55 protein-coding genes and 4 pseudogenes are annotated in these 44,882 nt (G+C 70.6%); 35 read left to right on the forward strand and 24 right to left on the reverse strand.

The genetic code is table 11. From position 1 onward, the window contains the following. The 16 genes from ACYVJ0_RS11765 to ACYVJ0_RS11840 form a co-directional block, all read left to right on the forward strand. Positions 1-767, forward strand: a 767-nt coding sequence (locus ACYVJ0_RS11765) for a flagellar hook-length control protein FliK (protein ID WP_460817988.1), incomplete at its 5' end; no start/stop codon positions are given. A gap of 12 nt (positions 768-779) precedes the next feature. Beyond that, entirely contained in the window at positions 780-1,193 is a 414-nt protein-coding gene (locus tag ACYVJ0_RS11770) for a flagellar hook assembly protein FlgD (RefSeq protein ID WP_460817990.1), read from the forward strand. Between the two features lie 24 nt (positions 1,194-1,217). Then, positions 1,218-2,378, forward strand: a complete 1,161-nt coding sequence (locus ACYVJ0_RS11775; RefSeq protein WP_460817992.1) for a flagellar hook protein FlgE — start codon at positions 1,218-1,220, stop codon at positions 2,376-2,378. 106 nt (positions 2,379-2,484) lie between these two features. Then, entirely contained in the window at positions 2,485-2,715 is a 231-nt protein-coding gene (locus ACYVJ0_RS11780) for a flagellar FlbD family protein (RefSeq protein WP_449853961.1), read from the forward strand. Further along, positions 2,715-3,524, forward strand: a complete 810-nt coding sequence (locus tag ACYVJ0_RS11785; protein ID WP_460817994.1) for a motility protein A — start codon at positions 2,715-2,717, stop codon at positions 3,522-3,524. Before ACYVJ0_RS11780 ends, ACYVJ0_RS11785 begins: the two co-directional genes overlap by 1 nt. After that, positions 3,521-4,342, forward strand: coding sequence for an OmpA/MotB family protein (locus ACYVJ0_RS11790; RefSeq protein ID WP_460817996.1), 822 nt, complete (start codon positions 3,521-3,523; stop codon positions 4,340-4,342). Before ACYVJ0_RS11785 ends, ACYVJ0_RS11790 begins: the two co-directional genes overlap by 4 nt. A 123-nt stretch (positions 4,343-4,465) precedes the next feature. Next, positions 4,466-5,410 carry a flagellar motor switch protein FliM gene (locus ACYVJ0_RS11795; protein ID WP_449853964.1) on the forward strand — a complete coding sequence of 315 codons (945 nt, stop codon included), beginning with the start codon at positions 4,466-4,468 and terminating at the stop codon, positions 5,408-5,410. Beyond that, on the forward strand, positions 5,407-6,063 hold the full coding sequence (gene fliN, locus ACYVJ0_RS11800) for a flagellar motor switch protein FliN (RefSeq protein WP_449853965.1): 657 nt from the start codon (positions 5,407-5,409) through the stop codon (positions 6,061-6,063). Before ACYVJ0_RS11795 ends, fliN begins: the two co-directional genes overlap by 4 nt. 49 nt (positions 6,064-6,112) lie before the next feature. Next, on the forward strand, positions 6,113-6,496 hold the full coding sequence (locus tag ACYVJ0_RS11805) for a FliO/MopB family protein (protein WP_460817999.1): 384 nt from the start codon (positions 6,113-6,115) through the stop codon (positions 6,494-6,496). Next, entirely contained in the window at positions 6,493-7,158 is a 666-nt protein-coding gene (fliP, locus tag ACYVJ0_RS11810) for a flagellar type III secretion system pore protein FliP (protein ID WP_449853967.1), read from the forward strand. Before ACYVJ0_RS11805 ends, fliP begins: the two co-directional genes overlap by 4 nt. After that, on the forward strand, positions 7,155-7,430 hold the full coding sequence (fliQ, locus tag ACYVJ0_RS11815) for a flagellar biosynthesis protein FliQ (protein WP_449853968.1): 276 nt from the start codon (positions 7,155-7,157) through the stop codon (positions 7,428-7,430). Before fliP ends, fliQ begins: the two co-directional genes overlap by 4 nt. A gap of 1 nt (position 7,431) precedes the next feature. Then, positions 7,432-8,193, forward strand: coding sequence for a flagellar biosynthetic protein FliR (locus ACYVJ0_RS11820; protein ID WP_449853969.1), 762 nt, complete (start codon positions 7,432-7,434; stop codon positions 8,191-8,193). Continuing rightward, the gene (locus tag ACYVJ0_RS11825) at positions 8,190-9,293 is read left to right on the forward strand and encodes an EscU/YscU/HrcU family type III secretion system export apparatus switch protein (RefSeq protein ID WP_460818001.1); all 1,104 of its coding nucleotides are present in this window, start codon (positions 8,190-8,192) and stop codon (positions 9,291-9,293) included. The genes ACYVJ0_RS11820 and ACYVJ0_RS11825 overlap by 4 nt, the downstream gene beginning before the upstream one ends. Further along, on the forward strand, positions 9,290-11,329 hold the full coding sequence (locus ACYVJ0_RS11830; RefSeq protein WP_460818003.1) for a flagellar biosynthesis protein FlhA: 2,040 nt from the start codon (positions 9,290-9,292) through the stop codon (positions 11,327-11,329). Before ACYVJ0_RS11825 ends, ACYVJ0_RS11830 begins: the two co-directional genes overlap by 4 nt. A 49-nt stretch (positions 11,330-11,378) precedes the next feature. After that, the gene (gene csrA / locus ACYVJ0_RS11835) at positions 11,379-11,612 is read left to right on the forward strand and encodes a carbon storage regulator CsrA (protein WP_449853972.1); all 234 of its coding nucleotides are present in this window, start codon (positions 11,379-11,381) and stop codon (positions 11,610-11,612) included. A 112-nt stretch (positions 11,613-11,724) separates the two neighbouring features. Then, positions 11,725-12,126 (forward strand): hypothetical protein, encoded by a 402-nt coding sequence (locus ACYVJ0_RS11840; RefSeq protein ID WP_449853973.1) that lies wholly within the window; start codon positions 11,725-11,727, stop codon positions 12,124-12,126. 148 nt (positions 12,127-12,274) lie between these two features. Here ACYVJ0_RS11840 and ACYVJ0_RS11845 read toward each other — a convergent pair whose 3' ends face one another. The 3 genes from ACYVJ0_RS11845 to ACYVJ0_RS11855 all read right to left on the reverse strand — a co-directional run bounded on the left by ACYVJ0_RS11845 (position 12,275) and on the right by ACYVJ0_RS11855 (position 13,617). Then, positions 12,275-12,685, reverse strand: coding sequence for a DUF2809 domain-containing protein (locus ACYVJ0_RS11845; RefSeq protein WP_460818004.1), 411 nt, complete (start codon positions 12,683-12,685; stop codon positions 12,275-12,277). Then, a complete protein-coding gene (locus ACYVJ0_RS11850) occupies positions 12,682-13,251 on the reverse strand; it encodes a mismatch-specific DNA-glycosylase (RefSeq protein ID WP_460818006.1) in 570 nt (189 codons plus the stop codon). Before ACYVJ0_RS11850 ends, ACYVJ0_RS11845 begins: the two co-directional genes overlap by 4 nt. Before the next feature lie 138 nt (positions 13,252-13,389). After that, positions 13,390-13,617, reverse strand: coding sequence for a hypothetical protein (locus tag ACYVJ0_RS11855; protein WP_460818007.1), 228 nt, complete (start codon positions 13,615-13,617; stop codon positions 13,390-13,392). Positions 13,618-13,702: 85 nt separating this feature from the next. On the opposite strand from ACYVJ0_RS11855, the gene ACYVJ0_RS11860 reads away from it, so the two are divergent. Further along, positions 13,703-14,125, forward strand: coding sequence for an organic hydroperoxide resistance protein (locus ACYVJ0_RS11860; RefSeq protein WP_460818008.1), 423 nt, complete (start codon positions 13,703-13,705; stop codon positions 14,123-14,125). An 8-nt stretch (positions 14,126-14,133) separates the two neighbouring features. On the opposite strand, the gene ACYVJ0_RS11865 is transcribed toward ACYVJ0_RS11860, so the two are convergent. After that, on the reverse strand, positions 14,134-14,994 hold the full coding sequence (locus ACYVJ0_RS11865) for a Rieske 2Fe-2S domain-containing protein (protein ID WP_460818009.1): 861 nt from the start codon (positions 14,992-14,994) through the stop codon (positions 14,134-14,136). Between the two features lie 14 nt (positions 14,995-15,008). Then, positions 15,009-16,376 (reverse strand): APC family permease, encoded by a 1,368-nt coding sequence (locus ACYVJ0_RS11870; protein ID WP_460818010.1) that lies wholly within the window; start codon positions 16,374-16,376, stop codon positions 15,009-15,011. A 178-nt stretch (positions 16,377-16,554) separates the two neighbouring features. Here ACYVJ0_RS11870 and ACYVJ0_RS11875 point away from each other — a divergent pair, with 178 nt between their 5' ends. Further along, positions 16,555-17,544 carry an amidase domain-containing protein gene (locus tag ACYVJ0_RS11875; protein ID WP_460818012.1) on the forward strand — a complete coding sequence of 330 codons (990 nt, stop codon included), beginning with the start codon at positions 16,555-16,557 and terminating at the stop codon, positions 17,542-17,544. A gap of 17 nt (positions 17,545-17,561) precedes the next feature. On the opposite strand, the gene ACYVJ0_RS11880 is transcribed toward ACYVJ0_RS11875, so the two are convergent. Both ACYVJ0_RS11880 and ACYVJ0_RS11885 read right to left on the reverse strand, forming a co-directional pair. Further along, on the reverse strand, positions 17,562-18,461 hold the full coding sequence (locus ACYVJ0_RS11880; protein WP_460818013.1) for a LysR substrate-binding domain-containing protein: 900 nt from the start codon (positions 18,459-18,461) through the stop codon (positions 17,562-17,564). Positions 18,462-18,485: 24 nt separating this feature from the next. Beyond that, positions 18,486-19,160 carry an SDR family NAD(P)-dependent oxidoreductase gene (locus tag ACYVJ0_RS11885; RefSeq protein ID WP_460818014.1) on the reverse strand — a complete coding sequence of 225 codons (675 nt, stop codon included), beginning with the start codon at positions 19,158-19,160 and terminating at the stop codon, positions 18,486-18,488. A 152-nt stretch (positions 19,161-19,312) separates the two neighbouring features. Here ACYVJ0_RS11885 and ACYVJ0_RS11890 point away from each other — a divergent pair, with 152 nt between their 5' ends. The 4 genes from ACYVJ0_RS11890 to ACYVJ0_RS11905 all read left to right on the forward strand — a co-directional run bounded on the left by ACYVJ0_RS11890 (position 19,313) and on the right by ACYVJ0_RS11905 (position 23,348). Then, a complete protein-coding gene (locus ACYVJ0_RS11890; protein WP_460818016.1) occupies positions 19,313-20,149 on the forward strand; it encodes an aldo/keto reductase in 837 nt (278 codons plus the stop codon). Positions 20,150-20,222: 73 nt separating this feature from the next. Beyond that, entirely contained in the window at positions 20,223-21,176 is a 954-nt protein-coding gene (locus ACYVJ0_RS11895; RefSeq protein WP_449853986.1) for a LysR family transcriptional regulator, read from the forward strand. A gap of 122 nt (positions 21,177-21,298) precedes the next feature. Next, positions 21,299-22,282 carry a putative oxygenase MesX gene (locus ACYVJ0_RS11900; protein WP_460818018.1) on the forward strand — a complete coding sequence of 328 codons (984 nt, stop codon included), beginning with the start codon at positions 21,299-21,301 and terminating at the stop codon, positions 22,280-22,282. A gap of 25 nt (positions 22,283-22,307) precedes the next feature. Next, a complete protein-coding gene (locus ACYVJ0_RS11905; RefSeq protein WP_460818019.1) occupies positions 22,308-23,348 on the forward strand; it encodes a methionine synthase in 1,041 nt (346 codons plus the stop codon). A 93-nt stretch (positions 23,349-23,441) separates the two neighbouring features. Here ACYVJ0_RS11905 and ACYVJ0_RS11910 read toward each other — a convergent pair whose 3' ends face one another. After that, on the reverse strand, positions 23,442-24,296 hold the full coding sequence (locus tag ACYVJ0_RS11910) for an SDR family oxidoreductase (RefSeq protein WP_460818020.1): 855 nt from the start codon (positions 24,294-24,296) through the stop codon (positions 23,442-23,444). 77 nt (positions 24,297-24,373) lie between these two features. Here ACYVJ0_RS11910 and ACYVJ0_RS11915 point away from each other — a divergent pair. Beyond that, positions 24,374-24,547, forward strand: a pseudogene (locus tag ACYVJ0_RS11915) (winged helix-turn-helix transcriptional regulator); the annotation flags it as partial. 84 nt (positions 24,548-24,631) lie between these two features. Here the strand turns inward: ACYVJ0_RS11915 and ACYVJ0_RS11920 are convergent. Continuing rightward, positions 24,632-25,249, reverse strand: coding sequence for a TetR/AcrR family transcriptional regulator (locus ACYVJ0_RS11920; RefSeq protein WP_460818022.1), 618 nt, complete (start codon positions 25,247-25,249; stop codon positions 24,632-24,634). A 43-nt stretch (positions 25,250-25,292) separates the two neighbouring features. Next, positions 25,293-27,116, reverse strand: coding sequence for a YhgE/Pip family protein (locus ACYVJ0_RS11925; RefSeq protein WP_460818023.1), 1,824 nt, complete (start codon positions 27,114-27,116; stop codon positions 25,293-25,295). Between ACYVJ0_RS11925 and ACYVJ0_RS11930 the strand changes: the two genes are divergently transcribed. Next, positions 27,084-27,371: a hypothetical protein gene (locus ACYVJ0_RS11930; protein ID WP_460818025.1), complete on the forward strand. Its 288-nt coding sequence runs from the start codon at positions 27,084-27,086 to the stop codon at positions 27,369-27,371. The two genes, ACYVJ0_RS11925 and ACYVJ0_RS11930, sit on opposite strands and share 33 nt — an antisense overlap. Before the next feature lie 164 nt (positions 27,372-27,535). On the opposite strand, the gene lnt is transcribed toward ACYVJ0_RS11930, so the two are convergent. The 9 genes and pseudogenes from lnt to ACYVJ0_RS11975 all read right to left on the reverse strand — a co-directional run bounded on the left by lnt (position 27,536) and on the right by ACYVJ0_RS11975 (position 35,747). Next, on the reverse strand, positions 27,536-29,164 hold the full coding sequence (gene lnt, locus ACYVJ0_RS11935) for an apolipoprotein N-acyltransferase (protein ID WP_460818027.1): 1,629 nt from the start codon (positions 29,162-29,164) through the stop codon (positions 27,536-27,538). Positions 29,165-29,260: 96 nt separating this feature from the next. Then, a complete protein-coding gene (gene trxA / locus ACYVJ0_RS11940; RefSeq protein ID WP_036542724.1) occupies positions 29,261-29,626 on the reverse strand; it encodes a thioredoxin in 366 nt (121 codons plus the stop codon). A gap of 54 nt (positions 29,627-29,680) precedes the next feature. Continuing rightward, complete coding sequence (locus ACYVJ0_RS11945) at positions 29,681-30,574, reverse strand: sulfite exporter TauE/SafE family protein (RefSeq protein ID WP_036542721.1); 894 nt, start codon at positions 30,572-30,574, stop codon at positions 29,681-29,683. A 121-nt stretch (positions 30,575-30,695) separates the two neighbouring features. After that, positions 30,696-30,929 (reverse strand): YgaP-like transmembrane domain, encoded by a 234-nt coding sequence (locus ACYVJ0_RS11950; protein WP_218871006.1) that lies wholly within the window; start codon positions 30,927-30,929, stop codon positions 30,696-30,698. 112 nt (positions 30,930-31,041) lie between these two features. Further along, positions 31,042-31,296, reverse strand: a pseudogene (locus ACYVJ0_RS11955) (rhodanese-like domain-containing protein); the annotation flags it as partial. Positions 31,297-31,396: 100 nt separating this feature from the next. Further along, positions 31,397-32,806, reverse strand: a complete 1,410-nt coding sequence (locus ACYVJ0_RS11960; protein ID WP_036542718.1) for an MBL fold metallo-hydrolase — start codon at positions 32,804-32,806, stop codon at positions 31,397-31,399. Between the two features lie 71 nt (positions 32,807-32,877). Continuing rightward, positions 32,878-34,080 carry a hypothetical protein gene (locus ACYVJ0_RS11965; RefSeq protein ID WP_179747790.1) on the reverse strand — a complete coding sequence of 401 codons (1,203 nt, stop codon included), beginning with the start codon at positions 34,078-34,080 and terminating at the stop codon, positions 32,878-32,880. 38 nt (positions 34,081-34,118) lie between these two features. Then, the gene (locus tag ACYVJ0_RS11970; RefSeq protein ID WP_102209895.1) at positions 34,119-34,988 is read right to left on the reverse strand and encodes a cytochrome c biogenesis CcdA family protein; all 870 of its coding nucleotides are present in this window, start codon (positions 34,986-34,988) and stop codon (positions 34,119-34,121) included. Between the two features lie 6 nt (positions 34,989-34,994). Continuing rightward, positions 34,995-35,747, reverse strand: a complete 753-nt coding sequence (locus tag ACYVJ0_RS11975) for a DsbA family protein (protein WP_102209896.1) — start codon at positions 35,745-35,747, stop codon at positions 34,995-34,997. A gap of 92 nt (positions 35,748-35,839) precedes the next feature. On the opposite strand from ACYVJ0_RS11975, the gene ACYVJ0_RS11980 reads away from it, so the two are divergent. The 6 genes and pseudogenes from ACYVJ0_RS11980 to ACYVJ0_RS12005 form a co-directional block, all read left to right on the forward strand. Continuing rightward, positions 35,840-36,430: a hypothetical protein gene (locus ACYVJ0_RS11980; RefSeq protein ID WP_051016936.1), complete on the forward strand. Its 591-nt coding sequence runs from the start codon at positions 35,840-35,842 to the stop codon at positions 36,428-36,430. After that, positions 36,427-36,816 (forward strand): BlaI/MecI/CopY family transcriptional regulator, encoded by a 390-nt coding sequence (locus ACYVJ0_RS11985; protein ID WP_460818031.1) that lies wholly within the window; start codon positions 36,427-36,429, stop codon positions 36,814-36,816. Before ACYVJ0_RS11980 ends, ACYVJ0_RS11985 begins: the two co-directional genes overlap by 4 nt. Further along, positions 36,813-37,796, forward strand: coding sequence for a M56 family metallopeptidase (locus tag ACYVJ0_RS11990; protein WP_460818032.1), 984 nt, complete (start codon positions 36,813-36,815; stop codon positions 37,794-37,796). Before ACYVJ0_RS11985 ends, ACYVJ0_RS11990 begins: the two co-directional genes overlap by 4 nt. A gap of 32 nt (positions 37,797-37,828) precedes the next feature. Continuing rightward, on the forward strand, positions 37,829-38,155 hold the full coding sequence (locus tag ACYVJ0_RS11995) for a DsrE family protein (protein WP_460818033.1): 327 nt from the start codon (positions 37,829-37,831) through the stop codon (positions 38,153-38,155). 18 nt (positions 38,156-38,173) lie between these two features. Next, positions 38,174-38,359 (forward strand): annotated as a pseudogene (locus ACYVJ0_RS12000) (aspartate/glutamate racemase family protein); the annotation flags it as partial. Between the two features lie 32 nt (positions 38,360-38,391). Continuing rightward, positions 38,392-38,601: pseudogene (locus ACYVJ0_RS12005) on the forward strand (aspartate/glutamate racemase family protein); the annotation flags it as partial. A gap of 137 nt (positions 38,602-38,738) precedes the next feature. Here ACYVJ0_RS12005 and ACYVJ0_RS12010 read toward each other — a convergent pair. The 5 genes from ACYVJ0_RS12010 to ACYVJ0_RS12030 all read right to left on the reverse strand — a co-directional run bounded on the left by ACYVJ0_RS12010 (position 38,739) and on the right by ACYVJ0_RS12030 (position 40,330). After that, on the reverse strand, positions 38,739-39,272 hold the full coding sequence (locus ACYVJ0_RS12010; protein ID WP_202976240.1) for a class I SAM-dependent methyltransferase: 534 nt from the start codon (positions 39,270-39,272) through the stop codon (positions 38,739-38,741). A gap of 117 nt (positions 39,273-39,389) precedes the next feature. Further along, positions 39,390-39,554 (reverse strand): hypothetical protein, encoded by a 165-nt coding sequence (locus ACYVJ0_RS12015; protein ID WP_169720974.1) that lies wholly within the window; start codon positions 39,552-39,554, stop codon positions 39,390-39,392. A 66-nt stretch (positions 39,555-39,620) separates the two neighbouring features. Next, on the reverse strand, positions 39,621-39,896 hold the full coding sequence (locus ACYVJ0_RS12020) for a metal-sensitive transcriptional regulator (RefSeq protein WP_026529653.1): 276 nt from the start codon (positions 39,894-39,896) through the stop codon (positions 39,621-39,623). Beyond that, positions 39,883-40,203 carry a hypothetical protein gene (locus tag ACYVJ0_RS12025; RefSeq protein WP_102209898.1) on the reverse strand — a complete coding sequence of 107 codons (321 nt, stop codon included), beginning with the start codon at positions 40,201-40,203 and terminating at the stop codon, positions 39,883-39,885. The genes ACYVJ0_RS12020 and ACYVJ0_RS12025 overlap by 14 nt, the downstream gene beginning before the upstream one ends. After that, complete coding sequence (locus ACYVJ0_RS12030; RefSeq protein ID WP_257996725.1) at positions 40,196-40,330, reverse strand: hypothetical protein; 135 nt, start codon at positions 40,328-40,330, stop codon at positions 40,196-40,198. Before ACYVJ0_RS12030 ends, ACYVJ0_RS12025 begins: the two co-directional genes overlap by 8 nt. A 263-nt stretch (positions 40,331-40,593) precedes the next feature. Here ACYVJ0_RS12030 and ACYVJ0_RS12035 point away from each other — a divergent pair, with 263 nt between their 5' ends. The 5 genes from ACYVJ0_RS12035 to ACYVJ0_RS12055 all read left to right on the forward strand — a co-directional run. After that, positions 40,594-41,178 carry a hypothetical protein gene (locus tag ACYVJ0_RS12035; RefSeq protein ID WP_102209899.1) on the forward strand — a complete coding sequence of 195 codons (585 nt, stop codon included), beginning with the start codon at positions 40,594-40,596 and terminating at the stop codon, positions 41,176-41,178. Positions 41,179-41,536: 358 nt separating this feature from the next. Then, the gene (locus ACYVJ0_RS12040; protein ID WP_460818036.1) at positions 41,537-42,238 is read left to right on the forward strand and encodes a helix-turn-helix domain-containing protein; all 702 of its coding nucleotides are present in this window, start codon (positions 41,537-41,539) and stop codon (positions 42,236-42,238) included. A 220-nt stretch (positions 42,239-42,458) separates the two neighbouring features. Beyond that, the gene (locus ACYVJ0_RS12045) at positions 42,459-43,556 is read left to right on the forward strand and encodes an ArdC-like ssDNA-binding domain-containing protein (RefSeq protein WP_460818038.1); all 1,098 of its coding nucleotides are present in this window, start codon (positions 42,459-42,461) and stop codon (positions 43,554-43,556) included. Further along, positions 43,556-44,470: a bifunctional DNA primase/polymerase gene (locus ACYVJ0_RS12050; RefSeq protein WP_460818040.1), complete on the forward strand. Its 915-nt coding sequence runs from the start codon at positions 43,556-43,558 to the stop codon at positions 44,468-44,470. The genes ACYVJ0_RS12045 and ACYVJ0_RS12050 overlap by 1 nt, the downstream gene beginning before the upstream one ends. Continuing rightward, positions 44,467-44,882, forward strand: a 416-nt coding sequence (locus ACYVJ0_RS12055; protein ID WP_460818042.1) for a DUF2637 domain-containing protein, incomplete at its 3' end; no start/stop codon positions are given. The genes ACYVJ0_RS12050 and ACYVJ0_RS12055, both read left to right, overlap by 4 nt.

The raw sequence follows: 44,882 nt of genomic DNA on the forward strand, positions 1-44,882 counted from the left end.
GCCCGGCGCCGGCGCCCGCGGCGCCCGCGGCGCCCGTTCCGCCGGCTCCTGCCCTCGCGACGGGTGAGGAGGCAGCGGCCGCGCCGGTTGCGCCCACCGCACCGGCGGCACCGGCGGAGGCCGCGCCCGAGCAGCGCCCCGCCGGCGCGACCGAGGCGCCCGCCGCACCCGCGGCATCCGCCCCGGCCGAGGTGCGCGCGCCCGCAGCGCCGCCCGCCGCGCCCGTCGCCGCGCCCCGCCCCGCGCCGCCCCTCGCTCCCCAGCTCGCCCCGCAGCTGCTCGACCTCGCGCGCGCCGGCGACGGCACGCACGAGGTCACGGTCACGGTCTCGCCCGAGGATCTCGGCCCCGTCACGGTGCGGGCGCGCATCAGCGGCGACGTCCTGCGCATCGAGCTGTTCGCCCCGTCCGATGCGGGTCGTGACGCGATCCGGCACATCCTCACCGACCTGCGCCGCGACCTCGCCATCGCCGCGCCGCACGCCACGCTCGGCCTGGGCGCCGACGATGCGGCGGCGGGCTCGCCGACGGGGCAGGGCGGCCAGGGCGCCGCGCCCCAGTCCGGCGCCGACGGCGGCCCGCTCCGCGACGGCTCACTCCGCGACGGCTCACTCCGCGACGGCTCCGGCCGCGACGGCTCGGCGCGCGACGGCGCGCCCGCCCGCGACGGAGCACCGCGCGAGCACGGGGCCGGCCGGCCGGAGCCCGTGCCGCCCGCACCCTCCCCCTTCTCCCCCACCAACGCGTCGTTCGACGTGCTCGCCTGATCGGAAGGCACCATGCCCCTCGTCGACCCCGTCTCCACCGCGACCGGCCTCTACACCGGTTCGACCACCACGACCGAGCGCAAGCAGACGCTCGATTCCGAGGTGTTCCTGCAGCTGCTCGTCACGCAGCTGCAGAACCAGGACCCCTCCTCCCCCATGGACACGAACGAGATGATCGCGCAGAGCACGCAGCTGGCCATGATGGAGCAGCTCACCGAGCTGTCGACGACGTCGACCGAGACGTTCGCGCTCACCATGCGCCAGGCGGCCACCGAGCTCGTGGGCCGCAAGGCCTCGTACCTCGACGCCGACGGCGCCACCCAGACCGGCGTCGTCACCGCCGTCTCGTTCGCCAAGGGCACCCCCGAGGTCCTCTTCGACGACGTCTCCGTGCCCCTCGACGCCGTCTCCGGCGTCGTCTCCTGATCCCCCACACCGAAGGAAGGCAACATGCTCCGCTCCCTCTACTCCGGCATCTCGGGCATGCGCTCGCACCAGACGATGCTCGATGTCACCGGAAACAACATCGCCAACGTCAACACGACCGCGTTCAAGGCCTCGTCGGTGGAATTCCAGGACACGCTCTCGCAGCTCGTGCAGAACTCGACGCTCCCCCAGGCCGACACCGGCGGCAGCAACCCCGCGCAGGTCGGCCTCGGCGTGCAGGTGGCCGCCATCACGACGAACTTCGCGCAGGGCGCCGCCCAGTCCACGGGCGTTCCGACGCACCTCATGATCGCCGGCGACGGCTTCTTCGTCACGAGCACGGGCGGCGAGACCACCTACACCCGCAACGGCGCCTTCTCGTTCGACGCCCAGGGCCGGCTCGTGAGCTCGGACGGCGCGTTCGTGCAGGGCTGGACCGCCCAGAACGGCGTCATCGTGCCCGGATCCCCGCTGGGGAACATCACGCTGCCCGTCGGCGCCGTGTCGCCCGCCGCCGCCACGACCACGGCCCAGGTCTCCGGCAACCTGCCCTCCGACGCGGACGAGGGCGCGCAGCTCGTCCGCGACGTGACCGTGTACGACGCGCAGGGCGCGGCCGGCACCCTCACCCTCACCTTCACGCGCACCGACACCGGCTGGAGCGTCGCCGCCGAGGGCGGCAACCCCGTCGGCCTCGAGCTCGCGAACGGCGAGCTCACGCCGGAGGGCCCGCTCACGGTCGGCAACATCGAGATCGATCTGTCGAACATCACGGGCTACGCGGAGCTGTCGACGGTCGCGATCTCCGGGCAGAACGGCCGCCCCGCCGGCACGCTGCAGTCGTACGCGCTGTCGGACGACGGCAGCCTGGTCGGCACGTTCGACAACGGCGCCACCGCCGTGCTCGCGCGCGTCGCGCTGGCGAACTTCGTCAACCCCACGGGTCTCGAGAAGGTCGGCAACTCGCAGTACCGGCCCACCGTGAACTCGGGTGAGGCCGTCATCGGCGAGGCCGGCGCCGACGGCATGGGATCGCTCATCAGCGGGGCACTGGAGATGTCGAACGTCGACCTCTCGCAGGAGTTCACGAACCTCATCGTCGCCCAGCGCGGCTTCCAGGCGAACGCCCGCATCATCACCACCAGCGACGAGGTGCTGCAGGAGCTGACCAACCTCAAGCGCTGATCCCGCCTTACCGGGCGGCCCGTCCGGCCGACAGTGATCATCGACGGACCAGGACGGGCCGTCTGGCGACCCAGGAGGGGTCGCTCGCAGTTTCCAGGATGGAGCCATGATCGTCGTCACGCGCCTGAACCGAACCCGGTTCGCCGTGAATCCGGATCTCATCGAGCGGATTCACGAGTCGCCGGACACCACGCTGATCATGGTGGACGGAGCGACCTTCGTCGTCCTGGAGCCGATGTCCGAGGTCATCGAGCGGATCGCCGCCTTCCGCGCCCGCGTGCTCGCCTCGGCGGCCGACGTGCGCCGCTCCGGTGACGTGACCGGAGTGATCAGCTGATGGATCTCGCCTTCCTCATCGGAATCGTCGTCGCGTTCGGCTCGCTGTACGCGATGATCACGCTCGAGCACGCGAGCCTGGCCGCGCTGTTCCTGCCCGCCCCGATGATCCTCGTCTTCGGCGGCACCATCGCGATCGGCATCGCCAGCGGCACCATGCGCGACGCGATCGCCGCGTTCCGGGCGCTGCCCCGCGCGATCCGCGGCGACCGCCGCACGGCGTCCGGCCTGATCGACCAGATCGTCGGCTACGCCGAGAAGGCCCGCGCCGAGGGTCTGCTGTCGCTCGAGCAGCTCGTGCCCGAGACCGACGACGCGTTCATGCGGCAGGCGCTGCAGAGCATCGCCGACGGCACCGACGCCGAGGAGCTGCGCATCGTCTTCGAGGACGAGATCGCCTCCGCCGCGGCGCGCAACCGCACCGCCTCGCGCTTCTTCATGACGCTGGGCGGGTACGCGCCGACCGTCGGCATCATCGGCACGGTCGTCTCGCTCACGCACGTGCTCGAGCAGCTCGACACCCCCGACACGCTCGGTCCCATGATCGCCGCCGCCTTCGTCGCGACCCTGTGGGGCCTGCTGTCGGCCAACTTCATGTGGCTGCCGATCGGCAACCGTCTGCAGCGCCTCGCCGAGCTCGAGATGGAGCGCATGACGCTCGTCATGGAGGGCATGCTCACGGTCCAGGCCGGCAGCCCGCCGCACCACGTCGCCGAGCGGCTGCAGGCCCTCGTGTCGGATCGCAAGGCGCCCGCGCCCGCCAAGGCCGCCGCGAGCGCCGACATGCCGGAGACGATCGAGGCGGCATGAGCGTGCGGCGCGGAGGCCGCCGCCGCGCGGCCGATCACTCCTCCGGGGGCCACGACGGCCCGGACGAGCGCTGGATGGCGTCGTACCTCGACATGATCACGGTGCTCATGTGCCTGTTCATCGTGCTGTACGCCATGTCGAGCGTCGATCAGGAGAAGTTCGACCAGCTGCGCGACTCGCTCGCCACCGGCTTCGGACAGGAGCCGAGCGAGCAGGTCGACCTCAGCACCGGCCTCGTGCTGCCCCCGGAGCTCGAGGCCGAGGACGAGGGCGCGGCCGCCGACCCCACCCTTCTCGCGGCCCAGCAGGAGGTCGAGAACCTGCAGGATCTGCAGCGCCGGATGCAGATCGCGCTGGATGCCCGCGGCCTCGGCGACACCGCCGAGTTCATCATCGACGACCGCGGCCTGACCGTGGGGCTCATCGGCGCCGAGACGTTCTTCGAGACGAACAGCGTCGACCTGAGCGCCAAGGCCGTCGCGGTGCTCGACGCGCTGGGCACGGTGCTCGTCGAGGTGCCGAACCAGATCTCCGTCGAGGGCCACGCCGACCGCCGTCCCACCACCGCGGTGTACGAGACGAACTGGGAGCTCTCCTCGGGGCGCGCCACGCAGGTGCTGCGCCACCTCGTCGAGGTGGGGCGCGTGCGCGGCGACCACGTGCAGGCCGTGGGGTACGGCGACGCCCGCCCCGTGGCCGAGGGGGACTCGGCCGCGGATCTCGCCCGCAACCGCCGCGTCGACATCGTCGTGCTCTCCGATGCCGAGGAGGAGGTGCGCGCGCTCATCCCCGACATCGTCGCCGGCCAGTCGAGCTGAGCCGCCGCGGGCCGTCCGGCAGGCCGATCCGCGAGCCGATCGCCTGACCGATCCGATCCCGTCGCCGGAACCCGAAGCCGGCGGCGCCTAACGCACGTCCGCACACGCCCGATAGTCCGGGTCGTGGTGATCGACGTGCGCGCGAACGCGCCCGCCCAGGGCGAGACGGACCAGACGGTCGAGGTGTACGACTTCGGCCGCCCGGCCACGCTCGCGCGCGAGCACGCCCGCGCGCTCGAGCTGTCGTTCGAGACCTTCGCGCGCCTGTGGGCCACGCAGCTCACCGACAAGATCCGCGCCCGCTCGCACGTGGCGGTGGAGCAGGTCGAGCTGCAGACCTACGCGGAGTACGCCGACGGGCTGCCGTCGACGACGACCGTCGTCGTGTGCGCCGTGCCCGAGAGCGAGGCCAGCGGCATCGTGCAGTTCCCGCTGTCGGCGGCGCTGTCGTGGATCGTGCAGATGGTCGGCGGCCGCCCCGTCGAGGTGACGGACGAGCGGCCGCTGACGACCATCGAGCAGGCGCTCATCCGGTACCTCATGGCGGACGGCCTCGAGACGCTCTCGCACGCGCTCGGTGCCCTGCTGCCCGGCCGGCTCGCCGTGAGCGGGATCCAGTACAACCCGCAGTTCGCCCAGCTCGCGTCGGCCGGAGACCTCGTCATCGTGGCCCGGCTGTCGCTGAGCACCGGCGACCGCACCGTGCCGGCGAGCGTCATGCTCCCCGCGGCGCTCGTGCTCGAGCGGCTGAGCAGCGCGGCCCCCGTCATGCCGTCCGACCGGGCGTCCGAGCTCGTGCACGAGCAGGTGGAGCACACCCCGCTCGAGCTCGCCCTGCGGCTGACGCCGCTCACCGTGCACCCGACGGACGTCCTCGACCTGTCGGTGGGCGACCTCATCCGCATCCCGCATGCCGACGACCGCCCGCTCGATCTCGTCGCGGCAGGCGTGCCCGTCGCGTCCGCCGCCGTCGGCGCGAGCGGCGCGCGTCTCGCGTGCGTCATCACGTCGGTGCCGTCCGATCCCGCGGCGCCGTCCGATCCCGTCCCCGCAGAGGAGCCCAGGTGACCCCCACCGCCCACGAGTCCGCCGTCGCCGCCGCGTTCGCGTCGCGGCTGCCGACGACCAGCGAGATCAGCGCCCATGCGTCGCACGCCTCGGGTGACACCGGCGACGCGGTCATCGTGTCGTACGTCGGCGAGTCGAGCGCCGAGCTGGCCGTGCTCATCCTCGACCCCGCCGCCCTCGTCGACGGCGTGCCCGACGCCCCGCTGCCCGACCGGCTGCACGAGTCGCTCGACGCCGCCTCGGCCGCCCTCGGCCCCGGCGTCATGCGCGAGGCGCGCGTCGGCGACGCCTCGTCGCTCTTCTCGCACCCGCAGGCGCGGATCTTCGACCTGCAGGACGAGTCGGGCCGCACGATCGGCCGCCTCGCCGTGCGCGTGACGCACGCCGCCACGGCGACCGGCGTGCCCTCGCGCCGGCTGCAGCGCATCGCGGGCGTCGAGATGGAGCTGACCGTCGAGATCGGCCGCACCCGCATGGCCGTGCGCGACGTGCTCGACCTCTCCCCCGGCCGCGTCGTGGAGCTCGACCGCTCCGCCGGCGCGCCCGCCGATGTGAAGCTGAACGGGCGCCTCATCGCGCACGGCGAGATCGTGGTCGTCGACCAGGACTACGCCGTGCGGATCACGCGCATTCTCGAGAACGCCGAGGTCTGAGCTGGACGATCTGCTGCTCGCGCTGCGCGTCGCGGTCTCGCTCGCGGCGGTGCTCGGCGCGCTCTGGTACCTGCAGCGCCGCTTCACCCGCGGCGCGAAGGTGCCGCGCGACATCGCGGTGGTGTCGCGGCAGTCCCTGGGCGGCAAGGCACAGCTCGTGGTGGTCGACGTCGAGGGCACGCGCTACGTGCTGGGCGTCACCGAGCAGGGCGTGAACGTGGTCGACCGCATCCGCTCGCCCCATCAGATCACCGCGCCCGCGGACCCCGAGCCCGGGTCCGATGCGGATGCGGTGGAGCCGGCCGCCGCGCTGCCGGACGACGTGCCGCTGCGGCGCGACCGCTCCCGCCGCCGGCCCGATCCGCTGAGCGGATCGATCCTCTCCCCCGCGACCTGGAGGCAGACCGCCGAGGCGCTGCGCCGCACGCGATGAACATCGACATCTACGGCGTCAACGGCGAGCCGTCGTCGTCGATCCTGACGCTGCTCGGCATCACGCTGCTGTCGGTGGCGCCGGCGCTGCTGCTGATGATGACGTCGTTCACGAAGATCTTCGTCGTCCTCGCCCTCGCGCGGAACGCGCTGTCGCTGCCGTCGATCCCGCCGAACCAGGTGCTCGCCGGGCTGTCGCTGTTCCTGTCGATCTTCATCATGTGGCCGGTGCTCACCGACATCAACGAGATCGCCGTGCAGCCCTTCGTCGACGGCGCGATGACGTTCCAGCAGGCCTTCGACGTCGGCCAGGGCCCGCTGCGCGACTGGATGCTCGCGTACACGCGCGAGGAGGACCTCGCGCTCATGACCCGCGCCGCGGATCAGCCCAATCCGGACGATCCGGGCAGCGTGCCGCTGTACACGCTCATCCCGGCGTTCATGATCTCCGAGCTGCGGGCGGCGTTCATCATCGGCTTCGTCATCTTCGTGCCGTTCCTCATCATCGACCTCGTCGTCGCGTCGGCGCTCATGGCGATGGGCATGATGATGCTCCCGCCGGTCATGATCTCGCTGCCGTTCAAGATCCTGCTGTTCATCCTCGTCGACGGCTGGGGTCTCATCATCCGGTCGCTGCTCGACTCGTACGGGGGCGTGGGATGACCCCGGAGGCGGTGCTCGACATCGGGATGCAGGGCCTGATCCTCGCGACCAAGCTGGCCGCGCCCCTGCTCGTCACGGCGCTCGTGGTGGGCTTCGCGATCTCGCTGCTGCAGTCGATCACGCAGGTGCAGGAGGTGACGCTGTCGTTCGTGCCGAAGGCCGTCGCCGTCGCGATCGCGCTGCTCGTGTGCGGCAACTGGATGATCGCCGAGGCCATCGCCTTCACGAACGAGATGTTCGGGCGCCTCCCCTCTCTCCTCTCGGGCGGCTGACGTGAACATCCCGGTGGACTTCGTGTGGCTGGAGGCGACGATGATGGCCGCCGTGCGCATCACGGCGTTCCTGTTCATCGCCCCGCCGTTCTCGCACGGCGCGATCCCCGCCCGCATCAAGGCGATGCTGGGGATCGGGCTGTCGCTGGCCGTCGGCGCCACGGTCGCGCCGGGCTACGAGAGCCTCGCCACGGCGCCGTTCCTCGGGGCCCTCGTGCTGCAGCTGCTCACCGGGGCGCTGCTCGGCTTCCTCGTGCTGGCCGTCTTCTCGGCGGTGCAGGCGGCGGGAAGCCTCATCGACGTGTTCGGCGGCTTCCAGCTCGCCCAGGCGTTCGACCCGCAGTCGATGGTCAACGGTGCGCAGTTCACGCGCCTGTTCCAGATGACCGCGATCGTGCTGCTGTTCGCCTCGGACGGCTACCAGCTCATCATCGCCGGGCTCGCGCGCAGCTTCGACGCCGTGCCCGTCGACGGCGTCTTCGACATCTCGGGCCCCGCCGAGCTGCTCACCGGGGTCGTCGGGCAGCTCATGCTCGCCTCGGTCCAGATCGCCGGCCCGCTCGTGCTCGTGCTGTTCCTGGCCGACGTGGGCCTGGGCCTCATCACGCGCGTCGCCCCGGCGCTCAACGCGTTCGCGCTCGGCTTCCCGCTCAAGATCATGCTGACGCTCGTACTCGCCGGCATCGTCGTGCTGACGCTGCCCGGCATCGTCGACGCGCTGGCCCGCCAGGCCCTGGGACTGATGCGGGGGGTGACCCCGTGAGCCAGTCCGACAGCGGCGAGCGCACCGAGAAGGCCACCGAGCGGCGGCTGCGCGAGGCGCGGCGCAAGGGCCGCATCTCGCGCAGCCAGGACCTCACCGCCTGGGTGGGGATCGCCGCGGCCGGCGCGCTCATGTCCACCGCCGTCGCCGACGGCGCGCAGGCCGGCACCGCCCAGTTCCTCGCCGTCGGGTCGATCACGCGCGACCCGGATCCGCAGCGGGCGGTGGCCATCCTCGGCGACGCGCTGGGCTCGATGGGCGCCACACTCGGACCGTTCCTGGCCGCCGTGATGATCGCGACGGTGATCGCCGCCGCGGCGCAGGGCGGCGTCCACCTGCGGGGCGTGCCGATGCGCGTCGAGCAGTTCAACATCGTCACGGGCCTGCGCCGCGTCTTCGGCATGCAGGCGCTGTGGGAGGGCGCCAAGGCGCTGCTCAAGACGGCCGCGATCGGCGGGGCGCTGTGGCTCGTCATCGCGAGCCTCGTGCCCATGCTCGCCGCCAGCGGCGGCAGCTCGGTGAGCCGCCTCATCTCCGAGGCCGCCGGGGCCGCCGCCGCGGTGCTCTGGGTCGCCGTCGCCGTGGGCGTGGCGCTCGCGATCGTCGACGTCATGGTCGTGATGCGCCGCAACACCAAGCACACGCGCATGACCAAGCGCGAGGCGCGCGACGAGAACAAGAACTCCGAGGGCGACCCCCTCATCCGCCAGCAGCGCCGCTCGCGCCAGCTGGCGATGAGCCGCAACCGCATGATCGCCGCGGTCGGCGGCAGCGACGTCGTGCTCGTCAACCCGACCCACGTCGCCGTCGCCCTCTCGTACGAGCCGGGCCGCTCGGCCCCGCGCGTCGTCGCGAAGGGGGCCGGCACGATCGCCGAGCGCATCCGCGAGCGCGCGGCCGAGGCCGGGGTGCCGATGGTCCGCGACATCCCGCTCGCCCGCGCCATCCACGCCGCCTGCGAGCTGGGCCAGGAGATCCCGGCCGAGCTCTACACCGCCGTCGCCCGCGTGCTCGTCTTCGTCGCCGCGCTCAAGCGCCGCGGCTCGGCGCGCGGCGTGCACACCATGCCCGATCCATCCACCGCAGGGAGACCCGCATGAGAACCGTCCTGAAGAGCCTGGCCGTGCCGATCGGCGTGGTCGGGATCATCATGCTGCTCGTGGTGCCGGTGCCGCCGCCGCTGCTGGACCTGCTGATCATCCTGAACATCATGTTCGCGCTCGTCATCCTGCTCACGACGATGTTCGCCAAGAAGCCGCTCGACTTCTCGGTGTTCCCCTCGCTGCTGCTCGTCGCCACGCTGTTCCGGCTCGGGCTCAACGTCGCCTCGACGCGCCTCGTGCTCGGCGAGGCGTACGCCGGCGAGGTGATCCACGCCTTCGGAGACATCGCGGTGGGCGGATCGCTCATCATCGGCGCCGTCGTGTTCCTCATCCTCGTCGTGATCCAGTTCGTCGTGGTGACGAAGGGCGCCGAGCGCGTGGCCGAGGTCGGCGCCCGCTTCACCCTCGACGCCATGCCGGGCAAGCAGATGGCGATCGACGCCGACCTCAACGCGGGTCTCATCACCGACACCGAGGCGAGGGCACGGCGCGCGGAGGTGGCGGCGGAGGCCGACTTCTACGGCGCGATGGACGGCGCGTCGAAGTTCGTCAAGGGCGACGCGATCGCGGGCCTCGTCATCATCATCATCAACTTCGTCGGCGGGCTCGCGATCGGCATGGTCCAGCACGGCATGGCGATCGACGAGGCGCTGGGCACCTACAGCCTGCTCACGATCGGCGACGGCCTCGTGACGCAGATCCCCGCCCTGCTCATGGCCGTCTCGACGGGCATGATCGTCACGCGCGCCAACACCGAGCACGAGATGGGCCAGGCCGCGTCGGCCCAGCTCATGCAGTCGCGCATCGCGCTGAGCATCGCGGGCGCGGCGGCCATCGTCATGGCGCTCATCCCCGGCATGCCGATGCTGCCGTTCATCGCGATCGGTGCAGCGCTGCTGCTGGCGGCCCAGCGGATCAAGGCGGCCGAGGCGCGCCGCGAGGCGCAGGAGACCGAGGTCGCGCCGAGCAAGCCGTCCGACCGCCCGGAGGACCTCATGGAGCGCATGCGGGTGCACGCGCTCGAGATCCTGCTCGCGCCCAACCTCGTCGACCTCGTCACGGGCGGGCCGGACGACCTGCTGGCGCGCGTGAAGGCGCTGCGCCAGCGCATCGCGCTGGAGCTGGGCTTCCTCGTGCCGCCCGTGCGCACGCGCGACAGCATCGACCTGCCGTCGTCGACGTACGTCATCCGGATCGCCGGGGTCGAGGCCGGCCGCGGCGTCGCGCCGCCGGCGTCGGTGCTGGCGCTCGGCGGGGCGCTCGAGACGCTGCCCGGCGCGACGACGCTCGACCCGGTCTTCGGGCTGGAGGGCAAGTGGATCCCGCTCGAGATGCGCCACAGCGCCGAGCTGGCGGGGGCGACGGTGATCGACCGGGCGAGCGTGATCGTCACGCACCTGTCCGACATCGTGCAGGCGGGCGCGGCGCGCCTGCTCAGCCGCGAGGACGTGCGCCAGCTCACCGACGGCCTGCGCCAGGTGAGCCCGGCGGCCGTCGAGGAGCTCACGCCGTCGCTGCTGTCGCTCGCCGAGATCCAGCGCGTGCTCACGGGGCTGCTCGCCGAGCGCGTGCCGATCAACGACCTCGCGCGGATCTACGAGGCCCTCGCGCTGCGGGCCAAGGTGTCGACCGATCCCGAGGGCCTCATCGAGGCCGCCCGCGCCGCGCTCGGCCCGGCGATCGCCGCGCGCTTCGCGCAGGACGGCCGGCTGCGGGTGATCATGATCGCGCCGCTGCTGGAGCAGGCGATGCTCGAGGGCATGCGCTCGGGAGAGGACGGCACGCACATCGTGCTCGACCCGGCCCGGATCGAGCAGATCGTGCAATCCGTCAAGGACGCCACGGCCGGCATCGACCCGTCGCTCGGCGAGCCCGTGCTCGTGTGCGCGCCGACCCTGCGGCCCGCCGTGCGCCGCCTCGTGTCGGCGCAGGCCGACGGCATCCCCGTGCTGTCGTACAACGAGGCGACCGCGGGCGGCATGACGATCGAGACGGTCGGCGTCGTGCGCGACGCGCAGTCGCTGGCCGCGTGATCCCGCCGCCCCTGACCGATCGGCCCCTCCCGGCCGATAGTCTGGGGCGATGCTGGTGTTGACGAGGCGGATCGGCGAGAGCCTGCTGATCGGCGACGACGTCGAGGTCACGGTGCTCGACGTCAAGGGCGACAGCATCCGCATCGGCATCCGCGCCCCGCGCTCCACCCGCATCCAGCGCTCCGAGATCGTCGACGCCGTGCGCGCCGAGAACGCCGAGGCCGCCCACGCGGGGGACGACGCCGAGAAGGCCCTGCGCGACGCCCTCTCCGGCCACCCCTGACCCGCTCTTCTTCCGCGAGACAGCAACTGTGCGCCGAGACAGCGGCGTCTGCACGCTGTCTCGGCGCGGGGTTGCTGTCTCACTGGGCGTGAGGGCCGGTACGCTCGGCAGGATGAGTGTCGTGCCCGCGTCCTGGATCCCGCACCGCCGCGCGAGCGACCGCGAGCTGCTCGGGTGGATCCGGCCGGAGGGCGAGGGGTTCGTCGCGGTGTCGCTCTTCGGCGCCGACGTGTCGGGGCCGCTCGACTGGGTCGCGGCAGAGGAGGAGCTGGAGGCCGTCGGGCTCTCGTGGCTGGCCGACGTGTGGGAGCTCGAGCTCGACGGCCGCGCCGTCCGGGTGCGGATCGTCGAGGTCTCGCCCGGCGAGAGCGCCGCGCGGCCCGGCCGCGTGCTCGTCAAGACCGACGACTTCGGCGCGATCGACGTGCCCTACGAGCTGCACGAGCTGCCGTGGCCGCCCCCGCCCGCGCTGCGCCCGGCCCGCCCGGGCACGACAACCTCCCCCTGGGGCTGACGCTGTCCCCGTTCGTCGACCGAGCGAAGCGAGCGGAGACGAGGTCGGTGCCTGATGGGTGTCGAACGGATCGGTTGCTGAACGGAGCGGCCGGAGGCCGCGGAGATGAAGCGACCACCGCAACCCGCCGTCAGCCGGCCGCCCGCCGTCAGCCGTCCGCCCGCCTTCGCGCCGCCGTGAGCCCCGCATCCCCCGCCAGCAGCGCCGCGACGGCCGCGACGTACACGACGAGGTCACGCGGATCGAACGCCGTGCCCAGCAGCAGAACGGCCGGGCGGAAGGCGGAGACCACGGCGCCCGGCAGGGCGGTGAGCTGCAGCAGCTCCACCGCCACGCACCAGGCCGCGGCGAGCGCGCCCACCGCGAGCGGCGACAGGCGCGGCGCGAGCAGCACGACGCCGAGGTACGCCGCCGCGGCGTAGAGCGCGTCGCCGACGATGTCGGTCGCGGCCGTGTCGGGCAGCGCGCCGTGCACGAGCAGTCCGCACGTGATGACGACGGCGAGGCCGACGCCCGCGGCGATGCGACGGGCTCCGCGCCGCGGGGCCGCCGCGCTCACGCGATCACCCCGGCGGCCCGCGCCGGCTCCGCGTACGCCGCCGCGAGCGTGGCGACGGTGTCGTGCGCGTTCAGGCCGCTGGGGTTCGGCACGACCCACAGCTCCGAGGGGCCGAGCCGCTCGGGCTGGCGCCCGGCCGCCGCGCGCGGGCGGCCGAAGCCCTGCCGGTACGCCGTGAGCCCGACGACCGCGATCACCGGTGCGCCCCACCGCCGCGCGTCATCCTCGAGCCGCGCCGCCCCGGTCACGAGCTCCTCGCGCGTCAGCTCGTCGGCGCGGGCGGTGGCGCGATGCACGAGGTTCGAGACGCCGATCCCCGCGTCCAGGATCATCCGGCGATCCGCGACCGCGAACCCCTCCGGCGTGATCTCGGGCACCCTCGGCAGGATGCCCGCGGCGGCGAGCGCCGGGTAGAACCGGTTGCCGGGGTGCGCGAAGTGCGCGCCGGTCGCGGCGGTCCACAGCCCCGGGTTGATGCCGACGAACACGAGGCGCGGCCGCTCGGGCATCAGGTCGGGAACGGGGCGGTCGCGAGCGGCCTCGAGCTGGGCGCGGCTGAATCCCATGCCGACAGTCTGCGGGACGCGGGATCGGCGGATCCTGCGACCGCGCCGAACGTGCACGGCCGACCGGTGCGGCCGCACCGCACGCCGCGACCCCGTGAGCGCGGCCGACCACCGCCGGCCGCGCTCAGGAGGTGCGCGTCACTGCGCCTCGGCCAGCCGGCGCGCCAGCATCTGCTTGCCCTGCTCGCCGGCCTTGCGGTTCTCGTGCTGGATCTTGCGGAACCAGGTGGCGAGCTGCTCGTCGCCCTCGCGCTCCGCGTCCTCGATGTACGTCTCGAGCTTCCACACGTTGTGCAGCGACGCCTCGAGCGCCCAGATCAGGTTGTAGTTCTTGTCGCGGACGGGGCTCTGCGGCTCGTCGGCCATGATGACCCGCGGGCCGCTTCGCGCATACTGGCGCCCTTTCCACCGATCCGGCGCCACGTCCCCGCCGCCCGCCTAGGGTCGACGCATGGATGCTCTCTACACGACCGAAGCACTCTCGACCGGCGCGGGCCGCGACGGGCACGTCGCCGTCGCCGGGTCCGACCTCGCGTTCGACCTCGCCGTCCCCAAGGAGATGGGCGGATCGGGCGCCGGCGCCAACCCCGAGCAGCTGTTCGCCGCGGGGTACGCGGCGTGCTTCCACTCGGCGCTGCAGGCCGTGGCGCGCGGCCGGAAGATCGCCATCGACGGATCGTCGGTCGGCTCGCGCGTGTCGATCGGCTCGAACGGCGAGGGCGGGTTCCAGCTCGCCGTGCAGCTGGAGGTGGTCATCCCCGAGCTCGACCACGCCACGGCGCAGGAACTCGCGGACGCGGCGCACGAGGTCTGCCCCTACTCGAACGCGACGCGCGGCAACATCGAGGTCACCGTCACCGTCTCGGACGACTGATCGCCGCGTCAGGCAGAGCGCAGCAGCACGCGCCCACCCTCGACGCGCGCCTCCCACCGCGGCTGCGGCACGCTCGCCGGACCGCGCTCGACGCCGCCGTCGGCCAGGCGGAAGCGGCTGCCGTGCCACGGACACGTGACGCAGCCCTCCTCGTCCACGCGTCCCTCGTCGAGCGGGCCGCCGGCGTGCGTGCACACCGCCGAGAGGGCCCGCAGCGAGCCGCGGCGCCTGGTCAGCAGCACCGGGACGTCGTCCACGAGCACGCGCCGCAGCTCACCCTCGGCGATCTCGGCCTCGGCGGCGACGTCGGTCCACTCGCCCACGCGCGACTGGAACGCCGTGCGGTTCACGCCGATGCCCCGCACGAAGGAGAGGTGGCCGCCCAGGTAGGCCGAGACCCCGGCCACGCCCACGGCGACGAGGCTCAGCCCCACGCCCACGCCGCGATGCCCGCGCCGCCGCGCGATCCACGAACCGGCCTGCAGCACCGACACGACGGCGTTCATGAGGCCGTGGACGAGGCCCACCCGCCGATCCCTGCCCGAGGTCTCCGCCCAGTCCGAGGCGCCGGCCAGCGCGGTCGGACCCGAGGCGACGAGCCCCATGCCTACGAGGCGGCGCGCCGCCGCGGCCCCCTCCTCGCCGGCCGTGAGGTCGAGCGCCGTCGCCGCTCCCCATGCGCCGAGGGGCAGGTCGGTGAGGATCGGGTGGAGCTGGTGACCCAGCCACGATCCGGACAGGGCGTTCTTGACGGGCGCCGGGCGCGTGGCGGCCGAGACGGACCCGCTCGCCTGCTCGGCGATCCGGTCGAGGCCCCGCGCGCGCTGGATCCGGCGCACGAGACGCTGCATGACGGTGGCGATCGACATGTCGTTCCTTCCTCTCATCGATCCGATGCGTCGGGTGCCGCACCCTCGCGTGCCCCGCGCTCCTCGCGGCGGCGACCGAACCGCGCCACGAGGAACAGGGCCGACCCGACGAGGATGTAGACCGCGGAGCCCAGCCACACGATGCCCGTCTGCTGCGTGAGCAGCACGATGCTCGCGATGATCGCGAGCAGGGGAACGATCCGCGGCACGGAGAAGTGCGGGTGCTCCACGCGGTCCTTCTTCAGCACGAGCACACTGATGTTCGCCGACACGAACACGAGCAGCAGCATGAGCACGGTCGTCGAGGCGAGCGTGGCGATGTCGCCGACCATCGTCAGCAGGAGCGTGACGCCGGCGACGGCGAGGATCGACACCCACGGCGTGCGGCGCTTCGGCAGCACGCGGCCGAACGCGCTCGGCAGCAGGTGAGCCTCGGCCAGCCCGTAGGCGACGCGGCTGGCCATGACGAGGAACAGCAGCGCGCCGTTCGCGATCGCCACGAGCGCGATGAGACTGAACAGCCATCCCGGCACCGCCACGCCGCTCGCCTCGACGACCTCGAGCAGCGGCCCCGTGGAGGTGGCGAGCTCGGCGGGCGGCACGACGATGACCGAGCCCACGGCGATGAGCAGGTAGACGGCTGCGGCCGTGAGCACGGCGCCGAACAACGCGCGCGGGTACGACCTCGAGGGGCTGCGCACCTCCTCGGCCATGTTCGCGGCGGCCTCGAACCCCAGGAACGAGAAGAACGCGATGATCGACGCCGCGAAGGCACCCTGCAGGGGCGGCACGTCCGGCGCGAACTCGACCAGGCGGGCCGGGTCGCCGTCGCCGCGCCCGAACACCATCGCCGCGAGCACGATGACGATCACGAGGCCCGTCACCTCGATCACGGCCGCCACGAGGTTCGCGGTGAGCGACTCCTTCACGCCGCGCAGGTTGATGAGCGTGAGCACGACGACGAAGGCGATGGCCGTGGGCACGGGCGGCACGTCGAGCAGCGCGGAGAGGTAGTCGCCCGCGAACGCGTTGGCGAGCGCCGCCGCGCTCGTGATGCCGGACGCCATCATCAGGAAGCCGACGAGGAACGACAGGTAGGGGATCCCGAATGCGCGATCGACGTAGCGGGCCGCGCCCCCGGCGTGCGGGTACTTCGTGATCAGCTCCGCGTAGGTGCCGGCGGTGAGCAGCGCCACGACGAGCGCGATGAGCAGAGGCAACCAGATGACGCCGCCGACGTCGGTCGCCATCGTCCCGACCAGGGTGTAGATCCCCGCCCCCAGCGTGTCGCCCACGATGAACGCGTACAGCAGCGGGGTGCCGAGCACACGCTTGAGGCCGGTGGGGCGGCCTGGCAGCGCGGGTGCGGTTGCGTCGGTCATCGCCCCACTCCATCCCCCGCCCGGCGGGGACGTAAAGGGACTGGCAGAGCTGCGCGATCTGTGGCATTGCGCCCGCGGCTCGCTGATCCGCCCACGGATCCGAACGGATCGCGGAATACCGCGGATCGGTGCCGCGTGCCTCAGGCGCCACGGAGGTACTCGCCGTAGCCTCGGGGTGATGCCCGAGAACGCCTCCACGCCGTCTTCGCGCGTGCGCGCACGTCGCGCGCGACGTCGGCGGGCGCGTCGCCGCGGGGTCGTCATCCTCGGCGGCGGCACCGCCCTGCTCGTGTGGGGCGTGAGCGCCCTCGTCGGGCTGCTGACCGGCGGCGAGGACGCTCCCGAGGCGCAGGCCCCGGCGCCGCAGGCGGCGAACGACGTGCAGACCGCGCAGGCGACGAGCGGCGAGGTCGCGGGCCGCGTGGCCGCGCTGAGCGCCACCTCCGGATCGCTCGTCGGCGGCGAGACCGTCACGGTCACCGGCGCGGGGCTCGAGGACGTCACGCGCGTGACCTTCGGCACCGCGGAGGCCGAGATCGCCGAGGCGGGCGCCGAGGCCGTCACGGTCGTCGTGCCCTCGGCGGTGGACTACGTCGCCGGGGAGGTGCCCGTCACGGTGCAGGAGGGCGACGTGCCGCTGGAGGGCACCGACGCGCTGCGCTACGCCTACGAGGCGCGCACGGGCGTGGACCGGCAGCTGCAGTACGCCCTCGCGCACTGGGACGACTACAACACCGCCGAATGGGGCGACTACAACCCCATCGGCGGCGATTGCATGAACTTCGTCAGCCAGACGCTCGTGGCCCGCGGCTGGGCGCAGCGCGACGACTGGTACCACGACGGCACGGCGTCGACGGAGACGTGGCGGTTCGTCCCGACCTTCGACGCGTGGATGACCGCGCACGCGCAGGAGCTGGGCGTGACGCGCCTCGAACTGGACCAGCGGGATCAGGTCAAGCTCGGCGACCTCGTCGTGTTCGACTGGGACGGCAACGGATCGCTCGATCACATCCAGCTCGTCTCCGACATCGACCGGGGCGACGACGGCACCGTGTCGATCCGCATGGCCGGCCACAACCTCGACTCCGACTACCGCGACCTCGACCGCGCGATGACCGAGGAGCACCCGGGCTCGACCGCGCACTTCTGGAGCATCCCGGGCGACTGAGCCGCCGCGCGAGCGGCCTAGCCCTGCTGCATCGCGAGATCCGCGTGCAGCTCGCCGAGGGCCGTCTGCGGCACGAACATGCTCGCGAACGCCCGCGCCGACGGCGACGGATCGGGGCAGGTGGCGAGGCGGATCTCCCATTCGGGCGCGTCGGAGAGCGGCGTGCGCACGAGGTGCTCGGCCGCCTGCTTGCCGGCGATCGACTCCGGCACGACGGCGACGCCGAACCCGCGCGTGACGAGGTCGACGAGCATGTGCACGTCGTTCGCCTCCACCATCGTGCGCCGGCTCACCCCGGCGGCGGCGAGCGCCGCGTCGAGCACGCGCCGGGCCTCCCACGCGCCGCCGAAGTCGACGGTGCGCGCGCCCTCGAGGTCGGCCAGCGTCGCAAACGGGACGGCGTCCGGCGAGAGCGCGACGAACGACTCGCGGCGCAGCAGCAGGCTGCCGGCCGGCGAGGCGGATCCCGCCGGCGCGGCCACGAGGGCGACGTCGAGACGGCCCTGGTCGAGCATGCCCGAAAGGCGCGAGCTCACGTCCTGCACGAACTCCAGGTCGGCGCGCGGGTGCTCCCGCGCGAACGAGGCGAGCAGGTCGACGATGTCGACGGCGCCGCCGAGGCACTGCTCGGCGCCGATGCGCAGCGCCGCATGCCCGGGCTCGTCACCGAGCACCGCGCGCTGCGCATCGCGCACCTGCGCGAGGATCCGCTCGGCCCAGGGCCGGAAGGCCGCCCCCGCCGTCGTCATCGCCGCGCCCTGGCGACCGCGGGTGAACAGCTGCGCGCCGAGCTCGCGTTCCAGGGAGCGGATCGACACCGACAGGCCGGGCTGCGACACGAACGAGCGCTCGGCCGCACGGGTGAAGCTGCCCTCCTCGGCGACGGCGACGAAGAACTCCAGCTGGCGAACGTCCATACGAGGAACGTTAGCCGCCGCGGATCAATACGGCTGGTTCTCCAGCTCGGTGGCGAACACGCGCAGCTCGCGGCGCTCCGCGTGCATCTGCCACAGGCGCTCCGCGAGCACCTCCGGATCCTTCTGCGCGTCGCCGGGGATGATCGCGCCCGGGATGATGAGCTGGCCGACGTAGATCGGCTCGTCCTTCAGCGCCTGGTGCAGCATCTCGATGTACGCGGTCTCGCCGGCGAACCCGATCGAGGTGCCCGCGAAGTGCTGCACCGGCTGCACCGCGCTGCCGCCGTTGACGAAGAGGAGCGATCCCGTCTTCAGCACGCGCATGCCCTGCAGCACCTGGTGCACGGCGGCCACGGGGCCGTAGATCGAGAACTCGACGGCGGCCCGGATGTCGCCGACGGTCGACTCCAGCAGCGGGCGCAGGAACTCCTTCTGCGGCAGCGGGTTGTACGACAGCACCTCGATGAGGCCGAGGTCCTGCGTCGCCTGGTCGAGGGCGGCGACGAGGCTGTCGGTGTTGCGCACGTTCGCCGCGTAGCCCTTGGCCGTGAAGCCGTCGGCCACGAGGTCGGCGGCGAGCTGGTCGACCCGCTCCTGGTTGCGGGCGATGAGCGCGAGGCTGTAGCCCTCCCTGCCGAAGCGGCGCGCGAGCGCCTCGCCGAGGTTGCGTCCTGCTCCGATGATCGCGATCGTCGTCATATCGACCACGTTAGGCCGGATGATCCGCACCGGCGGCCGCGAGCGCGATAGCGATCCTCTATGGAAGCGCCGAAATACGCGCGCCGTGCGGCATCGTTGTGGACCGGTGGCGGCGGGATCCCGCTGCCGACCCGAGACGAAGGAGAACGTCTATGACTTCCGTTCCCGAGATCCGGATCGCCGAGGGCGTCCGCATCCCGCAGCTGGGCTTCGGCGTGTACCAGGTTCCGCCGGAGGCGACCGAGGAGGCCGTGGCGACGGCCCTCGAGGTCGGCTACCGCCACATCGACACGGCGCAGATGTACGGCAACGAGCAGGGCGTCGGCGACGCGCTGAAGGCCTCGGGCCTGAGCCGCGACGAGGTCTTCGTCACGAGCAAGCTCAACAACGGCTTCCACCGCCGCGACGACGCGCTGCGCGCCGCCGAGCAGAGCGTGGAGCGCCTGGGCGGCCCGATGGACCTGTTCCTCATCCACTGGCCGCTGCCCACGATCGACGTCGACTACCTCGAGACGTGGCGGGCGATGATCGAGATCCGCGACCAGGGCCTCGCCCGCGCGATCGGCGTCTCGAACTTCCAGGTGCCGCACCTCGAGCGCATCATCGCCGAGACGGGCGTGACGCCGGCCGTCAACCAGATCGAGGTACACCCGTACCTCACGAACGAGACCGTGCGCGCCTACGGCGCGGAGCACGGGATCGCGACCGAGGCGTGGTCGCCCATCGCGCAGGGCGCCGTGCTCGGCGACCCGACGATCACGGCGATCGCCGAGCGCCTGGGCCGCACGACCGCGCAGGTCACGCTGCGCTGGCACATCCAGCGCGGCGACATCGTGTTCCCCAAGTCGGTCACCCGCTCGCGCGTCGAGGAGAACTTCCGCCTCTTCGACTTCGAGCTGACCGACGAGGACGTCCAGGCGATCTCGGCCCTGAACCGCGACCAGCGCACCGGCCCCGACCCCGACACGTTCGACTACATCCCCGCCTGAGCCGGGGATCGACCGGGGCCGCGCCCGCGTGCGACGCGGCGGCCGTGGCCCGCGGGTTGGATAGCTTGTGGCTATGGCACGTGGCGAGATCGGGACGACGAGCGGCATCACCCTGCAGCAGCTGCGGTACTTCGTCGAAGTCGCGGCGGAGGGCTCCATCACCGCGGCCGCGGAGCTGCTCTACGTCTCGCAGCCGACGATGTCGGCGTCGATGAAGGACCTCGAGCGTCGCGTCGGCCGCGCGCTGTTCACCCGATCCGTCCGGGGTGTCACCCTCACCGAGGACGGCACCGAGTTCCTCGGCTACGCACGCCAGGTCGTGGAGCAGGCCGAGCTCCTGGAGCAGCGATACCTGGGACGTCCGCCGTCGCGCCGTCTCCTCGCCGTCTCGGCGCAGCACTACTCGTTCGTCGTCGATGCGTTCGTCCGCATGGTGAAGGCGTCACCCGCCGCGGAGTACGCGTTCACGCTGCGAGAGACCCGCACCTGGGACATCATCGAGGACGTCCGGACGCTGCGCAGCGAGCTCGGCGTCCTGTATCGGAACGACTTCAACCGGAACGTCATCGACAAGCTGCTGCGCGAGTCCGGGCTCGCCTTCGCCCCGCTGTTCGTCGCAACCCCGCACATCTTCGTCGCGCGCACGAACCCGCTCGCCGCGCGCGAGCGGGTCACCCTGGAAGATCTCGAGGACGTGCCGCGCCTGACCTTCGACCAGGGTCAGAACAACTCGTTCCACTTCGCCGAGGAGATCCTCTCCACCCGGTCGGCGAAGCAGGACATCCGGGTGAGCGATCGCGCCACCATCTTCAACCTCATGATCGGTCTCGACGGCTACACGATCTCCACCGGCATCATCTCCGACGACCTTGATCCGTCGATCGTGGCGGTGCCCCTCGACGTCGACGAGCGCATCGAGATCGGCTGGATCGGCCACAGCTCCATCCCGCTCACGGGTCAGGCGGAGCGGTTCGTCGCCGAGATGCGCGATGTCGTCGCGGGCTTCGACGTCGAGCTGCTGACATAGGCAAAGGCTATGCGTCTCGGTCAAGCATCCCGATGAGGCTATGACCCCGCACCCGGCTTACAGTGGCGTCCACCGCGTGGGTCCGGCCCGCGCTCTCGCCACGAATCGAGGCACGGGATCACATGGCAACCGCATTCACCTTCCGCATCAGCACCACCCCCTTCGATGAGGACTACTCGCCGTCGTCCGGCTCCCGCGCCACGACGAACTTCGCGAACCTGGCCCGCGGCGAGGGGCGGCGGCAGAATCTCCGCAACGCGCTGCGGATGATCGACGATCGCTGCAACGACCTCGCACGGGACGGGAATCCGGCGCGCGACCGCTATGCCGTGGAGCTCGACATCGTCTCCGTGAACCTGCTCGGGGACGCCGACCGGGACGGCGTGGGGGTCCCGCTGATCGAGATGCTCGACGTGCACATCCTGGATCGGAAGACCGGCGAGCGCACGCCCGGGATCACGGGCAACAACTTCTCGTCCTACGTGCGCGACTACGACTTCAGCGTGCTGCTCCCCCGGCTCACCGCGGATGCGCCCGCGCCCGGCTTCCCGAGCGACTTCGGCGATCTGCACGGCAGGCTCTTCCGGGCCGTCGTCGACTCGGACGCGTATCGCCAGCGGTTCTCGCAGCCGCCCGTGGTCTGCATCAGCGTCTCGACCAGCAGGACGTATCACCGGCTCGGGCATCGGCACCCCGTGCTCGGCGTGGAGTACGAGCAGAGCGATTCCTCGCTGACCGATCGCTACTTCGCGAAGATGGGCCTGCAGGTCCGCTACTTCATGCCGCCCGGCTCGGTGGCGCCGCTGGCGTTCTACTTCGAGGGCGACCTGCTCCGCGACTACTCGGACCTGGCGCTGATCGGCACCATCAGCACGATGGAGGCGTTCCAGAAGATCTACCGTCCGGAGATCTACAACGCGACAACGGCCGCCGGCGAGGTGTACCGGCCGAGTCTCGACAATCCCGACTTCATGGTGACCGAGGTCGCCTACGACCGCGAGGAGCGCAGCCGGCTCGCGGCCACGCAGGGCGCGTTCGCCGAGGAGCACATCATCGCGCCCTATGGAGCGCTGCTCGACGAGTGGACGAGCAGCTATGCCCACTGATCGCACGAGACACGGAGAGTCGCCGATGAACACGCTGCTGCCCACCTCGATCGTCGGCAGCCTGCCCAAGCCCGTGTGGCTCGCGGAGCCGGAGACGCTGTGGTCGCTCTGGAGGCTCGAGGGCGTGGAACTCGCGGAGAGCACACGGGATGCGCTGCGGCTCGCGGCGGACGATCAGCTGCGCGCGGGGCTCGACATCGTCAGCGACGGCGAGCAGACGCGCCAGCACTTCGTCACCACGTTCATCGAGCACCTCAGCGGGGTCGACTTCGAGCGGCGCAAGACCGTGCGGATCCGCAACCGCTACGACGCGAGCGTGCCCACGGTCGTCGGCGCGGTGAGCCGCGAGCGACCGGTGTTCGTCGAGGACGCGAAGGCACTCCGCGCGCTCACCGATCGACCGATCAAGTGGGCCCTTCCCGGCCCCATGACGATGATCGACACGCTGTACGACGGCCACTACGGCAGCCGCGAGGAGCTCGCGTGGGAGTTCGCGACCATCCTCAACCAGGAGGCCCGCGAGCTCGAAGCGGCGGGCGTGGACATCATCCAGTTCGACGAGCCCGCCTTCAACGTCTTCTTCGACGACGTGAAGGACTGGGGTGTGGCCGCCCTGGAGCGGGCTGTCGAGGGCCTGCGCGCCGAGACCGTGGTGCACATCTGCTACGGCTACGGCATCAAGGCGAACACCGACTGGAAAGCGACGCTCGGATCCGAGTGGCGCCAGTACGAGGAGTCCTTCCCCCTGCTGCAGCGCTCGACGATCGACACGGTGTCGCTGGAATGCCACAACTCCCGCGTGCCGGTCGAGCTCATCGCGCTGCTCCGGGGGAAGAAGGTGATGGTGGGGGCGATCGACGTGGCCACCCACGCGATCGAGACGCCCGAGGAGGTGGCGGCGACGCTGCGTCGCGTGCTGCCGTTCGTCGATGCGGAGAAGCTGTTGCCCAGCACCAACTGCGGCATGGCGCCCCTGCCGCGCACGGTCGCGCGCGACAAGATGATCGCGCTCGCCGCCGGCGCCGAGATCGTCCGGGCGGAGCTGGCGGGAGCGCGGACGGTGTAGCGGCGCGCGGAAGCCGCGGCGATGGACGTCATCGCGACTCCCGCCCCGTGGGCGGGGATTGCACGCGCGTGGTGAATCCCCGCCCAGCCGGTCTCAGAGCGCCGCGCGCAGCCCCTCGACAAGGGGTGTCGTCGGGCGACCCAGCAGGCGCGCGAGCGTGCCGTCGGCCTCGGCGAGCGCGCCGTCGCGGATGTTGGCGTCCAGTGCTGTGACGAAGGCGACCGTGCCCGCATCGAGACCGGCCGCCTCGAGCGCGGCGGCATGCTCCTCCGAGCTGAGCGGGGTGTACCGCACCTCGCGCCCGACGATCTCCGACGCGGCGGCGGCGAGCTCGTCGAAGCTCCACGCGACGTCGCCGCTCAGCTCGTAGACCTCGCCGATGCGCCCGTCCTCGGTGAGGACGATCGCGGCGGCCTCGGCATAGTCGGCGCGCGTGGCCGAGGCCACGCGACCGTCGCCCACGCTGGCGGCGATGACGCCGGTGTCCTTCGCACGCGCCACGTCGGCGACGTAGTTCTCCGTGTACCAGTTGTTGCGCAGGATCACGGCGGGCAGACCCGCGGCGGCGATCGCCTCCTCGGTCGCCTTGTGCTCCGGCGCGAGCACGAGGTCGCTCGTCGTGGCCCGGGAGGCGCTCGTGTACACGAACTTGGCGACGCCCGCCGCACGGGCGGCGTCGATGACGACCTGGTGCTGCGCGGCGCGCTTGCCGACCTCGCTGCTCGAGATGAGCAGCACGCGGTCGGCACCGTCGACGGCCGCGGCGACGGTCTCCGGCCGGTCGTAGTCGAGCGCGACCACCTGCACCCCGCGCGCCGCGAGGTCGGCGGCCTTCGCGGTGTCCCGCGCGCCCGCGCGGACGGTGGCGGGGTCGACGCCGCGGGCGAGCAGGCTGTCGACGACGAGGCGGCCGAGGTGGCCGGTGGCACCGGTGACGAGGATGGTCATGGTGAGTCCTTTCTCAGGGGTTCGCCGACGACAACGCCCCGATCGCGCGCCGCCTTCCCGCGAGCGGGTACCCACTTTCGACCCTGCGGACGCTCGCCGCCGACGGCCTCGTGCACCGGGAGTCGTTCCCGAGCGTGCCGCCCCACGTCGAGTACAGCCTGACTCCCCTCGGCCGAGACCTCATGGAGCGGATGCTGCCGCTCGTCGCCTGGGTCGCCGACCACGCCGAGGGCATGGTCGGCCGACGGTAGGTTCGACCGCGACGCCCACCCACCGCACGCTTCTGCTCTTGATCAGGCCGATCTCACACCGCTTCTCGGATGTTCCGGTCACGCTCAGGCCACGATGTCGGGATTCGACGCGATGAGCGCTGCCTGCTCGGTCCATGACAGGCCGACGATGCTGAGCACAACTCGCGCAATAACCGACGGGTCGCTTCCTGTGGTCAGGCGAGTCTGGCGCAAGGTGGCGCGGGCTGTCTCTTCGATCAGGATGGCGAGGACTTCGGGTGAAACGTCTCTTCGGAAGGCCCCTGCTGCTATGCCGGCATCTGTGAGTTCGCGGACGCGTCGTCGGAGAGGAGCGAGTGCACGGACTGTCTCTGAGACGTGGGGTTCGCTCAGTGCGATGTTGGCGGTTGCGCGCACTGCTGAGGCTTCGCGCCAAAGACGTGCGGCGAGGCGGGCCAGAGCGACGCGCGAGTCGGTGTCGTCGGTGGTCTGGGCGATCATATTGAAGCGCTCAGCGCCGAGCGCGATGACCTCTCTCAGCAAAGTCTCGCGGTCGGCGAAGTGGCCGTAGAGAGCACGTCGTGACAGGCCTGCCGCTTGCGCGATGGTGTCGAGGGAGGCTTGGGGGTTCTCGGCGAGCACGACCTGCGCTGCGTGGAGGAGTGCTTTGCGGTTCGTCGTGGCGTCGCTTCTGCGCTCGCGAGCAGGAACCGAGTCCGACAAGGCTATGGACTCTCGTGGAGACATGATCACCTTTCGCGGGCGCTTACATGAGCTTGGTGGATTCAAGCGCCTCTGACATGCCGCGGTTGTACGCGATGAGGGGGCGCCGCAGCACCAGGCCGAGCAGGAGGGCCGGGACGATGAAGAGAGCGAGCAGGAGAAGAGAGATCCAGAAGTCCGCTGCGTAGACGCCGCCGATCGCCGACCGCAGCGCCTGAATCGCGTAGGTGGCGGGCAGGAATGGGCTGATGTTCTGGAACCAGTCGGGCAGGAGCTGAAGGGGGTAGGCGCCGCCAGATCCGGAGATCTGGATGACGAGCAGCAGCACGCATAGTGCCTTTCCGGCGTTGCCGAACGCGACGACCGCGGTGTAGACGATGAGGGTGAATACGAGGGAGATGATCCATCCGGCGAGGATCATGAGCAGCGGGTGAGCGGGCTCGATCCGGACAAAGAGGATGAGCCCGAGGGTGAGCAGTGTGCTCTGGGCAAGGCCGACGAGTCCGAAGATGCCGTATCGTCCGAGGTATTTTTGGGTCGTGGTGAGTTCGGAGGTGCCCGACAGTGTGTTGTGGTTGACGTCGACGCGGATAGTGACTGTCATCAACAATGCTCCGACCCAGAGCGCGAGGATGGTGTAGAGCGGTGCCATGGCGGCGCCGAACCCGGCGACCGGGAACACCGCGGTGCGGTCCACCCGGACGGGTTCCCCCAGTGAGGTGGCGAGGACGCCGGGATCGCCTCCGATGATGTCGCGGAGTTCACTGAGATCACCGGTGTCAGTTGCGGTTCCGAGCGCCTGCTCGAGCTCGTCGAACCGGTCGGCCAGTTCACCCAGTGAGGTGGAGATCCCATCTGCGATGGTCTTTCCCCGGTCGATGGCGGTCATCACGGAGTCCGATGAACCCGACAGGCTCGAGGACACGTCGGCAAGGTCGTTGGACACGATGGAGATGTCCGAGTCGAGCCGTGAGAGCGTAGAAGACAGAAGGTCCAGTTGCGGCTTCAGTCCGTCGGCGTATGCGCTCTGTGCGTTCTGTACCGCGGTCTTCGCATCGGCGATCGTGGCGAGGATCTCCTGGTGAGAGCGCTGCTCGGAGGCGTTGTCGTCCTGGATGTCCTGCGCAGCTTGGACGAGACTGTCGTGCACAGCCTGCTGCCGCGCGATCGCGTCGTCGAGGGCGGCGATGACGGTATCGAGGGCGCCTTCGGCAGCCTCGGGCAGTGTGGGCCGAACCTCGGTGTCAAGGGCGTCGCGAATGGTGCGGTAGCGGTCGACCTGGTCCTGGACTCGTGCCGCTAGGTCAGTGAGCACCGTCACGCGATCGCCGCTGAGGGAATCCATGTCCACGTAAAGGTCGTCGATGCGATCGCCGACCGCGTTGTAGCTGTTGGCCGTCGCGGACAAAGCGTCGGAGACTCCTTGGGTGGCGGTACGCAGAGCGGAGCCGAGGGAGTCGACCGCATCGCTTCCGCTACCGACGGCGCCGGAGGCGTCGCTGAACGCGGCTCCAGCGGAGCCGACGAGGCCGGAAGCACTGTTCACCACGGGGATGCTGGAGTCGAAGAGGGCGGAGAACATGTCGGCGGTCTGCGCACTCGAACGCAGCTGCGTCGTGAGGCTGGCCACGCGTGCTTGGAGCCGGGCCAGTGCGGCCTGGGTGTCGTCGTCGGTGAGGAAGTCGGAGAGGGAGGAGAGCAAGCCGAGCGCGATCTCGCTGAGGGTCTTGGTGAACGTCTCGGTGATCTGCGCGGACACACCGTCGGCACCCTGTTCGGTGATCTTGGGAGCGAGCGCGTTCTTCTTCTCATTGGTGTAGAGCGCGATGTCGGTGTGCTCCGCACCGTCGACGTAGAACGTCATCATGTCGGCGCTGAAGGACTGCGGAAGCACGATTGCGGCGTAGTACGCACCCGACTTCGTACCGTCGATCGCATCATCTTCGGTCGTGATGACCCAGTCCAGATCGTCGTTGGCGCGCAGCGCGGACAGGACCTGCTCGCCGACGTTGATCCGGACTGGAATCAGAGCAGCGAACCCGAGATGCTGTGGTTCCTGATCGAGGACATCTTCGCCGCTGGGGACGCTACGCCCGCGCCATCGCCCGATGGGAGCATGTGACAGGACGAATCGCGCCAGCGCTGCTAGACAGGACTAGTGGACCGCGGCCGTCGCCCGAGTTCGTGGAGTGGTTGATGGGTCTCCCCAGTGGTTGGATCACTGATCCGATCCATCAACTCACGGCTAATCAGCAGATCGCTGCGCTCGGCAACGGCGTTCTTCCGCTACAAGCGCTCTCGGCGATGCGCGTCGGCGCACTCGTGCAGGCCGATGCTGCTTCGTTGGCTGGAGTCCAGCACCCGATGGTGTCGCGAGGATGCACGGTCTCGCAGGAGGAGGAAGGCGAGGACGAGAAAGCCGGCGAGAGTGCCTGAGACGATCAGCGTGTTGATCGACTGCGCCAACATGACGGCGGCGGTGAGCCCGTCCCGGAGCTCAAGGTCGGCGATCATGAGTCCGGGTTCGTCCGCGGCTAGTGCGGCCAGCGTGGCGCCGTTCGGGGCGAGTACCTGGCTGGTGCCGGTGGTGGAGAGGTTGACGACGCTGCGGCCGGTCTCGATGGCGCGCATGCGCGCGAACGCAAGCTGTTGCAGGTGTTCATCGGTGTCGCGAAAGTCGGCGTTGTTCGTCTGGAACATGAGCACCTGGGCACCGCTGTGCGCGCCTTCGTGAATGACGTCATCGAAGGCCACGTCGAAGCAGATCGCCAGTCCCACCTCTACGCCGTCGACCTCGATGGCGGGTGTGTCGACGCCGGCGGCGTACTCGCGTTCTAGGAGGTCTACCAGGCTGGGCACGAGCGCGCCGTAGAACCACCGGTCGGGCACGTACTCGCCGAAGGGGACGGGATGGCGTTTGGCGTGCGCGGCCGTCGGCCCGTTCGAGGTCCAGAGGACGGAAGTGTTGTAGACGAGGTGGCCGTCTGCCGCGGCGGCGTTGAGCAGGATCGGGGCGTCGTATCGGGCGGCTGCATCGTCGAGCGCGTGAGCGGTGGCCTCGTCGGCGAGGGGATCACTGTCGACGCCGCCCTCGGGCCAGAGCACGATGTCGACCTGTTCGTCTTCGAGAGGGGCGGAAGCGGCGAGCTGAGATTCCAGGACCGCGCCCGGTTCGTGCTCATCGACGTACGCGGCGGGGCCGTTGCCCTGCACAGCGCCCACCCGGATGGTGCCCGCGTGACTGGTCGGGAACTGCGGCACCAGGACCATCACCGCTGCGAGACCGAGCACGGGGATCGACGCCGCCCACGAGGCGAGAGGTGTTCTCGGGTGCTCGGTGGCGTTACCGCGTGCCGGTTGCGCGCGCACGATCCAACGGACTGCTTCGATCGCGGCGGCGCACACGGCGACCATCAGGAAGCCCAGGCCGGAGACGCCGACCCATGACGCGACCGGAGCGATCGGGCTTTCCGATTGGCTCATCGCCACCCGTCCCCACGGGAATCCGCCGTAGGGCCAGGAGCCCATGATGAGTTCGCGGATCGTCCAGGCTCCCGCTACCAGCAGCGGCAGCGCCAGCAGCCGCATCGCGAAGGCGTTGCGCCGGCGCGGCAGCCATCGGTAGGCGAGGGCGATCGGCACCGTCAGCACAGCCGTGTAGATCGTCAGCGCGCCAGCCAGGGCCACCCACGGGACCCAGCTCAGCGGATGCTCCCCGAGAAACTGCGCCGACCAGGACACGTGAGGAAACCAGAACGCTGCGCCGAAGACTGTCCCGACCAGCAGCGCCCCCCAGGACCGTCGCCCGATGAGAGTGACCAGGGACAACGTCACCGAGACGAACGCCAGCGGCCACCACCCGAGTGCGGGGAACGCCGCATCCATCGCGAGCCCGGCCACGCCGGCGACTGGCATCGCGGCCCATAGCGGCAAGGGCGCAGTCTCGGACGCCCGCGTCCGCGTGTCGGCCGATGTCTCGACTCTGAGCCCGGAAATGATGCGCTCCCTGTTCTAGCGAGGGTCGGACGCCTGCATTTGCGCGCGCACGTGGTCCATGTCGAGGTCGCGGATTTTGCCGATCAGGTCGTGGAGCGCTTTGGCCGGGAGCGCTCCGGGCTGGGAGTAGACCAGGACGCCGTCTTTGAAGCCCATCAGCGTGGGGATGGAGGTGATCTGTGCGGCGGCGGCCAGGGATGCCTGGGCCTCGGTGTCGACCTTGGCGAACAGGATGTCGGGATGCTCGGTGGACGCGGCCTCGAAGACGGGGGCGAAGCTGCGGCATGGTCCGCACCAGGCGGCCCAGAAGTCGACCAGCACGATGGGATGGTCGGTGATGGCGGCTGAGAATGCGTCTTCGGTGAGGTCGATGGTTGTCATGAGGGTGGGGCTCCGGAGTCTGGTCGGCGACGGTGTGTTGTGAGGTGAAGTGGTTCAGCCCGGGGTCGGCCGGGCTAGGCCGAAGGGACAGTTGAGAGCGGTCAGCCGGCAGACGAGGACGAGGACCACCGTGATGAGTCCGAGGCCTCCGGCGGCGATCGCCCAGGCCGGCGGCAGCTCGATCACGAGCACGAGCGTTCCGGTGAGCAGGACGAAGACGCCGAAGACCTTCTGGAGGGCGTCGGCTGGTATGCGTCCTGACAGGCGCGCACCGAGGAGCGCTCCGAGCACGGCCATCGCAGTGACCGCGGCCACCAGGGGCCAGTCGAGGGTCACCGTGGTCAGGTAGCCGGCGAGTCCGGCGAAGGACTTCATCGCGATCACCAGCAGTGAGGTGCCCACGGCCACCGGCATGCTGAGGCCGCCCAGCAGCACGAGGGCGGGGACGACGAGGAAGCCGCCGCCGGCGCCGACGATCCCGGTGATGAGGCCGACGACGATGCCTTCGAGCATGGTCCGCAGCATCGGCAGCGAGTGGGCGCGCTCGGTCCCGGCATCGGCCGTGGGTTGGTCGGTGTCGCGCCTGGGCTTTCTGGTGACCATCGCGATCGCGGTGGCGATCATCATGATCGCGAAGGCCACCATCAGCACGGCACCGGGGAGCTGGCCTCCGATGAGTCCTCCGGCGAAGGCGCCCACCATGCCAGCGGCTCCGAAGATGAGCCCGGTGCGCCATCGGACTCGACGGTGCCGGGCGTGCACGACGAGGCTGGACAACGAGGTCACGCCGACGATCAGCAGCGAGGCCGCGATGGCCTCTTTCGGGGGCATGCCCGCGATGTAGGTGAGCAGCGGGACGGTCAGGATCGACCCGCCACCGCCGAGCGTCCCTAGCGCGAGCCCGACACCCACGGCGAGCACGAGGGTGAGGATCAGGGTGCCGCTCACTCGTGCTCACCGGGCATCGTGGTTGGTGCTGCGGGTCGTGACGCCGACCGTGCCGATGCCGGTCCTAGATGCGGGGTCGTTGCAGTTGAACGCCGTCGGAACGTCGGAGCACGCCAGGGCATCACAGTTCCTGGGTCGCGACCGGGATGGATGCGATCGCGCTCCGTGCGGTGGGGCTGGCCGTGACCTTGTTCCAGGGCATGCGGGAGAGGATGCGGCCCATCAGGCAGGAGCCGGTGAGCGCCGCGACGACGAGCCCGGCGCTGAGCGCGAACGCGATGAACCGGGACTCCGGCCAGAGGAACTCGGCCACGAGCAGGCTCACCAGGACGATCAGCCCGGCCGTGAACCGCACCCTGGCGCTCGATGTCCCAGCGAGCTGCGCTGCGGACCACCTGGCCGCCAGCGGCCTCGAAGGCGGGCACGCCGCCGGTGAGCACGTTGGCCGTCCGCACGCCGGCGGCAGCGAGATGCTGCTGGGCCTGGGTGGCGCGGTTGCCGGACTGGCACACGAGTACCGCGCGGTGCCCGAGCCGCTCTGCCAGATCCGAGGCGTGTTCGGTCAGCAGCGGCAGCGGGACGTTGTACGAGCCGTGAATGTGGAGGGTCTCGAACTCGGCCGGGGACCGCACGTCGATGATCGTGAGGTCGTCGTGGAGCTGACGCCACTGGGCGAGCTCCTCGGCGGTGAGCGTTCGGAGCTCGGCGGAGGGATCGGTCATGGGGTGGTTCCTCGTCAGGTCTGGCCGCGGGCAGCGGAGATGCGAATGGAAGGGGCTGGGGCCGACCGCCCGTCGGAGGATGCGATCGTTCTGCTGTGCGTCAGGCCAGCGCGGTCTCGCTGGTGGTCTCCTGCCATGCGCGCCAGGCGTTATAGCTGCCGTCGAGCTCGACGACGGCGTGCCCGGCGCGTCGTAGGGCACTCGCGGCGACGGTGTTCCGCATCCCGGACTGGCAATAGGTCACGATCGTGCCGGAGCGCGGCAGCTCGTCTTGGTGCCAGAGGACGCGTGCGGCGCTGAGCTGTGTGGCGCCGGGGATGTGCCCGGCGGCGTACTCGCCGCGCTGGCGCACGTCCAGCAGCAGCGCGGCATCGAAACCTGCCAGCTCTGCCGGCTCGATGAGGGGCGGGACGAACCGGGGAAGCCCGTCGATGGTGGTGACGTAGCCGGCGGTCTGGTCGATGCCGACCCGCAGCAGCCGATCCGCGATCGCCTGGGCGGCGGTCTGGTCCTCGGCCAGCAGCACCAGCGGACGCGAGTCGGCCTCGGGATCGTAGGCCCAGGCGGCATAGGTGGCGGTCTTGGAGCCGTCGGGGATGTTGAGCGAGCCGGCAACGGTGCCCTGATGGGCCTGCGCCGGCGGGCGGGTGTCGACGAAGGTGATCTCGTCGGCCTCCAGCCGCCGCGCCACCTCCGCTACGGCCAGCTCGGGCACCGGGCCGCGCTCGCCCAGCACGGCGGGACCCTCGCGGTTCTGCTTCTTCATCCTCGCGAAGTAGGCGTGCGCGTCGGGCTGCCCGTCGAGCAGCTCCTCGATGAACCCCTGCTCGTCGTCGGCAGCCAGGTGGCGCGACCACCAGGCGTTCGCGCGTTCGTAGCCGACCGTGGTCGAGGGCAGCGCGCCGAGCGCCTTGCCGCACGCACTGCCGGAGCCGTGCCCCGGGTGGACCTGGACGTGATCCGGCAAGGTCAGGAACACCTCACGCAAGCTGGTGAACAGTTGCCGCGCGCCCTCGAAGCGGGTGTCGACCCCGCCCGCGGCCTCGTCCAGCAGGTCGGGGCGGCCCAGGTCCCCGGCGAACACGAAGTCGCCGGAGATGAGGTAGCCGGGCTCGCTGGCGAAGGCGCCGTCGGTGACCAGGAACACCAGGTGCTCAGGAGTGTGACCAGGCGTGTGCCGGGCCTGGATCGTGATGTTGCCGATCGTGATCGTGTCGCGGTCGTACAGACGCCGGGCGTCGAACCCGTACTGCCAGTCCGCGCCGCCCTCGCCGGAGACGTAGACCTCGGCGCCGACCGCCGCAGCCAGCTCGCGGGTCCCGGACAGGTAGTCAGCGTGGATGTGGGTCTCGGTCACTGCGACGATCCGCATGCCGTGCTTGGCCGCGAGCGCCAGGTAGTCCGCGATGTCGCGGCGCGCGTCGATCACCACCGCCTCGCCCTTGGCCTGGCAGCCGATGAAGTACCCGGCCTGCGCCAGGTCCTCGTCGTAGATGCGTTCGAGAAGCACTGTTCATCCTTCCGTCGATGCCATCGATACCCTGGGGGGTATTGTTACCGTCTCATACCCCCTGGGGTATTTCAAGTCGAGTGTGCGACCCGAGCGCCCACGATCGACATGCCCGCGTGGCTGGCCGTCGGAGAGGACTCGTTCAGAGGGGACTCAGCGATCGTCGCCACCAGGTGCCGTCGTTCCTGGAGGAGGAGTGCAGCGCCGTTGATGGTGATGTGGGTGGGCACGATGATCGGTCCTTGGCCGTCGGGTTCGTAGGCTTGGGCGACATCACCGGTGAGGACGTTGTGGACCCGGATCGCCCCGTCCTCTCGCAGATAGAGGAAGACGCCGCCGATCGCCGCGATGGTGGTCTCGGCAGCAACAGGCAGGGACCACAGTGGTCGGTCGTCGGCGTCATAGCCGTGCAGGCCGGTGTCGTCCAGGGTGACGAGGGTCCCCGTGGTGGGGTCTACGGCGGCGTCGCGGGCGGTGCTGCTCACGATGCTGCCCTGATCCAGGTCGAGGAGCGCGCCGGTGGTCTCGGAGGTGGCGACGAGCGCGAGCCCGTCTCCCGGTGCAGGGCGCAGGGACGCGCTGATGGACGCCGCCGTCCAGCCGTGCTCGGCGAGGGGGACGCGCCAGAGCTCCTGATCGTCGGCCGTGTCGCGCGCGATCAGAGCGTCCTCGTGGGTGAGCAGCACGATGCCGTGGTACTCGCCGATGATGCGGATACCTTCGGGGCTCGACTCGTCGGCCGCGACGTCTCCGGTGGTGGGGTCGAGCGCGACGCGTGGGCCGGTCTCGCCCATGAAGCCTTCGGGAGGTGCGGCGAAGACCAGCCCGGGGCCTTGGTAGGGGCCGGGCACCTCGACCGGACCCCAGACCCGTTCCCCGGTCGTCAGGTCGTAGGCGGTGGCAGTCGTCGCGGCCAGGGCGTCGGCCGTGGTCTGGAGGTCGCCCAGGATCGCGAGGGCTCGGCCGTGCGCGTCGGTGGTCACGACGAACCCGGTGCAGCTCGCTGGACGTTGCGCGGCCCACAGCACGTCCCCGTGGACGTCCACGGCGGTGAACTCCAGCACACCGTCGCGTTCACCGGCGGCCAGATACACCCCGTCCGCGTACTGCGGAGTGATGTCCCACCCGGGGTCCACGACTTCCAGCTCCTCGAACGGCGTCGGCAGCCGCATGCCCGAGGTGTCCACCACGGGTAGCGACCCATCGACCGAGTAGGGGTCTCTTACGGGCTCGGGCTCGGATGCCCCGCAGCCGGTCACCAGCAGCGCGGCCACGGCGGCGAGGGCAAGGCTGGAGCGTCGCCGGCGCGGCGTCATGACTGTTCCGCGCGGTGCTCGCCCGCCTGGGCGTCAGCGCGAGCGTGGGTACGGCGGCGTCTGGCCCAGAGCACGAGCACGATCCCGGCGATGAGGACGACGGCGAGGATGTCCAGGATCGGGTTCGCCAGGATCGCGGTGTTCTCCTGGAGCCAGGCCTGGGCGTCGAGCGGAACCAGTTCGGGAGCCCCGACCAGGCCGTTGGTGGTCCAGAACAGCACCCCGACGCCCACGATCAGCAGCCCGGTGACCACCGAGGTGGTGTGCAGCTCCCGGCCCAGCACGGTGAACGATCGCCCGCGCAGGAACCGGCGTCCACGGGCGCCCAGGCGCTGCCAGAGCGCGGCGATCAGCAGCAGCGGCAGCACCATGCCCGCGCCGTACACGGCGAGCATGACGCCGGCGGCGAGGGTGTCGCCGCGGGCGGCGGCCAGGGTGAGCACGGCGCCCAGGATCGGGCCAGCGCAGAATCCCGCGATGCCGCTGGCAGCGCCCAGCAGCACCGTCTTGACGAGTCCGGTCTTGGACGCCGCTTGCGCGTGCAGGTCTGCCCCGGCCGGTAGCAGCCGGGCAGGGTCGAACCCGAACCCGAGCGCCTGCGCCGCGCCGAGGACGACCAGGACCAGCGAGGCGACGAGCACGATCGCCTGCCGGTGAGTCACGAACAGCGTCCCCAGGGCGCCGGCTCCGACCCCCACGGGGACCAGGACGGTCAGCAGGCCGACGTAGAACACGGCTCCGTGCAGCAGCAGCCGGGGCCCGCTGCCGATCGTGGAGGCGAAGAACGCCGGCATCAGCAGCGCCGCGCACGGGCTCAGCAGCGCGAGCGTGCCGCCGGCGAACGCGGCGAGCAGTCCGATGTCCACGCCGCCTCACTCCGCCGCGTCGAGCGCGCTCTGGAACGCTTCCTGGAACACCTCGGTGGGCTGCGCCCCGACGATCGGCTGTCCGCCCAGGATGAAGATCGGGGTGGAGGTGGCGCCGAGGTCGAACCCGAACTGCTGGTTGGCGGCGATCACCTGCGCCGTCTCCTCCGAGCCCAGGTCGGCGGCGAACTGCTCGGTGTCCAAACCGAGTTCGCCCGCCAAGGCGACGAGGGCTTCCTCGCTCAGCTCGCTCTCGGACCTGCGCTCCCCGTCCTCGAACAGGGCGTCGTGGTACTCCCAGAGCGCCCCCTGGAGGGCGGCGGCGTACGAGGCCCGCGCTGCGCGCTCGGACGCGGGACCGAACACGTTGATGTCGCGCCACTCGATCCGCAGATCCCCGGCGTCGACGTGCTCCATCATCGACGGCAGTGTCTGCTCGCTCCACCGCGCGCAGAACGGGCACTGATAGTCCGAGAACACCACCAGCACCACCGGCGCATCCACGGGCCCGGCCGCGAGCAGGTCCGCCTCGTCCCTGGTCTCGGCCGCAGACAGGTCCGGTTGCTCGGGGTTCTGCACCTCCGTCGGCGCGCCGCTATCCGACGGCGAGCCCCCCTCCTCGGCCGTCGTGCCACTCCAGTTCACCGCCACGATCACGGCGATCAGGACAGCAGCCAGGGTCAACACGGCGACCGGCACGACCCATGACGACCTCGAACGGTTCGACGGTTTCGGGCGGTTCGTGGTCTCGGTGGGCATAGGGATTCTCCTGTCACTGTCGCGGGCACCGACCTCTACTATCTCAGATAGTCGACTATGCGTGGTAGTCGAGTCGTGTCAGAATGGGTTCCATGACCTCTCCCACGACTCGATCCCGCCAGGGCATCGGCGAAAGCTTCCGGTTGGCGGTCCAGGCGCTTCGAGGGTGGACGGGCAGGCAGGTGCTGGCCGCGATCGCTGCCTCGGCGGTTGTCGCGGTGGTGATCGGGGTGGCGACGGTGCTGATCCCCAACCCGCTGTTCGGTCGAGACATCCCGCCGGTGTGGTGGAACTATCCGGTGTGGCTGGTCACCTCGGTGCTGTCGGGCATGCTGGTCGCTACGTATATCCGCCCGTACCGCGCCGCCGCGGACGAGCAGCAGGCGAATGCGGTCAGCGAGGACGGCGCCGCCACCGACGCGGCCGATGAGGCGCAGGCGCGGCGCAGCAGCCGGATGGGAATGGCCGGCGGCATCCTGGCATGGTTCGCGGTGGGGTGCCCGGTGTGCAACAAGCTGGCGCTGCTGGCGCTGGGGTACTCGGGAGCGATCACCTGGTTCACCCCCGTGCAGCCGTTCCTCGCGCTCGGCGCGCTGATCCTGACCGGCGTCGCACTGGTGTGGCGACTACGCGGGCAGGTCGCTTGCCCGGTCCGCCCCGAGCCGGTGGCGGCTGTGCGATGAAGGCCGCCGATGGGCGCTCCGGCGACCTGCTGCGCCTGGGGGCGTTGGAAGCGCAGGTGATGGACGTGCTGTGGGACCACGGCCCGGCTACCGTGCGCGAAGTGATCGAGCGCCTGCCCTCCGACCCCGCCTACACCACCATCGCGACCGTGCTCACCAACCTGGATCGCAAGCGCCTGGTGACCATCACGAGGCAGAACCGGTCCACCCGGTACGGCGCCAAGATCACCAGGCACGAGCACGCCGCGGGGCTGATGGAGCAGGTGCTGGAGGCTAGCCGCGACCGGGCCGCCTCGATCCTGCAGTTCGTGGACTCGATGCCCGAGAACGACCTGGACCTGCTGCGAGACTACCTGGAACGCCGCGACCGGGGAGACATGCCATGACCGCGGGCATCCTCACGATGGCTCTGTGCACCGGACTGGTGGCATTGGCGGTGTTCGGGCCGTGGTTGCTGCGGCACGCTGCCCCCGCCCTGGTGCGCGTCCCGCGCTTGGCGATCGTGGTCGTCGCCGGCGGCATCGGGGTCTGGCTGGTCACGCTGCTGGCGATCGGCCCGGTGCTGGCCTGGGCCGGAGCCGGCCCCGCGCTGCTGCCCGAACGCGCGGCCGAGGTCTGCCAACGGTGCCTCACCGCCGCGAACCCGTTCTCCGCCGACACCACCGAAACCCTGATCCCCGCGGTGCTGCTGCTCGCCCTGCCGGTGGCGCTGGCCCTTGCTCTGGGAGCAGGTCTTGCCCGCCAGATGGTTCGGCGCAGCTCTCGCTCCCGGGACGCCGCCCGCACGCTGCTGCACGGCGCGCGGCGGCAGCTCCTTCAAGGGCACGAGGTGGCACTGGTCGACGCCGAGCACCCGTTCGCGCTTACCTTCCCCGACCGTCACGGCGGGATCGTGCTCTCCACCGGCGCGGTGCGCGCGCTGGGGCCGGGCGAGCTGGCCGCCGTGCTGGCCCACGAGCACGCCCACCTGCACCAACGCCACCACCTCATCACCGCGCTAGTGGACAGCATCGCCGCCTACCTACGGTGGGTGCCGCTGATCCGCGCTGTCGCCGACGCGCTGCCGCACTACCTGGAGATCGCCGCGGACGACCAGGCCCGCCGTCACGCAGGAACCAGGGCGCTGGTCAGCGCCCTGGTCAAGCTCGGCGAACGCACCCACCCCGCCATGCCGCAGCACTCCTGCCCTGTCGCCTTGCACGCCGCTGGTCCCGAACGCATCCGCCACCTCGTCCACCCCAGCGCCGGGCTGGCAGGCGCCCTGCCCGCCGTCGCGATCGCCGCATACCTGGTCGGCATGGCCGCCCTTGCTGCCCTCGTCCATCTGCCCTACGTCTCGGCCGCCCTCACCGGCTGCACCATCTGACCCTGCCGGAAACCAAGAGAGAACACCAAACAATGAATGAGAACACTCGTGAGGTGATCCTGCACGTGGCCGACGACCCCGCCGACGTGCAACGGGCGCTGGACGCCGCCGCCGGACTCCACGCCGCCGGCCTGGGAGTGCGGGTGCGGGTGATCGTCAACGGCCCGGCACTGGCCGGCCTGACCGGCACCGATGCCGTCCAGGTGCCCGAGCACACCGAGGTGGCCGCGTGCAGCGTCGGGCTCGGACGGCGCGGCATCGACCCCGGCGAGTTGCGACCCGAGGTCGGCACGGTCCCCTCCGCGGTCACCGCGATCGTCCATGCGCAACTGGCCGGCGCCGCCTACATCCGCATCTGACCGGACCAGAAAGCCTGGGATGAGGCCGGACAGTATCTGGCAGGCAAAGCCCGGGGCCTGCAGCGGGCGGGAGCGGACTTCATCGCCTGCGGGAGCAACACGATGCACCGAGTCGCGCCCGTCATCGAGGCGGCGATCACCGTCCCATTCCTGCACATCGCCGATGTGGTCGCGACCACAGCGACCGACATCGCATCGGGGTGACCCGGCTGGGACTGCTCGGCACCGCGCCGACGATGGAACAGGACTTCTACCGGAGAAGACTCGAGCGAGCGGGCTTCACTGTGCTGCCCCCGGAGCCCGTCGACCGGACCACGGTCGATCAGATCATCTTCGACGAGCTGACCAGACACGTGTTCCGGCCTGAGTCTCGGGAGACCTACATCCGGGTCATGACAGACCTCCACGCGGCCGGGGCCGAGGCGATCGTGCTCGGATGCACCGAGATCATCCTCTTGGTCGGCCCCGACGACGTGCCGGGACTGCCGCTGCTTGACTCGACCACGCTGAAGCCATCGTCCAGACCGCGATGTCCCGCGGCTAAGCCGCCCCACAGCGGGTCCGCCGCGCCGGGACGAGCCGGTCACCGGCGCTGGAGGAGAAGTACCCCGTCGGTCAGCTCGGCGGCCTCGCCGGAAGGGGCGGTGGCGTGTCGGGTGTGCGTCTGGATGCTCAGGACGAGCCAGTCGTGCTCGTTGAGGTTCAGCTCCACGAACTGTCGTGCCGGGCTGGGAAAGCTGTGCGCGGGATGATCCGCGGCGTCGACCCAGGGTGGGAGTGCGGCGTGGGAGAGGACCACGAGGTGACCGCCGGCGCGCACCGTGGTGGCTGCGCGTTGCAGGATCGCGATGCGCGGGAGCGGGACAGGCGAGTGCAGGAAGCTGGCGGTCATCAGATCGTAGGGGCCGTCGTCCGGCTCCCACCGTGCCAGGTCGGCAGTGACGAACCGGGTGGCCGCGCTGGCCTGTTGACGCTGAGCCTCGCGGCGTGCGCGGGCGATAGCGGTGGCGGAGATGTCCACGCCGGTGACGAGCCAGCCCTGGGTGGCGAGCCAGATCGCATCGGCGCCCTCCCCGCACCCCAGATCCAGCGCTTTCCCCGGAGCCAAGTGCTGCACAGCGTTGACCAGGCTAGGGTTCGGGGCGGCCCGACCACACGCGCTCGGCGTCCCGGTAGCGGCCCTCCCAGAACTCCTGAGGATTCTGAGAGGGCGAGTCGTGGCGCGTGGCGCCTGTCATCGTCCGAACAGGCGGGCGAAGAACCCGCTCGTCGCGGCTGCCTTCTCCTTCTCCTTGTCGTGTCCGGGGCACCACTGGCCCGCCGGCACGGTGCGCTTGACCTCGGCGATGTGCTGGCCGCAGCCGGCCCAGGTGGTCTTGCCGCAGGTCTTACAGGTCACAGCTCGGCACATGGATTGCTTCTTCCTTCGAGGGCTGTCTGTCGGTTGGTCGTGAGGATCGCTCGTTCAGGCGAGCGTGAGGAACAGCTTCTCCAGCTCCTCGGTGGTGATGTCGTCGGCACGGTTGGTGCCGTCGGGGTCGGCGATGCAGTCCTTCATCGCGGTGGAGATGATCGCGAACCCGGCACGGTCAAGCGCCGAGGAGACCGCCGCGAGCTGGGTCACCACCTCCCGGCACGACCCGCCGCCTTCGACCGCGTCAATGACGGCGTTGAGCTGGCCGCGGGCGCGGCGGAGCCGGTTGAGGATGCGGCGCTGGGCGTCGGGGTCACTCGTGGACATGAGAACTCCTGTTCGGGACGGGGGCGCTCGTCAGGTCGACGTGCTGCCGGGCATCGGGGATGTCGAGTGTGTGCTGCGGCGTCTGAGGCTGCCGACGAGTGGTGAGCCAGCTCGTCGGGCATATTCCTGTGACCGCCATGACCGCGATGACGGTGGCCATCACGCCGGCGGCTACCGCGATCGCCGGGTCCGTCGACAGCATGGATGCACCGAACGCGCCGACGATCAGGGCGACGGCTCCACGGCTCAGCCGCCCCCATACGCCGGCGCGGCATGCCGGGGCGCAGGTGAGCTGTCGGTCAGACATAGGCGAAACTCCTCTGACTGTCAGGAACGTCGTCGAGTGGGTGGTCGGCCCAAAAGCCCAGGATCGGCACCGAGCTCTCCTCGACCACCCGGGTCGGGTTCTCTCGCCTGATCTCGGTCGCGCCCATGACTCCACTATACCCCCGGGGGTATCGCGATCTCAACCTTGTCATCGCAGCGTCGCGAACGAGGTCTCCGCGACAGAGGCAAGCGGACTCTCCGGACGGTTGTGCAGCGCCCGCCGATCGCTCCTCGCGCAGCCCACTCCTCTCGGACCGCGTGGGCCGCAGAGGTCACGAACCGGGCGGGAGACGGCTACCCCACGGCGGCCGGCGAAGACAGGCTGAACCATACGACTATGCTAGATAGTAACTATCATGGATAGTCGAACATGAGGTTGGTCAACGTGCGGAACGGGGTTCGGAGCATGCGGGAGACAGTCGGACGGAGTAAGCCACCGCCGCGGCGCTGGCATGGGTTCCTCAGCGCGGCGGCGGGGACGGTCCTCGTCCTCGCTGGCGGGGCGCTGCTGGTAGGCCTTCTCGCCGCGCCGGAGCGGGTCGAGTATGTGTACGGGACGGTGAAGACGGCGGTCACGGGAAGCATCCATGCCGCGCGGGAGGACGCGTTCGGAGACCTGCCCACCGTGGACTTGGGCGCCACGGGTGGCGTGCACGAACTAGACGGCTGCGACGGAACGTTCACGGAGATGAGTTCCTACGAGCGGGAGGGCGTTCCGCCGGTATGGGCAGCTCACAACAATTGTCAAGGCGACGTCCTGCTCCCCTGGGAGATAGGCCAACTGGTGCAGGTCGAGGGTAGCGATCAGGTGTATCAAGTGGTTGATATCCGCCACACGCCAAAGACCTGGGCGACCACCGATGACCTACTTGGCCTCGACGGTTCATTCGCCTTGCAGACATGCTTCTACGGCGAGGACCGGATGAAGTTCGTTGGGCTCGAACCGGTCGATTAGTCGCGGGATTGTCGAGACCCGCCCGTCGCGCAGTCCTCAGCGCGGTCCGTCTGGTGCCCGCGAAAGAGGTGGTCAGGAATCCCATCCCAGGAATGCGGTTGATGAGCCCGAATCGGTCGCGGCGTCGAACCAACACGAGTCCTGCAGTCTCCGCGGTTTCGCACCCATCCTCGCCCGGAACCGCATCATCGTCCAGCCGGTCGGGCCGTTGGCCTACCACTGCGTTCAGGTCATCGTCGTTCGCGATGGAAGCGCTATCCTGTTTAGCGAGTTCAAGCAGAAGCTGGTCAAGTTTGGGGACGTGATTCTCCTGGGGGCCAACACACTGCTTGGGGGTGAGCCCGAGGGTCGTGCAACTGTGACGACGGTCTATCTCGACACCGACTACTTGATTGACCAGATTTTCTGGCAACACGTCGGCATATTACGGGACCGCCTCGACGCGCAGTGCTTTGCCGAGACTATGTATGCCGAGCCTGCGCAGGTACTTCATATCGGCGAAGATCGAGCGGGTATGCTGATGCCGCGTCTCGATGAGCTGGTTGCTCTCAGTATCGATGGCCGATTCGCGGAGAACTTCAATCGAATGCAGGCATTGTGGTTCAGCATCGCTCATGTCGTGACTCCCTTTGTCAAGACCTCACCGATCCGTACATCCCCGACGCAGCGCGCGACCGCGATACCCTCCCTACCTCGTGTTCGTCGGTTTGCGCCATTGCGCACAGAAGCGCGCAAGGTCGCTGAACTCTTACGGACGGACCCGGCGCGGCGTTGGTCCGTGTCGGACTTGGCAGATGAAGTACATCTGTCGAAGTCACAGGTCAACCGCATCTTCGTTGAGGCGTACGGGAAGTCACCGATCGCTTACCTGACCATGCAGCGAGCCGAGCGGATGGCGCATCTTCTACGCACGACGTCCCGCTCTGTTGCGGCGATCGCTCAGGAGGTGGGCTGGAGCGATCCTGACTTCGCCGCTCGCCAGTTCCGCCGCGGCGTCGGCCTTACTCCCAGCGACTACCGGACGATGCATCGGGTGACGTCCACGCAAGTGGCCGGGTGAAGGACGCATCTGTCCGGGTGATAGCCGCGGGATCGGTGGCCGCAGGCCCCAGGGCCAGTTCCGATCCGGTAGGCCGGTAGAGACTCGTCGGGTTCGTCGCGGAGCTGACGGTCGCCAGTCTTGTTCCGTCGTCCGTCTTGTCTTCCTGATCCGCCCGGCGTACCTCGCGGTCGCACGGTTGCTCCCACTCGGAGTGGCCCTGGCGGAGGGAGGTCAGGCGATGGCTGCGAACGAGGACAAGCAGGCGGCGCGGCAAGTGACGCTCGATGCGCTGGAAGAACGCATCGTGCGTTCGGTCGAGGAACTGGTGTCGGGCGATGACTGGCGGCGTGCGATCGAGTTCGCCGCGAGGTTCCGGACCCGCTCGTTCAACAACACGCTGTTGATCTGGGCGCAGCATCTCGAAGCCTACGAACAGGGCCGGGTGCCGACACCGACGCCGACCTGGGTTGCCGGGTACAACGACTGGCAGAAGATGGGCCGCTGGCCGGAGAAGGACGGCGGCTATCGGATTCGCGGTCCGGTCAAGGCGCGGTTCGCATCGGCGACCCCGCGCGATCCGGCGTCGTGGCGGCGGTTGGGGTCCTGGGAGAAGCCGCGGCCGGGCGAGGTGGTGCGTCGCCGGATCGTCAGTGTCGTCCCGGCTTATGTGTGGGACGTGTCGAGGACGCATGGAGACCCGCTTCCCGAGCTGCCGCGTCCGAGGCTGCTGGAAGGCGAAGCCCCTGCTGGGTTGTGGGAGGGCCTGGCGGGGCAGGCGGAGTTGCTGGGGTTCGAGGTGTTGCGGATGCCGCGCGATCGCATGGAGCGTGGCGCGAACGGCTGCACCGATTTCGAGACCCGTCAGGTGATGGTCTGCGCGGACATGGAGCCGGCCGCGCAGGTCAAGACCCTCGCGCACGAGCTGGCGCACGTCCGGCTGGATGGCCCGAACCAGCAGGAGGAGGCCCGCGAGCACCGCGGGATCAGCGAGGTGCGGGCCGAGTCGGTGGCGCTGATGATCGCCGCCGCGCACGGGATGGACACCAGCGACTACACGATCCCGTATGTCGCCGGATGGGCGGCCAACGTCGACGGGAAAGACCCTGTGGCGGTCGTGCGGGCCACGGGCGAGCAGGTGCGCAGCACCGCCTTCGACGTTCTCGACAAGCTCGACACGCCCCAGCTCGGCAACGGCAACCCGCTGTCCCTGCGGGTCGACGACCCGGAGCACACGTCGCAGTCTCAGGAGACCCCACAGCGGGCGCCGCGCCGGGTCGAGCCGCTGCCGGAACGGGAGACGTCCACCGCGCCGGTCACTGCGGGACGGGGCCTGTGATGGTCACCGCCGTGATGGCTGCCGCCGTGTTCGGCCGGCTCGACGGGGCGCCGCTGCCGGTCGCGGCGGGTGAGCTGGCGCGGGCCGGGGTGCCGGTGTTCCCGTGCGCGCCGGGCGGGAAGCGGCCGATCCCGGAGCGCGGGTTCCACGAGGCCAGCGTCGACCTGGACCGGGTTGAGGGGTGGTGGCGGTCGCGGCCGACTGCGAACATCGGCATCCCGACCGGCGCCGTCTCGGGGCTGGTCGTGATCGACGTGGATGTGCATGGCGTCAACGGGTATGCCGCCTATGCGCGGGCGGCGCGGGTCGGGCTGATCCCCGAGCCGTTGGCGGTCGTGCGCACGCCCACCGGCGGCCAGCACGCCTACTTCCCGGCCGACCCGAACCAGGCTCAACGGTCCTGGCAGGCCGGGAAGGTCGGCATCGACTGTCGCGGGGACGGCGGCTACATCATCGCCCCGCCCTCGCTGCTACGGCTCGACGGCCTGCGCACGCCGTACCGGGTCGAGCAGCTCGCGGCCGGTGCGGCCTGGCCGATAGATGCGGGCCGGCTGCGAGACTTCCTTGATCCTCGGCCCGCGCCTCGGCCGCGCCTCGGTGGGCCAGTGCGGCGCGAGGATGCGGAGCGGCTGGCGACGTGGCTGGGGCGGCAGGCCACAGACCGCAACCTCAAACTCTTCTGGGCCTCGTGCCGGTTGTCCGAGGGCGGGGTGCCGCTCACGGATGCCCTGGACGCGATGGTGACGGCCGCACAATCCGATTTCGGGGAGCGGGAGATCACCCGCACCGTCTACAGCGCCTATCGCAGCGTCGGCGCCGGAGCCCGCCGGGACCGTCCGGCCGCATCGGCTTCGGGCGAGTTCGCTCGCGGGAACGCGCAGCAGCGGGCGCCCGCCACGCGGGGGCTGTCATGAAGGAGCTACGCGGCCGCCGGTGGGCGGTCATCACCTCGGTCGCCGGGACGGTGTTCATCGCTGCCGGCGCGTTCTGGTTGTCGTTCACGTCCCTGGCCGACCTTGCCCGCCGCTCCGGGATCGGGGCCGGGCAGGCGTGGGCGTGGCCGCTGATCGTCGACGGCGTAATCGTGGTCTCCACGGTGGCCGTCGTTGCCCTCGCCGGTGAGCGAGCGGCGTGGTATCCGTGGGCGTTGCTGGTCGGCGGTGCCGCGGTGTCGGTGACGGCGAACTCGCTGCATGCGGTGGTCTGGGCTGTGTCAAGCTTCGTAGACGATCTCTTTGTGGATTTCAGGCCGCGGTTGCGGTCTGGGCGTAGTAGGCGGCCCGGGTCTCGGCGGGGGTGCGGTAGCCGAGGGTGGAGTGCAGCCGG

This window comes from Microbacterium petrolearium (genome assembly GCF_054782875.1).

Bases quoted from the DNA above. Each gene is read 5' to 3' on its own strand.
- ACYVJ0_RS11770 (WP_460817990.1), top strand. From the start codon at position 780: ATGCCCCTCGTCGACCCCGTCTCCACCGCGACCGGCCTCTACACCGGT.
- ACYVJ0_RS11775 (WP_460817992.1), top strand. From the start codon at position 1,218: ATGCTCCGCTCCCTCTACTCCGGCATCTCGGGCATGCGCTCGCACCAG.
- ACYVJ0_RS11780 (WP_449853961.1), top strand. From the start codon at position 2,485: ATGATCGTCGTCACGCGCCTGAACCGAACCCGGTTCGCCGTGAATCCG.
- ACYVJ0_RS11785 (WP_460817994.1), top strand. From the start codon at position 2,715: ATGGATCTCGCCTTCCTCATCGGAATCGTCGTCGCGTTCGGCTCGCTG.
- ACYVJ0_RS11790 (WP_460817996.1), top strand. From the start codon at position 3,521: ATGAGCGTGCGGCGCGGAGGCCGCCGCCGCGCGGCCGATCACTCCTCC.
- fliP (WP_449853967.1), top strand. From the start codon at position 6,493: ATGAACATCGACATCTACGGCGTCAACGGCGAGCCGTCGTCGTCGATC.
- fliQ (WP_449853968.1), top strand. From the start codon at position 7,155: ATGACCCCGGAGGCGGTGCTCGACATCGGGATGCAGGGCCTGATCCTC.
- ACYVJ0_RS11830 (WP_460818003.1), top strand. From the start codon at position 9,290: ATGAGAACCGTCCTGAAGAGCCTGGCCGTGCCGATCGGCGTGGTCGGG.
- csrA (WP_449853972.1), top strand. From the start codon at position 11,379: ATGCTGGTGTTGACGAGGCGGATCGGCGAGAGCCTGCTGATCGGCGAC.
- ACYVJ0_RS11840 (WP_449853973.1), top strand. From the start codon at position 11,725: ATGAGTGTCGTGCCCGCGTCCTGGATCCCGCACCGCCGCGCGAGCGAC.
- ACYVJ0_RS11850 (WP_460818006.1), bottom strand. From the start codon at position 13,251: ATGGGATTCAGCCGCGCCCAGCTCGAGGCCGCTCGCGACCGCCCCGTT.
- ACYVJ0_RS11855 (WP_460818007.1), bottom strand. From the start codon at position 13,617: ATGGCCGACGAGCCGCAGAGCCCCGTCCGCGACAAGAACTACAACCTG.
- ACYVJ0_RS11860 (WP_460818008.1), top strand. From the start codon at position 13,703: ATGGATGCTCTCTACACGACCGAAGCACTCTCGACCGGCGCGGGCCGC.
- ACYVJ0_RS11865 (WP_460818009.1), bottom strand. From the start codon at position 14,994: ATGTCGATCGCCACCGTCATGCAGCGTCTCGTGCGCCGGATCCAGCGC.
- ACYVJ0_RS11870 (WP_460818010.1), bottom strand. From the start codon at position 16,376: ATGACCGACGCAACCGCACCCGCGCTGCCAGGCCGCCCCACCGGCCTC.
- ACYVJ0_RS11875 (WP_460818012.1), top strand. From the start codon at position 16,555: ATGCCCGAGAACGCCTCCACGCCGTCTTCGCGCGTGCGCGCACGTCGC.
- ACYVJ0_RS11880 (WP_460818013.1), bottom strand. From the start codon at position 18,461: ATGGACGTTCGCCAGCTGGAGTTCTTCGTCGCCGTCGCCGAGGAGGGC.
- ACYVJ0_RS11885 (WP_460818014.1), bottom strand. From the start codon at position 19,160: ATGACGACGATCGCGATCATCGGAGCAGGACGCAACCTCGGCGAGGCG.
- ACYVJ0_RS11890 (WP_460818016.1), top strand. From the start codon at position 19,313: ATGACTTCCGTTCCCGAGATCCGGATCGCCGAGGGCGTCCGCATCCCG.
- ACYVJ0_RS11895 (WP_449853986.1), top strand. From the start codon at position 20,223: ATGGCACGTGGCGAGATCGGGACGACGAGCGGCATCACCCTGCAGCAG.
- ACYVJ0_RS11900 (WP_460818018.1), top strand. From the start codon at position 21,299: ATGGCAACCGCATTCACCTTCCGCATCAGCACCACCCCCTTCGATGAG.
- ACYVJ0_RS11905 (WP_460818019.1), top strand. From the start codon at position 22,308: ATGAACACGCTGCTGCCCACCTCGATCGTCGGCAGCCTGCCCAAGCCC.
- ACYVJ0_RS11910 (WP_460818020.1), bottom strand. From the start codon at position 24,296: ATGACCATCCTCGTCACCGGTGCCACCGGCCACCTCGGCCGCCTCGTC.
- ACYVJ0_RS11925 (WP_460818023.1), bottom strand. From the start codon at position 27,116: ATGATGACGTTCTACGTCGACGGTGCGGAGCACACCGACATCGCGCTC.
- lnt (WP_460818027.1), bottom strand. From the start codon at position 29,164: ATGCCAGTCGCCGGCGTGGCCGGGCTCGCGATGGATGCGGCGTTCCCC.
- trxA (WP_036542724.1), bottom strand. From the start codon at position 29,626: ATGACAACCATCGACCTCACCGAAGACGCATTCTCAGCCGCCATCACC.
- ACYVJ0_RS11975 (WP_102209896.1), bottom strand. From the start codon at position 35,747: ATGCCCACCGAGACCACGAACCGCCCGAAACCGTCGAACCGTTCGAGG.
- ACYVJ0_RS11980 (WP_051016936.1), top strand. From the start codon at position 35,840: ATGACCTCTCCCACGACTCGATCCCGCCAGGGCATCGGCGAAAGCTTC.
- ACYVJ0_RS11985 (WP_460818031.1), top strand. From the start codon at position 36,427: ATGAAGGCCGCCGATGGGCGCTCCGGCGACCTGCTGCGCCTGGGGGCG.
- ACYVJ0_RS11990 (WP_460818032.1), top strand. From the start codon at position 36,813: ATGACCGCGGGCATCCTCACGATGGCTCTGTGCACCGGACTGGTGGCA.
- ACYVJ0_RS11995 (WP_460818033.1), top strand. From the start codon at position 37,829: ATGAATGAGAACACTCGTGAGGTGATCCTGCACGTGGCCGACGACCCC.
- ACYVJ0_RS12020 (WP_026529653.1), bottom strand. From the start codon at position 39,896: ATGTCCACGAGTGACCCCGACGCCCAGCGCCGCATCCTCAACCGGCTC.
- ACYVJ0_RS12025 (WP_102209898.1), bottom strand. From the start codon at position 40,203: ATGTCTGACCGACAGCTCACCTGCGCCCCGGCATGCCGCGCCGGCGTA.
- ACYVJ0_RS12030 (WP_257996725.1), bottom strand. From the start codon at position 40,330: ATGGGCGCGACCGAGATCAGGCGAGAGAACCCGACCCGGGTGGTCGAG.
- ACYVJ0_RS12035 (WP_102209899.1), top strand. From the start codon at position 40,594: ATGAGGTTGGTCAACGTGCGGAACGGGGTTCGGAGCATGCGGGAGACA.
- ACYVJ0_RS12045 (WP_460818038.1), top strand. From the start codon at position 42,459: ATGGCTGCGAACGAGGACAAGCAGGCGGCGCGGCAAGTGACGCTCGAT.
- ACYVJ0_RS12050 (WP_460818040.1), top strand. From the start codon at position 43,556: ATGGTCACCGCCGTGATGGCTGCCGCCGTGTTCGGCCGGCTCGACGGG.